Consider the following 55493-nt stretch of genomic DNA (forward strand, 5'->3'; position numbering starts at 1 on the left):
GGTGTCCGATGTGGTGACCGAAACCGGCAGCCGCGCCGGCGGCGTTCTGGAGGCGGCAACCGCGATGACAGAGCACGCGTCGGTGTTGAAGCAGGAGGTGGCGCGGTTCCTGGTGGCGGTGCAGCAGGCGGCGTGAGCGCGGCGTCGGACCGCCCCACATCGCCGAGGGCCGTGCCGGTTACTCGGCGGCGGCGGTATCGGCCGGCGAGGTCGAACGGGCACGCTCGGCGATACGCGCCGACTTGCCGCTGCGGCCGCGCAGGTAATACAGCTTGGCGCGACGCACATCGCCTCGGCGCACCACCATGATCTCGGCGATGGTCGGGGCGTAGAGCGGGAACACGCGCTCCACGCCCTCGCCATAGCTGATCTTGCGCACGGTGAAGTTGCTGTTCAGGCCCTTGTTGGAGCGGGCGATGCAGACGCCCTCGAAGGCCTGGGTGCGGCTGCGTTCGCCTTCGACGACCTTGACCGATACCCGCAGCGTGTCGCCCGGGATGAAGGTGGGGACCGAGCGGGCGGTGCTCAGGCGCTTGATCTGCTCCGCCTCGAGCTGCTGGATGATGTTCATGGGCTTGTCCTCTGTCTTGCTATGGAGCCGCGGCCGGAGTCGAAATATTGGGGGTCGAAAGATCGGGGGCCGAAAGATCGGGGCGGCGGTCGCGGGTGATGCGTTCCGCCTCCGCCCGCCGCCAAGCGGCGACCGCGGCGTGATGGCCGGACAGCAGCACCTCGGGCACGCGGCGCCCCTGCCAGTCGGCCGGTCGGGTATATTGTGGGTATTCCAGCAAGCCCGCGGAGAAGCTTTCATCCAGCGCGCTTTCGGCGGCGCCGATCACGCCCGGCAGCAGTCGCACGACGCTGTCCAGCAGCACCAGGGCCGCGAGTTCACCGCCGGACAGCACGTAGTCGCCGATGCTGATTTCATCCATCGTGCGGGCCTCGATGACGCGCTGATCGACGCCTTCGTAGCGGCCGCACAGCAGGATCACGCCGGGCGCGGCGGCGAACCGTCGGGCATCGGCCTGGGTCAGTCGACGGCCGCGCGGGGTCAGGCAGAGCACCGGCCGGCCATCGGCCACCGCGTGGACCGCCGCATCGACGATGTCGGGACGCAGCACCATGCCGGGTCCGCCGCCGAACGGGGTGTCGTCCACGGTGCGATGACGATCGGCGGCGAAATCGCGGATGTTGGTCACGTCCAGCGACCAGAGCCCGGCTTGCAGCGCGCGGCCCGCCAGCGACTGGCCGAGCGGGCCTGGGAACATGGCGGGAAACAGGGTCAGGACAGAGGCGGCCCAGGTCATGACGCTGGTTCCGTGGCCTGGGGGATCAGCCGCCGGTCCGGGTCAGCGCGGACGAAAGTTTCCGCACCGGCAGCGGCGGCACGTTCCGCGTCCTCCGGAGCGACGGATTCCGCGTCCTTCGGAGCGACAGATCCCGCGTCCTCCGGAACGACACCCTCATCGGGCGCCACCACCACCACCCGGGCGGCGGCCGTGTCCACAACCGGAACGCATGCGGCGGTGAACGGGATCAGCAAGGGACCCCCGGCGTGCCGCTCGATTTCCAGGCTGGCGCCCGCGCCGTAGTCATGCACGACGGATATCCTGCCGATCGGGGTGCCTGCCGGGTCCACCGCGGCCAGCCCGATCAGGTCGGCCAGATACCATTCCTCCGGCGCCGCCGTCGGCAAGGCGGAGCGGTCGATGAACAGCCGGGTGTTGGTAAGTTTCCCGGCCGCGTCGCGGTCGGTCAGCCGGATCGCGACGCCGTCAACCACGCGGCATACCTCGGCGACGCCGGCGGCCTTCCAGCGCAGCGTGTAGCCGCGGCCCTCGGCATCCGATAACGGTCCGTAGGCGGTCAGGTCGGCCGGATCGGCGGTGTGGCTGGTGACCTTGACCAGCCCGCGCACGCCGTGCGGCCGTCCGATCACGCCCAACTGGACGCGCCGCGCTGGAAAAAGAGTTTCAGGCACCGTTCACCTTCACGCGGCGGTGGCGGCCGCGGCGGCCTTGGCACGCTCTTGCGCCTTCTTCTTCGGCGCCGATTGCTGCGGCTGGTCATTCCATTGCGGCATCGGCGCCAGCCCGGCCTTGCCGAGGAATTTTGCAACCCGCTCGGTCGCCACCGCGCCGCTTTCCAGCCAATGGGTTACCCGCTCCGACTGGATGCGCACCCGGTCCTCGTGCTCCGCCGGCAGCATCGGGTTGTAGCTGCCGAGCCGCTCAATGAAGCGACCGTCGCGCGGGCTGCGGCTGTCGGCGATGACGATGTGGTAGTACGGGCGCTTCTTGGCGCCGGCGCGGGCGAGGCGAATCTTCAGACCCATGGTGCGGTGTCTCCTGGTGATTAGAACGGTCGGCGATGTTGTGGCGCCGCGCCCTTCGGCATCAGCGCGCCGAGGCCGTGGCGCATCAGCCCCTTCTGCCCCAGCTTGCCCATCTTCTTCATCATCGCCGACATCTCGTCGAACTGCTTCAGCAGCCGGTTGATCTCCTGGACCGACGTGCCGGACCCGGCGGCGATGCGTTTCTTGCGGTTGGCCTTGATGATGTCGGGGGCGCGGCGTTCCTTCGGCGTCATTGACGAGATGATCGCCGCCTGGCGTTTGAACACCTTGGTGTCGAGGTCGGCGCCCTCTATCTGCTGCTTGATCTTGCCGGCGCCGGGCAGCATCCCAAGAATGCCGGAAAGGCTGCCCATCTTGCCGATCTGCTTGAGCTGGCTGGCGTAGTCTTCCAGGTCGAATTTCCCCCGCATCATCTTGGATGCGAGCTTTTCCGCCTCGGCCTGGTCTATCGTTTCGGACGCGCGTTCAACCAGCCCGACGATGTCGCCCATGCCCAGAATGCGGCCGGCGACGCGTTCGGGATGAAAGTCCTCCAGCGCGTCCTGTTTTTCGCCGACGCCGATCAGCTTGATCGGGGCACCGGTTATGGCGCGCATTGACAGTGCCGCCCCGCCGCGGGCGTCGCCATCCATCCGGGTCAGCACGATGCCGGTGATCGACAGCGCCTCGTTGAACGCTTTCGCCGTGTTGACCGCGTCCTGGCCGGTCATCGCATCGACCACCAGCAAGGTCTCGGCGGGGTTGGTGGCGGCGCGCACGGTGCGCACCTCGTCCATCAGTTCCTGATCGATCGACAGCCGGCCGGCGGTGTCGAGGATGACCACGTCGAAGCCCTCGCGCCGACCCACATCCATCGCGCGGTGGGCGATCTGCACCGGGGTCTGGCCGGCAACGATCGGCAGGCTGGGAACGCCGGCTTGGTCGGCGAGTTGGGCCAGCTGCAACTGCGCGGCGGGGCGCTGGGTGTCGAGGCTGGCCAGCAGCACCCGGCGGCGCAGGCGATCCTTGATCCGCAGCGCGATCTTGCCCGATGTCGTGGTCTTGCCCGACCCTTGCAGCCCGACCATCAGGATCGGCACCGGCGCGGCGGCATTGAGGTTGATCGGCACCGCGCCCTCGCCGCCCAGCGCCTCGATCATCACGTCGTTGACGATCTTGACCACTTGCTGGCCGGGGGTGACCGAGGTCAGCACCTCGGCGCCAACGGCGCGCTCGCGCACCTTGGCGATGAAGTCGCGCACCACCGGAAGCGCGACGTCGGCGTCCAGCAGCGCCAGGCGTACCTCGCGCAGCGCCTCGGTGACGTCGGCCTCGTTCAGCGATCCGCGGCTGCGGAGCCGGTCGAAAACCCCTGACAGCTTGTCCGAAAGTGCATCGAACACAGATGGTAATTCCCCAAACGATCAAGCGCCGCTGCGCGAACCCTCGCGGAGCGGCGTAGCCCCCGCCTCAGGCGAGGACCGGGTGACGGATCGACCCGGAGTACGGGCTTATGGAGGGGGGTGGGGCGGAAGTCAATCTTGGCGCGGTCAATTAATAGGATATATATCAAGTATATCCCGAAGGTGGAGAGATGACCAGAACCAGGCTGTTTCAGAGCAACCGGTCACAGGCTGTGCGCCTGCCCAAGGACGTTGCCTTTCCGGTAGGTGTTCAGGAGGTCACCATTTTTCGCGATGGTCTGCGTCGAGTGGTCGCTCCGGCGAATGCCGTGTGGGATGACTTCTTTGAACAACCCGGCACGGACATCGAGGACAGAGCGCAGCCGTCGCATCAGGAACGCGAACTGTTCTGATGCTGCGGAATATGCTCGACACCAACCTGTGCATACGTTTGCTGCGGGATCGGCCTGCAAGTCTGCGTCCCCGGTTCAACGCCGAGGCGGAGACGCTGTGCATCTCGACTATCACGCTGACCGAGTTGCTGCATGGGGCTGCACGCTCGGCCAGACCTGTGGTGAATCGCCGCGAGGTCGAACGCATGGCTGCGCGGCTGGCGGTGCTGGATTTTGACAGCGCGGCGGCGGGGCATTCGGCCGAGATCAACGCCGAGCTCGGTCAGAGAGGGGAACTGATCGGCCCATACGACATCCTCATCGCGGGCCACGCGCGTAGTCAGGGACTGAAGGTGATCACGGCCAACCTGAGGGAGTTTCGCCGCGTGGCCGGCCTCCGATCGGAAGATTGGCTCGGGTAACCAGGGTTCGTTGGATAGATGGTGGTTGGCGCGATCCGCCCACTTGATGCGCTTTCGCCGATGGGTGCTGCTCAACTTCTGTTGTCCCGGTTGTGCTAGTGTGAGGTGATGACCTATAGCCCCGCAACTGACCCGGTGCTGTTCCGCTTTCGGCGTGAACTGGACGCGGTCTATGGCGATGACATAGATCGATCGGGTGGTGCTATTCGGCTCCCGCGCACGCAACCGCTGGAGACAGGACTCCAATTACGATGTCGCGGTTTTTCTTAAACATCCGGGTGATCTTTGGGATGACCTCGACAAGCTGGCGCGGATAATGACCGACATCCTCGATGACACCGGCGCGCTGATCCCAGCCAAGCCGTTCGCAACGCGCCTCTACCGTGAGCGGTCGCCGCTGATGCAGGAGATCCGTGCTGACGGGATTGAGTTTTGACGCCTGAAGCCGAGCGGTTCCTTGATAAGGCGCGTCAATGCCTAGCCCTAGCCGACGCTCGACGTAAGCAAACCATGCCGCAGCAGCGCCAACAACCAGGTTCGGGATCGCCTGAGATAAAGCCTCGCGCCCGGCGACCTGCTCGTTTCTTCCTCACCGTTGTGCGCTTTTCAATAATTATGCACCATCAAAATAAACGGGGAAACGGAAACCGCGCAGTTATATAATTTGGCGTTATGCGGCACACGACATGTGGCCGCCCGACTTGACGGAACTCTGCGTTATGCGGTCGCCGCGCCTGACTTGTCATAAATTGGCGTTATGCGGCACACGGAAACCGAACTTATCATAACCGATCGTTAGTCAGTCTGGCCAACTACGGTTCAAGTAACTCCGCTTTGCGAACACGCGCGCCCATAGCCCACAAACCAAGACTCCGAACCCGCACAGCCCCGTCAGGGCGAGGGATCTTAAAGGGCCATCCCAAGCGAGTTCAACTGGCCTCGTGGTGTTCCAGATCTCAAAAGCGGACAGCACGACCAGAATCACCGAGCATAGAAGTGCTTTGAGGACATCGTCCCTGAGCGGCTGCTCAGGCCGGATGAACAGATGAACCACCCCCTCACGCAGCGCGTCGCCGACTAAGCTGCCACTATTGGGGTGTTGCTGTCTTTGCCTTATGGCGGGTGGGCGCAGCGGCCTCGCTTGAGCGATGATCCAGCCAATAATGATAGGAATGCCCGTTACCAGCGTGACGACCGTGCCAAGCGAATTTAACCAGTCCGGCAGCATTCTGACCTACTGAATGAATGAGCAGCTTACGCTCCAAATTTTAATGCCGTCGATCTGTTGCAACTTAGTAGTCATTTTCAGGTGAGTTTGGTCTCCCGGTTCCAGGTTATTGATTGAGCCAGAAACATAGTCGGCTTTGTTGTTGTTTCGGCCTAAATATAGGTTAAAGGAAAAGCCTGCATATTGGAGTTTATATTGATCATTATTTTGAATAACCGCATCGAGAACCAAGGTTTTGCCAGCCTGTGCCCACTCTTCATTGTAAGCTACTACGTCTAAGTGCTTGCATTTCTCGGGCACTGACTGTGCCAGCGCGACGCTTGGTATCAGGGCGACAACAGCGACGAGCTTGCATGTCATTAAACAAACTATCCAACTGGGGGTTGCCACATTGGTCTGCATCGCTGGGTTTTTCAAGAGTATGCCCCAAGGCCTTGCGAAATTTGTCCCTGTTAGGTTGCGTCCCACAAAGCGTATCGGGACGAAAACTTGCCCCTGTAAAATCAGACCCTTAAGAATCCCGAAATCCTGTCTCGTGATTGAGAGAGGCAACAGAGGGATTCCCAATGGCCGATCAACCAAACGTGCCGCCGCATCTAGCGGAGCAGATCGACAGACTTTTCCTCGCGTTAAAATCAATGCCGGAACTTTTACAAACCGGGCGTGCCTATGGGGTGACCGTGGGTCTGTCCCCTGCCCTTGCGCAGCAGATGACTTCTGTGCACGGCGAGGAAGCATCCGCTGTCATTCTCAATACGTGACGCGTTGACCCGTCCAAGCCTCGGACTTGCTAATCTACGAAATTCAAGAAATCCGCAGCACGTAATGGCTACATGAAAAGCAGGGCGAATAGCTTTTTCGCAGCAGTCTTTGCTAGTTCACCGACAACGGCTTTAGCACATTCCTTCGTGATGAAGGCTAAGGCGGGCCAAATCGTATTTCTTAGGGCCGCAATGCGAACTTGGGTAGCCCCAAGTAAGGTTTTGCCAGCTTGAATCTCAACGAGCAATCGGTCGCGGACATCAGCGTGAAGCCCAATAGAATTGGAGGAACGAAGCTCGTGACTAACGGCATCAATGGCCTTAATTGCGTCCTTAAATTCGCGACTATTATGCCCTATCTTAGCAATTTCGCTCGGATAATCATGGTCTGTTAGATCAAACAATAGTTCATAATCGAGCTCCTCAAATGTCATGTGGACGACAGAAAAAGGCATCTCCACCCTCGCCCAATCTGCACTCTGTGAAAGTCCATTAGGTGTTATAATAAGTAGTCCGCTTTCTTTGGAGTTTCCGAATGCATCTTTAAATCTCGATACGGTTGAATTGAACTTGTGCCGAGATAATTCACCTTTGATATTTGCCGATACCTCCACTGCCCATAGTTTTCTTCTGCCGTGAATAGCGCCTTCAAATTCGGCATCGAACTCATGCCGATTTCGTATTGTCCTCTCTCGCAAATTGGGAAACCTAGACCGAAGCTTCTCGATCACGGCTCTCTCGAATTCCCGAGGTGGGACAGATGGCGTCTTAGCCGCAGGAATGGCCATAGAACCTCAAAATCGGATAAGGCGCAGTCAGCGATTTAAGAATAGAATACACCCGGTGACGCTGGTCGTCACTGGAGCAGCGTTCGGCACCACGGCGATGCGTGCGAAAATCAAAAGTTTTGCACCGCTTGACTGTGACAGCAGAATCAACAGTGTGCGCGGTGCATAAGTTTGGTGCGAATGTGCGCTCGTAGGTGGAGCCTCTGGCGCCAAGGGCCGGCTCGAGAGGCCGAGGTAGAATCAAGAATGGGCGATCCGCTGCCGCTCTGGGTTCGGCTCGCGATCATGCCCGAGGGGGCGGCGTCGCATGCCTGCCCCCCAAACCTACGCCGCCTCGGCCAACTGCCCATTGATCACCAGCCCATCCGGCGCCGCTGACACCCGCACCGTCCCCCCTTCCTTGATCGCACCCTCCAGGATCAGCCCGGCCAGCGGGTTCTGCAACGACCGCTGGATCACCCGCCGTAACGGCCGCGCGCCATAGGTGCTGTCATACCCCTCGGCGGCGAGCCAATCCAGCGCGCCGCGGTCGAGGTCGATGCCGATCTTGCGGTCGGCCAGCAGCTTGCGCAGCCCCGCCAACTGGATCTCCACGATCGAAGCCATGTCGGCGCGCTGCAGCCGCCGGAACAGCACGATCTCGTCCAGCCGGTTGAGGAACTCCGGGCGGAAATGCTGGCGGACGACGCCCATCACCTCGCCCTGCACCATCTCGGTCGGTTCACCTTCCTTCTGCTGCGCCAGGATGTCACTGCCGAGGTTGGAGGTCAGCACGATGATGGTGTTCTTGAAGTCCACCGTGCGGCCCTGGCCGTCGGTCAGCCGGCCATCGTCCAGCACCTGCAGCAGGATGTTGAAGACATCCTCGTGCGCCTTCTCGACCTCATCGAACAGGATCACCTGATAGGGCCGCCGCCGCACCGCCTCGGTCAGCACGCCGCCCTCGTCGTAGCCGACATAGCCCGGCGGCGCGCCGACCAGGCGGGACACCGCGTGCTTCTCCATGAACTCGCTCATGTCGATGCGCACCATCGCTTTGTCGTCGTCGAACAGGAACGACGCCAACGCCTTGGTCAGTTCAGTCTTGCCGACACCGGTTGGCCCCAGGAACAGGAAGCTGCCGATCGGGCGGTCCGGGTCCTGCAGACCGGCGCGCGCTCGGCGCACCGCGTTGGCGACGGCCTTCAACGCGTCTTCCTGGCCGATCACCCGCTTGCGCAAATCATCTTCCATGCGCAGCAGCTTGGCGCGCTCGCCCTCCAGCATCTTGTCGACCGGCACGCCGGTCCAGCGCGACACCACATGGGCGATGCTTTCGGGGGTCACCGCCTCGTTCACCAGCTTGCCGTCGGAGGATTTCTGCAACTGCCGCTCGATGTCGGGGATCACGCCGTATTTCAGCTCCGACGCGCGCCCCAGATCGCCGCGGCGTTGCGCCACCTCGACCTCGGATCGCGCCTGGTCCAGCCGCTCCTTCAGCTTCTGGGTCTCTTGCACCTGGTCCTTCTCGTTCTTCCAGGCGGCGGTCAGGGCGTTGGAACGGTCTTCCAGATCGGCCAGCTCCTTCTCCAGCCTGGTCAGCCGGTCCTTCGAGGCGGCATCGCTCTCTTTCTTCAGCGCCTCGCGCTCGATCTTCAACTGGATGACGCGGCGATCGAGTTCGTCCAGCGCCTCGGGTTTGCTGTCCACCTGCATGCGTAGCCGGCTGGAGGCCTCGTCGATCAGGTCGATCGCCTTGTCGGGCAGGAAGCGGTCGGTGATATAGCGTTTCGACAGCGTCGCCGCCGAAACCAGCGCCGCATCGGCGATGCGCACGCCGTGATGCAGTTCGTACTTCTCCTTGATGCCGCGCAGGATGCTGATGGTGTCCTCGACGCTTGGTTCGCCGACGAATACCGGCTGGAAGCGACGAGCCAGCGCGGCGTCCTTCTCCACGTGCTTGCGGTATTCCGACAGCGTGGTGGCGCCGATGCAGTGCAACGTGCCGCGCGCCAGCTCCGGCTTGATCAGGTTGGAGGCGTCCATCGCCCCATCCGCCCGGCCGGCGCCGATCAGCGTGTGCATCTCGTCGATGAACAGAACGACCTGACCCTGGGCGTCCTCGATCTCCTTCAGGACGGCCTTCAACCGTTCCTCGAATTCACCGCGATATTTCGAACCGGCGACCATCGCCCCGAGGTCGAGCGACAACAGCTGCTTGCCCTTCAGCGCCTCCGGCACGTCGCCGTTGACGATGCGCAGCGCCAGGCCCTCGACGATGGCGGTCTTGCCGACGCCGGGTTCGCCGATCAGCACCGGATTGTTCTTGGTGCGACGAGCCAGCACCTGGATGGTGCGCCGGATCTCCTCGTCGCGGCCGATCACCGGATCGAGCTTGCCTTCGCGGGCCACGGCGGTGACGTCGCGGGCGTATTTCTTCAGTGCGTCGAAGTTGGATTCCGCGTTCGGGCTGGTGACGCGGCGCCCCTTGCGGACGTCATTGACCGCCTTGTCCAAGGCCTGCGGGGTGATGCCCCCGGCCTTCAGCGCGCGCCCGGCGGCGGTGTTTGACCCGGCCAGCGCCACCAGCAGGCGGTCCTGGGCAACGTATTCGTCCCCGGCGCGGGTCGAGGCCTGCTGCGCGGCATCCAGGACGCGTACCAGTTCCGGGGTCAGTTGCGGCTGGCCGGCGCCTCCGCCGCTGACTTTCGGCTGACGCGCAACCTCGACGTCGTTGGCCGCGGCGGCGGCTTTCGCGTCGCCACCGGCGGCCCGGATCAACCCGGCCGCGGCGCCTTCTTCATCATCGAGCAGTGCCTTCAGCAGATGTTCGGCGGTAATCCGCTGATGGAACTCGCGGATCGCAATCGTGCTGGCTGCCTGCAGAAATCCTTGGCAGCGTTCGGTGAATTTCTGAATATCCATGACATGTCCCTAACATCAGGCGACAGCCCGTCCACGCCCCTTCATAGCAGGCGACATGGGCAGGCATTGTCGAAAAAGTGGGGCGGCGCGAACTGGCGCTCAAGGGGGGAGTAATCCATGCGAATCGAATATCTGTACCGCTATCCGGTCAAGGGGCTCACCGCCGAGGCGCTGGATCAGGCCGAGGTCGAGGCCGGCGAGACGATTCCGTGGGATCGGGCATTCGCCCTGGCGCACGGCGATTCGGGCTTCGACCCGGCCAATCCCGTCTGGCTGCCGAAGTGGAACTTCCTCTGCCAGATGAAGCACGCCAGGGCGGCGCTGTTGTTCAGCGTGTTCGACCCCGGGTCGAAGACCCTGCGGATTCGCGCCCCCGACGGCAGCGGCATCGAGAGCAACGCGTTGACCGCGGCGGGGCGCGACCGGATCGCGGCGTTCCTGGGCGATTACCTGGCCGAGGAAGCCCGCGGTCAGCCCAGCTTCCATTACATACCCGGTCACGTGTTCGGCGACCAGAAGACCAAGGTCATTAGCCTCAACAACCTGGCCAGCCTGCGAGACTATGAAACCAAGGTCGGCGCGCACCGCCACCGCCGGCGGTTCCGCGCCAATCTGTGGTTCACCGGCGCCCCGGCCTGGGCCGAACGTGACTGGATCGGGCGGGAGCTGCAGGTGGGTGGGGCGGTCCTGCGGGTGGTCAAGGGCACCGCGCGTTGCCCCGCGACCGAGGTGAACCCGGTGACCGGAGAGCGTGACGCCGACCCGGTTGCCGAACTTCGCTCGCTATACGGCGATGCCAACCTGGGCGTTCACGCCGAAGTCGTGGAGGCCGGCCGGTTCGCGGTCGGGGACGCGATCGAACTGCTGGCGCCGTGATGGTGGCCGGTTGTCGGAGAAACATCGAAATCGCGATTTCGTGAGAATACGCTTGCATTCTGACGAAAACGTGAGCTAGAAAGGCGGTGTTTCCTCCCCTGAACTTTGCCGCGGGGGTTCGGCCCCCGCGGCACTCTTTCCCACAAGCGATCGGACCCCCGGCGATCGGACCCCCGGCGACCAGGCCCAAGCGATCAGGACGAGGATCAACTCCAGGAATGGTGTTGCGATGTCGGATCTGGAATTTCATACCGGCGAAGAAACGTCAGGCCAGATGGCTGGTTCCGCTGCCACGCTAATCGAGGCCGCGAAACCCTATCTTGGGACGCTGCTGATCGTGATGATTTTAATGGCCATCTGGATTGGTCTTCGCGCTACTTAACCCTCGGCGCTGAATGACGCTGGCGCCCGGGCAGACCGACTTCGGATAATAGAGCACCGGGGGATGATAAAGCTCCGGGCCAATCTGCATTCGTAGACCGGCCCCGCATGGGGGGAGATACGCGGAGCCGGCCGGCGAAGCAACAGAGTTTGGGGGTAAACCCTGTGCGAGCTTACTTACGATCCAGCATCGGCCGGATCAAGTATTTTTTCCGTAATATCGATCCATAAAGTTTTCCGATCACCGACATTGTCGGCGGTTAGTGGGCTTGTTCCGGGGCCTGACCGGAGCCCGGTTTCGGAACCCGTCCGGTTTCCACCGGAAAGTGCGGATATAAGATAGGTTGGCGGAACCCTGCTCCGCGGAATGATGTCCGCCAATCCGCAATCATGCTGCTGATCGGTCGTCAGGCGTTAGGCGGATTTCGCTCAGCGCGATCGTGCCGCAGCACCGCTGCGACGGAGCCGGAAAACTGCTCCTCGTTATATTCCCGCCGCAGCCGTTGCAGGGCACCGTCACGGATTGTCTGCCACAGGCTCCGATCGCGGTGCAGGGTCACGATGCAGGCCGCGAACGATGCGGCATCGTTGGCATCGGCCGCCAGAATGTCCTGTTCCCCGCGCCAGCCGAGTTGGCCGCGCAGCAGCTCGGTGGCGACGACGGGCAGTCCGCGCGATGCCGCCTCCAGCACCTTGAACGGCGCCCCGGCGGCGTACCGAGTGGGCGCGACGAAGACCCGATGGGCATCGTAGAGCGGCGATAGATCCGCGACCGAACCGCGCAAGCTGATCCGTCGATGTCGTGCGAAGCGGGTCAGATCGATGCCGGGCGCGGTGTAGCCGGCGATGGTCAAACGGGTTTCCCACTTCAGCTCCGCCTCGACCAAGGGCAGCACGGCCTCGACCAGCCAGACCAGACTGTCGAAATTGGGACTGTCCTGGTTGTGGATCGCGCCCACGAACAACATGCCCGATCGCTGGTCAAACGGAAGCGAGGTCGGGTTGGGCTCGACCTTGTGGCCGACCACCTGAACCGCCGGGAAGCCGAACCGGCGCAAGGTGTCGGCCTCGGCGGCGGTCACCGCCACGGTCTGGCGGCAGATTTCGGCATCGGTCAGGATCGACCGCATTGCCGCCGGCAGATCGTAGGGCAAGCCGGCGTGTTCGGCCGCCATCGCCTCGCGTTGCGGCGTGATCGCCTCGGTATCCAGCACAATCCGCGCGTTCAGCGTTCCCGCCGCCTGCAACCGTGCCAGGATCGGTCGAACGCGCGCCAGGTTATGCGTCCGCGCCAACCAGATCGTGTCGTAATACCCGGTCCGAGCCTGCAACAACCCAGCCAGGTGGTTCAGCCCGCTGCTGTGCAGCGCCTCGACGCAATCCGGCATATCGCCGAAGACCTGGGCAAGATCGTGCTCGCAGCCGTTGACAGGGAACACCGTGACGGCGCAGCCCAGCGAGGCCAGAACCCGCACCAGATCGTTGGCGCGCACGAAGCCGGACCCGATGCGGCGTAGCGGCACGGTGTCCTCGATGAACAGCACGCGGTGCGGCCTCGGCCCGGCGTGGCGCGCGAACACTTGCGCCGGTCCGCTGGGCGGGTAGCGTTCGGCCAGCAGCGCCGTGTGTTTCTGCCGGAAATGATCGCCCGGGGCGTTGCCCTCGGCGACATCGCCAAGCACGACCAACACCGAGGGGTCGTAGACCACGCGTGACCCGGTCTGGGCGATCCGCAGGCAAAGATCCACCGCCGCATGCGAGGCCGGGCAGGCGTGATCGAAGCCGTCGAGTTGCGCCAGCAGCGAGGTTCGCGTCAGCAGAAAGCCCGAGCCGCAGAAATCCACCGTGCGGACGAAGTTCACCTCGGGATCGCGGGGCGACGCGCCGCGTTGGTAGGAATGGATGGCGCCGTTGTTCCACACGATTCCGCCGGCTTCGGCGATGACCCCGTGCGGCTGCAGGATCATGCCGCCAACCGCGCCGACCGAGGCATCCGCCGCCAGCCGGGAGAGTGCGCGCCGGATCGAGCCTGGTGCCACGGTGGCGGCGGCGGAAATGAACAGCACCGAAGCCGCCCCGGCCAGTTGCCGCCCGGCCTCGGCCGCCCCCGACCAGCCTATATCGTCATCGAAGCGGACGACCCGCGCGCCGTGAACATACTGCTCGATCGAGCGGGTTTCGTCGGTGGAGCCACGATCGACGATGATCAGCTCGGTATCGGATGGGACGTTGCAGCGCAGCGAGGCGATGGTGGCCAGCGTGCTCGCAAAGCCGTCGCGCGGCACCATCACCACGCTGAGGGCCGGGCTTTCCGAGCACGCGAAGTCATAGCCGAAGCGTCCGGCGATCGGCAGCATGGCGGCGGCCGTCCGGTGGAACAGGTGGCTGGCCTGAGAGTCAGTGAGGTTCTCGCTCTCGGGCTTGGACGACGCCAGTCCGGCGGCCGCGCCGATGGTCAGCCAATGGGCGAACGCGTCGGCCGCGCGAGCTTGGTCCAGATCGGCGCGGACGCTGGGCTGGGCGGCATACCAAGCGAGGTCGATGGTGGCCGACGGCCGTCGCAATTCGCCGGCGCCGAAGCGCAGGAAATGGCTATAGCCGTTGCGAAAGCTGCCGGCCGTGACGACCCTCAGCAGGCCGGGGTCGCGCTGCAGGTACCAGGACTCGGAAAACCCCGCCAGCGGATCGAACGCGCTCGGGGTATCGTTGCAAAGGTAATGATGCAGCGCGCATTTCCAGCGCTTCGCCCCGATGTCGCGGGCGACCTCGGGATAGCGTCGCAGATACCATGCCGGGTCGAAATAGATCGAGGTGCGCAGCTCCGGTTCCGCCGATTCGATACGCTTCAAGTAATGCTGGAACACCCCGCCGGCGCGGATCGCGGCGACGTCGGCCGGATCGAAGTGCGCGAGGTAGATGGCGGGATCGAACAGCACATGACCGATACGATCCTCTTGCGCGCCATGGCGTAGAAAGTGATCGTAGCCGTTGCAGATTCCGAGGCTGGAGAGAACGTCATCGGTCAGGTCGGGATAGCGCTCGCGATAGCCCGGTTCGTCAAACAGCCAGTGCGGCGAACGGTCCAGCGCGCCGCGCCGGCAGTAGGCGTCGAACGCCGAGCGCCACTCGCCGGCCACGATCCGGGCGGCGATCGGCGGGTAGCGCAGCCGGTGCCACGCCTCGTCGAACATCGGGCTGGGTGAGTGTCCCTGTCTCTGTCCTTGCTCGAGGTAAAATTGCAGGACCGTCGCCGGATCGACGCCGCCGGCGGCGGCGGCGGCGTGCGGATTGGACCCCAGATACCACTGCCAGTCGAACACCGCCCAGGCGATCTCGGTTTCCCCAGGCAACTTCAGCACCGCGCTTGCTGGCAGGTCGAGCGGCCACATCGCGGCTCTCCGCTACATCATTTGCGTCGCTGGTCGGGCAGCACGCCGGCCTGGCGCAGCGCTTCGACCTCGGTGTCGTTATAGCCGTGCTGCGCCAGGACTTCACTTCCGTGCTGGTTGAAGCGAGGCGGCGGGCGGCTGGTGCCGCCCTTGGTGCGGCTGAACTTGATCGGTGTCGCGATGCCTTTGTACCAGTCCATTTCAGTGACCATTTCGCGGTGCGCGGTGTGCGGCGCGGCGGTGGCTTGGTCCACCGGCAGCACCGGGCCGGCCGGGACCCCGGCGCGGATCAGCCGCAGCGCCAGTTCATAGCCGTCCTGGTCGGCGAACGCCGCCGCCAGCGCCAGGGTCAGCGCGACCCGGTTGACGTTGCGTTCGCCGTTGTTGGCGAAGCGCGGTTTGTCTGCCATGTCCGGCCGCCCGATCAGTTCGCATAGTTTGCGGAACTGGCCGTTGTTGCCGCTGGCGATGAAGATCTCGCAGGTCCGGGTCGGATACTTGTCGTACGGGACCAGGTTGGGATGCGGATTGCCGGTGCCGGTCGGGCGCTTGCCATTCAGAAAGTAGTTCGCCGCCTGAGGGTGCAGCAGCGCCATGCCGCAATCGTACAGCGCCATGTCGAGATACTGGCCCTGGCCGGACCGGCCGCGTTCGTGCAGCGCCATCAGGATGCCGATCGCCGCATAGAGCCCGGTGCCCATGTCTACCATCGCGGTGCCCAACCGCATCGGGCCGGTGTTGGCGTCGCCGTTGACGCTCATCAGCCCGGTCATCGCCTGCAGGATGGCGTCGTATCCGGGCAGCCCGCCCAGCGGACCATCGCCGCCGAAGCCGGAGATCCGGCAGTGGATCAGCCCGGGGAATTGTCCGCACAGCACCTCGTGGTAGCCAAGGCCCCACTTTTCCATCGAGCCGGGCTTGAAATTCTCGATCAGCACGTCGGCGCCCCGCAGCAGGCGCAACAGCACCGCCTTGCCCTCCGGCTTGCCGAGGTCGAGCGCGATCGAGCGCTTGTTGCGGTTGACGCCGATGAAGTAGCTGGCGTCGTCGTCGTGGAACGGGGGACCCCAGTCGCGCACTTCGTCGCCTTGTGGCGGCTCGATCTTGATTACGTCGGCGCCGTGGTCGGACAGGATCATCGTGCAATACGGCCCGCCCAGCACGCGGGTCAGATCGATCACCTTGATCCCGGCCAGGGCGCCGGTGGTCTTTGCCAGTCCTCGGCCGACCTGGTTGGGGGTGGTGGAATCGTCCATCAGATCCTGGTCTCCGTGAGGGGCACCTTGGCAACCACTGATGCGCGCCCAGGCATCCGGCTTTCATAATCGAGCAGAGGCGCCGCGCAACAGGGCAGGGCGCCGGCTTGTTCGATCGGCACTCGTCTGATGCGGACCGGGTCTTGCTTGCTGGTTATCCTAGTGCCTTTGCCAGCGCCTCGGCGCTGCGGCCATTGGCGATCGTCGCCGACCGGCCGTCCCAGTGCACGCCGTTGACCCGGGCGAAGGCATGATCGGCATCGGGGTAAACATGGCCGACGGCGTGTTTGTGCCCCTCGATCGCCTTGATTACCGCCGCGCGCCCCTCGGCTGGGAAAAACTCGTCCTTATCCGCGACGTGTACCAGCAGCGGTTTGGTCACCTTGGGCAGATCGGGCACCAGTTCGTCCAGGCCGACGCCATAGTACGAAATATTCGCATCCGCATCGGACTGTTGCGCCATCATGAAAGCCAGCCGGCCGCCGAGGCAGTAGCCGATCGTCGCCACCTTGCCGTTTGCCCCCGGCAAGTCGCGACAGGCGGCGACGCTGGCCTTGAGGTCGTCGACCCCCTTAACCTGGTCAAATTTCTGGAACAGCTCGAAGGCCTGCTTCCATTCCGTATCCGATTTGTCGGTGATGTCGATGCCTGGCTGGATACGCCAGAAAAGGTCGGGGCAGACCGCGATGAAGCCGAGATCGGCGACCCAGGCGCAGGTATCGCGCATCGCCTGGTTGACGCCGAAGATCTCCTGGATCACCACGACCGCGCCGGCGGGTTTCGCCTTCGGTTCCACGACATAGGCGGTGAAGCCGCCGCTGCCATCGGTTGCCTGGATGGTGATGTTGGCCACGATCTCTGCTCCCTTCGGTACGAGAGGCGGAGCATACAAGGGGAACCTCGGCGACGGGAGGGGGCGGTCGGCTTATCGCAGATCGCGCCTCGGCAACGGAGGCGCGGGATAGCGGCCCATCCTGGAATTCCAGTAGGCCCAGGATCGTGGGTCGATAATGCCGGGCGGCGCGTTGTCGAGTGCTTCGAGAAAGTCCTGGTCGGAGACATGGCGGCGCAGCACGTTCATGTCCTCATGCGTGGCCGAAGCCATCGCATACGCCATGAAGCGGATCGGATCGGACAACGCCTCCGCGGGGTCTTCGAACCAGACCAGCCGGCGGGCCACCGCCGCTGTTTCGGGGGTGAGCGGGATCGGCTTCATCTCGGTCCGAGGTGGCCAGGCCCGACAGCGGTCATCGACGGCAAGCTGTCAAGGTCGACTTCGCGGGCTGCTTTGGCGAGGTGGTCCTTCACCGTTCTCGGCAGCCGTCCTAGGTTGCCGTCCGCAAAGAACGACAAAGCCTTCAAGGTGATCTGCGGATTGAATTGTGCGCCGTAGATCGCCAGCGCCGCAGCCAACGCCGTGGGTAGGTCGATGCGCCCGTCATGCAGGATCGCATCGAGATCGATGTAGTCCTTCGCCTCGGCGCGCTGTTGCACGACCGAGGCTTTCGTTCCGGCCAGATCGAGTAATGCCGCCACCTGCAAACCGTTGTCAGGCGCGACGCGCGGCGGCGAAACGCGCGACAGGCTGGGCAGCCCAAAGAACGAAAGCCTGACCGGACCGTCGCGTTCAACAATGGCGGTTAAAGTATTTGGGCTACGCTGCGTGATCGTGGCGCCCGCGATGAAGCGGATTGATGTCTCCAGCCGAGCCGGATCGAATAACTGATTGCCGAAGAAATCGAAGTCCACGGATTGTCGATGGCCAAGCTGCAAAGCGATCGCCGTGCCGCCGTACAGCACGAATTCAATCGGCACGGCGACCAGCTCAGGCCAAAAGCGCCGCTGTGCTGGCGGCAAGACTTCGAGCCGCGGTGTGAAAGAGCCATTCATGACGTCCCGACCATAGCACATATGGGGACGCCCTGGCTTGGGCCGCATGACATCGCCCAGCCGCGACCGGCGCTGCCCCTGACCGGTGTTGCCCTTACGGCAGGCGCTATTTCCGCACCACGATCGTCGTCCACGGACCTTGCGGCAGCATACGCTCCAGCCGCAGGCCCTGGGCGCGGTGCGCGGCCAGCACCCAGCGCGCCTGGTTCCCCAGCAGCCCGGCCAGGATCGCCGTCCCCCCCGGCGTCAAGTACCGCGCCAGATCACGCGCCATCAGGGATAGCGGGCGAGCAAGGATATTCGCCAACACCAGGTCGTACGGGCCGTGCCGGCGCACCAGCGGATCACGCCACCCGTCAGCCAGCCGAACGGTCACCAAATGGGCGACGCGGTTCAGCGCGGCGTTCTGCGCGGCGACCCGCACGGCCCAGGGCTCGATATCGGTTGCCAGCACCGCGCGGTGCAGCAGTCGAGCGGTCGCCATGGCCAAAATCCCCGACCCGGTTCCGATATCCAGGATACGCCGCGGCCGGCGCCGCGCCGCAACCTCCAGCGCCACCAGGCAGCCACGGGTGGACCCGTGCTCGCCGGTGCCGAACGCCAGGCCGGCGTCCAGCGTCAGGGTGATCCGGGCAGGCGTCCGCGGCCCGTTCAGATGGGTTCCGCGCACCGCGAAACGGCGGCCAATCAACTGCTCGGGGAACGCTGCATAGGTTCGCGCCAGCCAGCCATCGGCCGCCGTGGCGGAGCGCTGCAGCACCGGGGACGCCCCGGTCAGCATCGCCGCGACCGCCAGGGAGGATGCCAGCTCCGCCTCGTTGACGCCGACCGGCTTCACCCCCTCGACCCGCCAGATGCCGGTATCGTGGTCGCGGAAGAAGCCGACCGTTTCGCAGGCGTTGGCAAGGGCGGCTTCGTACGCCTCCAGGGCATCCTCAGCGACGCTGACCGCCACCGTTTCCAAGGCCATCGGATGGTTTGCCATCAGGCGCGTTCGACGAAGCGATCGAGCACCCGCTTGTCGCCGGAGGTCTCGAAATGCACGTCGAGCTTGTCCTCGTCGGTCGCCCTGACCGTGCCGTAGCCGAATTTCTGATGGAACACCCGGGCGCCGACCGGGATCTTGTCGGTCCGTGCCGGGCGCGCCGGCTGCTCCCACGCGTCGATCACCCGTGGCGCGCGGGCCATCAGCGGGAACTGGCCGGAGAATGACGTCGCGGCGGCGATCCGATCCGCCCGCGTGGCACCGGTCTGCTCGACATCGGCTTCGGGCAGTTCATCGAGGAAGCGACTGGGAATGCTGGTCTGCCAGTTGGCATAGATCCGCCGGTTGGCGGCGTGGCTGACGATGGCGCGCCGGCGGGCCCGAGTCAGGCCGACATAGGCGAGGCGGCGTTCCTCCTCCAGCCCCTTGTTGCCGCTCTCGTCCATCGCACGCTGGTTGGGGAACACGCCTTCCTCCCATCCCGGCAGGAATACGGTGTCGAATTCCAGGCCCTTGGCGCCGTGCAGCGTCATCAGGCTGACCTTGTCGGGATCGGAGCGGTCCTCGTTCTCCATCACCAGCGCGACATGGTCGAGGAAGCCGGCCAGGGTTTCGAAGTCGGCCAGGGCGCGGACCAGTTCTTTCAGGTTCTCCAGCCGGCCCGGGGCTTCGGCGGATTTGTCTTGCTGCCACATCTCGGTGTAGCCGCTTTCGTCCAGCATGGTGGCGACGGTGACGACGTGGCCGTCGACCGCCAGCATGTCGCGCCAGTGGCCGAAGTGGCGCAGCAGTCCGCCGACGGCGTCCTTCAGCCGGCCCTTCAGGCCGCCGGTTTCGACCAGCCGAGCGGCCGAGGCGGCCAGCGGAACGCCCCAGGCGCGGGCGGCTTCGTGCATGGTGCGCAGCGCCTGCTCACCGACCCCGCGGCGCGGGACGTTGACGATGCGCTCAAACGCCAGGTCGTCGGCGGGCTGAACGGTGGCGCGCATGTAGGCGATGGCGTCGCGGATTTCGGCGCGTTCGTAGAACCGCAGGCCGCCAATCACCCGATACGGCACGCCGACGGTGATCAGGCGTTCCTCAAACGCTCGGGTCTGGAAGCCGGCGCGGACCAGGACTGCCATCTCGGCCAGCGGATGGCCGTCGCGGCGCAGGTCCTCGATCCTGCCGGCGACCATGCGGGCTTCCTGATCGGAGTCCCACAGCTCGATGACGCTGACCTTTTCGCCGGTCTCGCCATCCGGGCGGCCGGGGCGCAGCGTCTTGCCGAGGCGGCCTTCATTGTGCGCGATCAGGCCGGAGGCGGCGGCGAGGATCCGCGCGGTGGAGCGATAGTTCGCCTCCAGCCGGACGATACGGGCGGCGTCGAAATCCTTCTCGAAGCGCAGGATGTTTTCCACTTCCGCCCCGCGCCACGAATAGATCGACTGGTCGTCATCGCCAACGCAGCAGATGTTGCGGTGGCCCTGGGCGAGCAGGCGGAGCCACAGGTATTGGACCAGGTTGGTGTCCTGATACTCGTCCACCAGGATGTAGCGGAAGCGACGGTGGTAATCCGCCAGCACGTCGGGCTGGGTGCGCAGGATTTCCGTCATGTGCAGGATCAGGTCGCCGAAATCCGTCGCGTTCAGGGTCTTCAGCCGGTCCTGATAGGCGACGTACAGCGCTTGCGCCCGGCCGTTGGCGAAGTCGGAGTCCTCGTTCGGGGTAATTCGCGCCGGGGTCAGGCCGCGATCCTTCCAGCGCTGGATCACCCCCATCAGGGCCGCCGGCACCCAGCGCTTGGTATCGATGCGCTCGGCCTCCATCAGTTGCTTCAACAGCCGCATCTGGTCGTCGGTGTCGAGGATGGTGAAGTTAGACTCCAGCCCGACATGGCCGGCGTGGCGGCGCAGCATGCGGGCACACAGCGCGTGAAAGGTGCCGAGCCAGAGGCCCTCGGCGGGTTCGCCGAGGATGGCGGCGACCCGTTCGCGCATCTCGCGTGCCGCCTTGTTGGTGAAGGTCACGGCCAGGACCTGGTTGGGGAAGGCGCGCCTGGTCAGCAGAATATGGGCGAACCGGGTGGTCAGCACCCGGGTCTTGCCGGTGCCGGCGCCGGCCAGCACCAGCAGCGGGCCATCCAGGGTTTCCACCGCGGCGCGCTGTTCGGGGTTCAGGCGGGTCAGGTAGTCGGGCAGGGTCGGGACTTGGGAGGACACGCGATTGGATATAGGACGTCCGGCCGAGCTTGGCCAAATGGCCGCGTTCGTGACCCCAGAACGGCGTTTGCATGCACCGACCGCCGGCTCGCGACCCGATAACTTCGCCGCCTCGGCGGGCCGGTTTCAGAACGGTTCGCCGCCAGGAGGCTTATTGTCAAACAAAGATGAAATTGCCAGTCGGCGCGGACTGCTGAAGCAGGTCGAAATCAGCTTTGTTGTCGGTTAGCACCGGCAATCCGTTTTTCGCCGCGCAGAGGTAAATCACCGCGTCGTCCAACAGTTCCTTGGATCGTTGCTTCGGTAAACCCTGAGTCCGAGCCAGGGTACCCGCTACAATCCCAGCGTCCGCCCACGTTTCGGCATCGGGGACGAGCAGCCGATTGGCCGGGATGGAGGCAAACAATCCGGCGTAGTGATCCGACACTCTTTGCCAATCGGATGCCCTCAGCGCGTACTTGCCAACGCCTACGCTACCTCCGCGAGACAGACATAACAGTGGAACATCAATCCTTCGGCGACAATGGTCTCAGCTGCCCGTGGCAAAATGCCAGCGGCCTCCATAATGTAAATGTTTGTATCCGGTACGAGGACCTGGCGCCCCTTTCCAGCGATATCGATGGCGCGGATCAGATCGGTGTCGGGGCGGGGGCTGAGCTGCGTCCGGCGCTTGTCGGGCTTTCGCGACCGAAGGATCTTCCTCAGATCAATAGTCAAGCTTGTGGTCTCGGCCAAGGCGGCCTTTGGTCTGACGCATGAACGCCGAGACCGGGTCGGGTTGCGCCAGGGCCGCAAGTGCGAGAATCCCCAGTTCGGAAGCCGACGTCACGCCGGTCTCCCTCATCGCAGCCTCAACCAGTGCGGGAGGAGCTCGAAAACTGACATGCCTGGTACGCTCCCCTTGCAGGAGCCCCACCTCCTTGGCGCTCTCAAACACCGCCGCATGCAGGAGATTGGCACGCGACGAAGGGGAAGCCCGCCCGGCCCGGCGCGGACCTGCGCCGGCTTTTTGCGTGGTTGTCTGCATGACACACTCCCGACCGATGTGCGCAGTTTAAAGGTTATTGTCACACATTGTAATCAGCGCGTTTTGGATGGGAAGCGGCCTGGCAGCCGCGCCGACAGTGGCAAGGATGCGCGCGCTGAGCGAGGTCAGGTGATCCGGGCCGTCATCGATACGATGCCCAAGCTTTACGTATAAGCACCCATCATGCTGGGATGTTAGCCGTGTAAACGCTTCTGGAAGCCCTTATGGCAATTGACACCACCCGTTGGACGGTCTCCGTGTCCAAACACACCGATATCGCCTCGCGCAGCTTTCTGGCTCAACTCGGCCTGAAGAAAGGCGATCTCTCCAAATTCATCGAGGAAGCGGTGAAGTGGCGAGTTCTCGACCAGACAGTGACCGAAGCCCGCGGCAAGTTCGCCGACCTATCGCCCGACGAGTTGGAAGCCATGATCGAGGAAGCCGTCACCGCAACGCGCGCTCCGGGTGCCTCCAAGCTCGGCTAACCGTGCGGCTGGCGATCGATACGAATGTCCTCGTCAGCGCACTGCTGGCGGGCACGTCGCTTGCGGCGCATCTGCCGTGAGCCAAAGGAGAAGGGGAATGACAAGTCCAACTTCTCCCGCTGAATGTCGAACAACGAGCTAAATTTCCTAATCAGTGCGTTATGACAATGACATCGGTCTATGACGGCGGCCTGACCCCCAGCACATGGGCAATCGCGAACGTCAGGTCCGGCCGGTTTAGCGTGTAGAAGTGAAATTCGTCCACCCCGTTTGCCTGCAGCAGCCGCACCTGTTCGGCGGCAACCACCATGCCCACCATCCGCCGGGTCTCGGGGTCGTTTTCGGTGCCCTCGAAGAGCTGTCCCATCCAGGCCGGCACGCTGGCGCCGCACATCGCCGAGAACTTCACCGCCTGGGCGTAATTCGACACCGGCATGATGCCCGGCACGATCGGTGCCTTGATTCCGGCGGCCAGACAGAGGTCCAGGAAGCGCAGATAAGTGGTGGTATCGAAGAAGTACTGGGTGATCGCGCGGGTCGCCCCCGCATCCAGCTTGCGCTTCAGGTTCTCCAGGTCGGCCATCGGGTTCGACGCACCCGGATGAACTTCGGGATAGGCCGCGACGGAAATCTCGAAGTCGGCGACGTCGCGCAATCCGGATACGAGATCGGCGGCGAAGTGGTAACCGCCGGGGTGTGGCCGATATGGCTCACCCGGCGACGGATCGCCGCGCAACGCGACGATGTGGCGCACGCCGGCCTGCCAGTAGCTTCTGGCGACCGCGTCCACCTCGGCCCGGGTCGAACCGACGCACGTCAGGTGGGCGGCGGGAACCAGGCTGGTCTCGTGCACGATGCGCGCCACGGTGGCGTGGGTGCGCGCCTGCGTGGTGCCGCCGGCGCCGTAGGTCACCGACACGAAGCGCGGAGCCAGCGGAGCCAGGCGGTTGACGCAGGTCCACAGCTGCTGCTCCAACGCCTCGGTCCGCGGCGGAAAGAACTCGAACGACAGATGCGGCGCCGGTTGACCGGGCGAGCGCATCGGCAGGGCGGAGAAGCGCGGGCCCGTCATCCAGCGTTGCAATGTGGCGGAGCCAAGGTCCATGCCTGCTGAATCCCCGGTTTCGGCGCGAAACGCAAGGGGTTGTCCGACAACGCCGCTTGGTCGGCGCGGCTGCGGCGGACGTCGCAGAGCGGGATTTCCTTGTTTGTCGGTCGCGTGGTATGGGCGAGCGCCATGCGGTTCACCGAAACCACCGAGCGGTTCACGGAAAACTCAGTACCGGTGCTCCGGTCAGATACAAAGTGGTGTTTTGAGTGTTTGCTCCGGGTCCGGGCGATGTTCGACCGCGTCCGGGGCCTGGCCTGAGGAAGCTGATGCGCCCTGTTCTATTCCACTGCCGCTCGTTGTTCGGGCCAGCAAGTTTTCTCGCCCTGTTGATCGTAGCCGGCATCGGCCTGGCAGGTTGTGCGACACCGCCGCCGGCGAGCGACCCTGACGCGTTGGCCGATTACCGGCAGACCGACGACCCGCTGGAACCCACCAATCGAGTGTTCTATGCGATCAACAATGGCCTCGACACCGTAATCCTGCGGCCGGCGGCATTGGCCTATCGGTACGTGGTGCCCGGCACGGTGCGCAACGGCATCCACAACGTGTTGGCCAATATCGGCCTGCCGGTGCAGTTCGTAAACGACGCACTGGAAGGCAAGCCGCGCCGGGCCGGAGACACCACGATGCGCTTTCTGATCAACACCACGGCCGGCGGTCTTGGTATTTTCGATGTCGCTACGCAATGGGGTTATCCCGATCACGACGCCGACTTCGGCATGACGATGGCGCTCTGGGGCGTGCCGGAGGGGCCGTTCCTGTTCCTGCCAGTGCTGGGCCCCAGCGACCCGCGCGATGCGGCGGGGTTTGGCGCCGATATCGCGATCGATCCATTCACCTGGGTCGGCACCGGTCCCAATCTTGCCGGCTGGTCAGCTTTCAAATACTCGCGCCAGGCGTTGAATGCGCTCGACGCGCGTGAGCGTGTGCTTGACTCGCTGGATGAGATCAAGAAGACAGCGCTCGATCCTTACGCCACGTTCCGCAGCCTGTATCGCCAGCACCGTCACGCTCAGATCGAGGTATTGCGCAACGACAACCGCGCGACAGTACCCGTCTGGTTCCCGCAGCCGGCGGATACCTCCGCGAAGTAGACCACCGTCACCACAGTTCGGACAACAAGATGATCCATCGTCGGCATTTCATGATCCTGGCCGCCGCATCGGTGGCGCTGCTTCCATTAACGGCCCGCGCCGACAGCACGGATAAGGCCGCCGCTTTCGTGAAGTCCACCGGTGACCAGCTGGTGGCGATCGTCAACGGCCCAGGGTCGGCCGCATCCAAGCGCTCGGCGATGACCGAGGTGCTGGACAGCGATGTCGATGTCGACGGGATCGGGCGGTTCTGCCTGGGCCGGTTCTGGCGCCAGGCGACGCCGGAACAGCAGAAGCAGTACCTGGCGCTGTTCCACGAGGTCCTGGTCACCAATATCACCTCCAAGCTTGGCGACTACAAAGGCGTCACCTTCAGCATTGGCCGCAGCCGGTCGCAGGACCAGGAGGCAGTGGTATCGACCACGGTAGTGCGCCCGAACAACCCGCCGACCGCGGTGGACTGGATCATCGCCAGCCCGGAGACCAAGCCGAAAATTATCGATGTGGTGGCCGAGGGCACGTCCCTGCGGCTGACCCAGCGGCAGGATTATGCCTCTTATCTGGTGCACAACAACAACAACGTCGGTGCGTTGATCGCAGCAATGAAGAACCAGATTTCGCGCAACGGGTAGCGGTCGGCTTCGGGTCTATCAAGGCCGGCGCGGGCCGCCCGGCTCGCTGAGGCTTTCATAGACGATCATGGTATGGCCGTGTTGGCGGAAGCTTTCGGTTGTCGACATGCCGATGCCGCCCAGCACCGTGCGTGAGCCGAAATTGGTTTCGCGAGCCACCGCGACGATTCGAGCCAAGCCGGCGCGGTCGTGGCCGAAGCGCAACGCCGCGAACGCTGCCTCGCGGGCCAGGCCGCGGCCCTGGGCTTCCGGCGAAATGGCGAAGCGAAGCGCCACGCCGCGCCCATCCGGACGGTGTTGTAACCCGGTGATGCCGATAAAACGGCTCGCCTCGCGCACCGCCCAGATGCCGAAGCCATGGCGCCCCCAGTGCATGATATCGTCGGCCAGGTCGTCGGCGGTCTGGGCGTGATTGCGCACGCCGCCCAGCATCACCGCGAACACCGAGGGATCGGCCTTGAAAGCCCGCAAATCAGCCAGGTCGGCACCGCGGACAGGGCGCAGCACGAGGCGGCCGGTCCGCAGCACCCAGATCAGGCTCATGGCGAACCCTGGTGGCAGCCCGGCCCGGCGAGATCAGCATCGGTAGCCCGGATCGATGGTGTCGAGTTGTCGAAGATAGGCCGGCCACTCCGCCGACGCCCGGCCGCGGTCATGTTTTTCGTACTGCGCCGCCACCCGTTCACACACATCCGGAGGGATCTCGCGCAAATCGGCACCGGTCGCCTCCATGCGCAGCTGAATCCGAGCGGCACGCACGAACTCCTTCATCAAGGAGAATGCCTCGCGCGCGGTCTCGCCGACCGTGGTGATGCCGTGGTGGCGCATGATCAGCGCGCGGTGCTGACCCAGTGCCGCGGTGATGCGCTCGCGCTCGTCGAAACTGTCGGTCAGGCCCTCGTAGTCGTGGTAGCCGACACGGTTGTGGAACCGCATCGCGTTCTGTGACAAAGGCCGCAGCCCGTGGCTCAGGCCCGAGACGGCGACGGCTTCCTCTGGGTGGACATGGACTGAACATTGCACGTCGGGGCGGCCGCGCAGGACGCCGCTGTGCAAGGTGAAGCCGGGCCGGTTGACGCCTGACCGCTCGTCCAGGTCGTCGTCCATGCTGACCTCGACGAGGTTGGACGCGGTGACCTCGGTATACAGCAGTTCGTGGCGCTTGATCAGGAAACGGCGGGGGCTGGACGGGACGCGCATCGCCGCGTGGTTGAAGATCACGTCGCCCCAGCCATGCTGGGCCAGCAGCCGATATACCGCCGCGAGGTCAACCCGGGCCTGGTGATCGGTGTCGGTATGGATCGTGGTTTCGGCGTCCATCGCATGTGCCTCCCGCTGCGCCCTGGGATAGCGAACCCGCCGCGCCGGGGCAAATCTCGGGTCCCGCGCCGTCACCACATTCGTTTCACGCCATAAGCGTCGAATTGCTTCTCGTTCGAGATCAAAACAAGATCGTTCAGCATCGCCTGGGCAATCAGCATCCGGTCGAACGGATCGCGGTGCGGGCCTGGCAGCGCACCGGCCGCCTGACCGTGCCGGATGGTGATCGGCAGGCCGACGAAACCCTGCTCCAGGATTGCGCCATCAAGATCGGCCATGATGGCGGCGATTTCGGGCAGTTTGCCCAGACGATGCTTCGTTGCGATCTCCCAGCTCGACGCGGCGCTGATGAAGACCGGGTTGGATTCGTCCTCGATCGCGGCCTTGGCTACCGGGGAAAGCGAGCTATCGCCCGCAAGCCACCATAGCAGCGCGTGGGTATCGAGCAGCAGGTCCATAGGCCTATTCCCAGGCCGCGAGTTCCTGTTCCGTCAGCGGTTCGAAAAACTCGGGTCCTAAGCTGATCTGTCCCCGCAACGCGCCAAATCGACGCCTGGCCGCCACTGGCTTCAACGGAACGAGTTTGGCGATCGGGTTCCTGCCGCGTGCGAGCACGATCTCCTCTCCGGCTTCAACCCGAGCCAATAGCTGCGACAAGTTGGTCTTGGCGGCGTGGATGGTGACGACTTGCATGAAGAGGCCATTAGCTATTTCAGCTAGCTAATACCATGCGCGCCGCCAACCTCCAAGACAATCATTGGCGGATGCGCTAAGCCGATCGCGGATCGCGGGCAGGGTCACGTCATGCACATCAAGAAGGGCTACAAACAGCTTCTCGCCGAAGCTAACGCGGAGGTGAAAACCCTCGCGGTCGAGGCGGCGATCGCACTTGCCGGCAGGCCCGACGTGGTGTTCGTCGATCTGCGCGACCCACGCGAGATCGAACGCGAAGGCAAGATGCCGGGGGCGTTTGCCTGCACCAGGGGCATGCTGGAGTTCTGGATCGACCCGGAAAGCCCCTATGCGAAGCCGATCTTCAGCGAATCGAAGCAGTTCGTCTTCTTCTGTGCCGGCGGCTGGCGCTCGGCGCTCGCGGCGAAGACAGCACAGGACATGGGGCTGACCAACGTGGCCCATGTCGGCGGCGGATTTTCCGCTTGGAAGCAGGCGGGCGGCCCGTTGGAGCAGAAGTAAGCGCCGGGCGCTGCCCTGACCCGCAAAGGGCCGGCGGCCCTTTGATCCCGTTCATGGTCAGCTTCGATACGACCCGTTGATCTCGATGTAGCCGTGTGTCAGGTCGCAGGTCCAGGCGGTGGCCTTGCCACTGCCCAGGCCAATGTCGATGGCGATCTCGACCTCCTTGCCCCGCATGTGCGCGACCACCGGGGCTTCGTCGTAATCCGCGATCACCGCGCCGTCCCTGGCCATCCATACGCCGCCGACGCCGATCGACAATTTGTCGCGATCCGCCGGTTCTCCGGATTTGCCGACCGCCATGACGATGCGGCCCCAGTTGGCGTCTTCGCCGGCGACCGCGGTCTTCACCAGCGGCGAATTCGCCACCGCCATGGCGATCTTCTTCGCCGATCGGGCGCTTGCCGCGCCGGTGACGTCGATGCGCACCCGCTTGCTGGCACCCTCGCCATCGCCGGTGACCTGCAGCGCCAGATCCAGCAGCACCTCGTTCAACCGCTGCGCGAAATCGGCCAGCATCCGGTTGCGCGCGGCGTTGCCGTCGGGGCCCGGAACACGCCCATGCTTCGCCTGCCCGGTGGCGATCAGCAGCACGGTGTCGGAGGTCGAGGTGTCGGAGTCCACCGTGGTGCGATTGAAGCTGGCATCGACACCCTTGCGCAGCATGGTCTGCAGCGCGTCGGCCGGCAGCTTGGCGTCGGTGAACACGAAACACAGCATCGTCGCCATGTCCGGCGCGATCATCCCGCTGCCCTTGGCGATGCCGGTGATGCGGACCTCGGCATCGCCGATGCGGGCCAGCCGGGTTGACGCCTTTGGGAATGTATCGGTTGTCAGGATGCCGCGGGCGGCCGCTTCCCAGTTATCGTCCGCCAGGTCCTGATGCAGCGCCGGCAGCGCCGCTACCAGCTTCTGGTGCGGCAGAACCTCACCAATCACCCCGGTCGAGGCGATGAACACCTGCCGCGGCTGGCAGCCCGCCAGCTTCGCCGCGGCCGCGGCCGTCGCCGCGCAGGCCTCGCGTCCGGCCTTGCCGGTGAACACGTTGGCATTGCCTGCGTTCACCACCACCATCCGCGCCCGCCCCGCCTTCAACGCCGTTCGGCACCAATCGACCGGCGCGCCAGGGCACTTGCTGGAGGTGAACACCCCGGCCACGGTGCTGCCAGCGGCAACCTCCATCATCACCACATCGGTTCGCCCCTGGTAGCGGATGCCGGCCGCGGCGGACGACAGGCGAACCCCGGCGAGCGGTGGAAGTTCCGGCAGTGGAACGGCGAGCGGAGATACGGCTGTGGCCATGGCCTTGTGGTCGATCCAGAGGCTTACTTGGCGGCCGGCGGCGGCGGCTCCGCCGTATCGGTCGCCTTCACCGGCGTCCCGTCGAGGTTGAACCGTTCCACTTTGACGTCGGAACGTGCCTTGATCACCGCCTGCTGCACCGCGGCCTGAAGCATCTGCTGGCGCAACTGATCGCGTTCCTGCTCAAACGTCGGTGGCGGCGCGGTACGATGCGCCAGCGTCTGGATGACATGCCAGCCGAACTGGGTCTTCACCGGGGTCGGCGACACCTCGTTGTCCTTCAGCGCGAACGCCGCGTCGGCGAATGCCGGCACCATGTCGGTCTTCTTGAAGAACCCCAGGTCGCCGCCCTGCTTGGCCGCCCCCGGATCCTTGCTGTACTGCTTGGACAGCGCGGCGAAGTCGCCGCCCTTCTTCAGTTCGGCGATGATCTTGTCCGCGGTGGCCTCATCGGACACCAGGATGTGGCGCGCATGCACCTCGGGCTCGCCTGGCTTGTTGGCGAACTCCTGGTCGTAGCGAGCCTTGACGGCCGCTTCGCTGACCTCGGGGCGAACCTGCTTGCTCAGCATGGCGGACGCCAGGGTGCGATCCTCCGCCATCTGCATGCTGCGCTTGACCTCGGGATCGTTTTCAAGCCCGGTCTTCTTGGCTTCGATGACCAGCGCCTGGGCGTCGATCAATTGATCCAGCAGCATCGGATACAGTTGCTTCGGCGGCAGCGCGCGCGCCTGCGCCGGCAGGGTATCGGCCGCGGCCTTCAGGTCGCTGGCGTGAATCGGCTGCCCGTTGACCTTGGCAAGCACCGGATCGGGATCGGTTTGCGCCATGACCGGCCCGGCGGCGACGATGCCGAACAGAGCGGCGGCAGCGAGCAGGCGGGCCGGAGGCCCCAATGAGCAGTCCGGAAATAGCAACATGAAAACCCCCTGCGGTAGGAAAGCGGTGCTTATGACCGAAGCTTGGATAGCTCACAAGGCGGCACGGGGGGGGCGCCGAGTGACGCTTCGACTACCCTGGTTCGTGAACGCCGCGCCCGGCCTCGCCGTGGCGTCACGACCATGCCAGGCCGGGGCTACAGCATGCGCTGCAGGATCAGCTTCTGCACGTCCGAGGTGCCCTCGTAGATCTGGCACACGCGCACATCGCGATAGATCCGCTCGACCGGATAGTCGGCCAGGAAGCCGTAGCCGCCCAAGGTCTGGATCGAGGCGGTGCAGATCGCCTCGGCGGCTTCCGAGGCGAACAGTTTCGCCATGCAGGCGGCCTCCAGCGCCGGCCGGCCCTCGGCCTTCAGTCGCGCCGCGTGCAGCGTCAGTTGCCGGGCCGCCTCCAGTTGCGTCTTGGCGTCCGCCAGCCGGAATCCGACCGCCTGGAAGTCGATGATCGCGCCGCCGAAGGCGCGCCGTTCGCGGGCGTAGCCGATGGCGTATTCCAACGCCGCCCGCGCCATGCCGACGCTTTGCGCGGCAATGCCGATGCGCCCGCTCTCCAGGGTGGAGAGCGCGATCTTGTAGCCTTCGCCCTCGGCGCCGATACGCTGGTCTTCCGCCACCTCCATGTCCTGAAACGCCAGCGCACAGGTGTCAGAGGCTTTCTGTCCGAGCTTTTCCTCGGTGCGGGCGATTGAGAAGCCGGGATGGCTCTTGTCGATCACGAAGCAGGACAGTCCCTTTTTTCCGGCGTCGGGGTCGGTCACCGCGAAGAACACCAGGGCGCCCGGGTGGGCCGCGTTGCTGATGAACTGCTTGGCGCCGTTGATGACGTAGCGGTCACCGTGCTTGATCGCGCGGGTCTTCAGGTTGGACGCATCCGACCCGGCCTGCGGTTCGGTCAGGCCGAACGACCCGACATGTTGGCCCCTCGCCAGTGGGCGCAGCCAGCGGTCCTTCTGGGCGTCCGTGCCGTTATTGTTGACGACGACACAGGTCGGCGAATTGTGCACCGACACCATGGTCGAGACCGACCCGTCGCCGGCGGCGATTTCCTCCACCAGCAGCGCGTAGGTGACCGGGTCAATCTCGCTGCCGTCCCATTCGGCGGGGGTGGTGGCGCCGAACACGCCGAGTTCGGCCAGCTCGGCGATGATCTCGGGTTCGATCCGGCGTTGCTTCTCGCGCTCCGCCGCCAGCGGTGCCAGTCGGTCCTGGGAGAAGCGGCGAATCATGTCGATGATCAGGCCATCGCCGGTTGGAGAGATGCTGTCGGGCATGCTGGCCGCCTCAGGTTGCAGATTTGTGCATGTTTTACACGAATGGTCGGGTTTGTCAGCTTTGGGTTCGGTTTGCTTCGCGCCTGCCGGGGCGGCGACACACTGTTGGTCCGGGAGGCGGCGCGCCACCATGCGGTGGGGCTGCGGCATTCGTTACGTCGCGATGCATTACTCCCGACCTAATGACCTATCAACCGATTCAGAGTTACTTGTCGACCCGGGTCGCCAGACAGGCCGACAGGAAGGAAATGACGGAGATGGCCATCAGAAGCGCCGCCACCATCCACGGCGACTTGGCGTCCGCCGTCAGCAGATAAAGCGCCACCAAGGGCACAAATCCGCCGATGACCGCCGAAAGCTGGTATGCCACCGATAACCCGGTGTAACGCACGTTGACGTGGAAAAGTTCGGCGAAGAAGGTCGCTTCAACCGAAAACATCAGCGTCGGTGCCAGGCTATAGATGATCACCATGGCGACCAAAATGAGGCCTGGCGACCCAGTGTCGAGCAGCGCGAAAAATGGCAACGCCAGGACAAAGCTGCAGACGCAGCCCACCAGATACAGCGTTCGCCGACCCCACCGATCCGACAGCAGTCCGAACAACGGACACAGTGGGATCGCCACCAGGGAGGAGATCATGATTCCCCTGAGCGGCACCGACCGGGATACCCCCACCACGTTGGTGACGTAGGTAATCCCGAACACTGCGATGATATTGAATGACACTGTTTCGGCGAGCCGGGCGCCGGTTGCATACAGTGTGTTCAGCGGCTGTTGCGCGAGCAAGCTAAACAGCGGTACGCGTGTGACCTGGTCGGTCTGCCGCGTGTGCTCGAAATCGGGGGTTTCCAAAACATTGAGGCGTATGAACACGCCGATTGCCAGCATCACCACGCTGAGCAGGAAGGGAACGCGCCAGCCCCAATCTAGAAAGTCATTTCTTGGCAGGCGCGACATCAAGTCGAAGATGACGGTGCCGATCAGTAATCCCGTGGCAGCCGAGGCTTGGGGCAAGCTGCCCCAGAAGCCACGCCGGTTCGGCGCGGCATGTTCTATCGTCAGCAACGCGGCTCCGCCATATTCACCGCCTAGGCCAAAGCCCTGAACCAGGCGCAAGATCACCAGGCCGATCGGCGCCCATATTCCGATGCTGGCGTAGGTCGGTAGTAATCCGATCAGGAACGTACCGGTGCCGGTGATCAGCAAGGTCGCGATCAACGTCACCTTGCGGCCGAGTTTATCACCCAGATGACCGAAAAAGATCCCGCCGAGAGGGCGCGCGATGAATCCTACGCCAAAGGTAGCAAATGCCGCCCCAGTGCTGGCGGCTGCGTTGGTTGCCGGAAAAAACAGCGGTCCAAAAATCAACGCCGAGGCGGTGCCGAATAAGAAGAAGTCGTACCATTCCAACACCGCACCGGCGAAGCTGGCGGCCGCGACCTTCGGCATCGACACCGAGCGATGCGGCGGCTTCATTACTGACTCGTCGGCTTTTGCAATGTCGCTCGATCGCGCCATGGATCCCTCCCGAAGCATTGCTTTACCGGCAACCAAAGCATGCCATTGGCGCCTTCGTCATCGCCTGCCGGGATCACCAACCCGTGTGAATTGCAACCGGGTAGCCCGTAGCAGACATCTTGCATCGCTGGTGCGACTACCGCGGAGAGGCGCCCGCGTCCAAATGCCCCTGCGTCCAGATGCCCCTGCGTCCAGATGCCCCTGCGTCTACATGCCCCTGCGTCTACATGCCCTCTACCAGGCTCGCTTGACAGGCCTATATCGCCGTCCTCCAATCGCCCAGACGCCTGTTTTTCCCATCTCGGCGCCGAACCAATAAGCATAGTACAACCTACATTCGGGCGGACCATAGGGGCGTCCATAAGGGAGTGCGACCATGCCAACGCAGAAACTACAAGAACTGTCGGTGAAGCCGATCAGTGGTGCGCTCGGCGCCATGATCGATGGCGTCGATCTGGCGCGCCACTTCGACAACAACCGGGTCATCTCCGGCGTCCATCAGGCGCTGCTCGATCACCAGGTGATCTTCTTTCGCGGCCAGCAGTTGACGCCGGAGCAACACGTCGCGTTCGGGCGCCGCTTCGGTACGCTGAACGTGCATGATTACGTGAAGGCGATGGATGGCCATCCTGAGATCATCGTGGTCGCAAAGAACGAAGGCGATACCAAGAATTTTGGCGGCGGCTGGCACTCCGACGTGACCTATCTGGAGCAGCCGGCATTGGGCTCGATCCTCTACTGCCTGGAAGCGCCGGAGTTTGGCGGTGACACAGTATTTGCCAATCAATACATGGCCTATGATCGACTATCACTGGGGATGAAGCGCATGCTTGACGGCATGACGGCGATCCATACCGCACGCGATGTCTACGGACCACGTGGCCACGCCACGGGCGGTTACACGGCGAATCTCAAGGCGATGCAGATTCTCGGCAGCACTGAAGCTGAGAAGGAGGTGGAACATCCGGTTGTGCGCACCCATCCCGAGACTGGCCGCAAATGCCTATACATCAACGAAGGCTTCACCAAGCGATTCAAGGACATGACCGAGGCGGAAAGCCTACCGTTGTTGGAATACCTGTGGGCGCACTGCACGCAGCCGGAATTCACCTGCCGATTCCGCTGGCAGCCGGGCTCTATTGCCTTCTGGGACAATCGCGCGGTGCAGCACTATGCGCTTAACGACTACCATGGGCAGCGCCGCCGAATGCATCGGGTCACCGTCAATGGCGATCGTCCGGTCTGAGCAAACAAACCATGGAGGGGCACCAACCGCGCTCGGAATGGACCACCGGGCGGCGATGACCAAGCTGGTTCCCGGCGCGCCCAAATTGTCGCGTTCGGTCTGGCCCCGTACCCGTGATTGTGCCGAGTGGGCGCTTGGATTTGTTGGGCCAGCGCTCGGCGTCGTCACCCTTGGGAGTTCATTCGGAGGCGAAGCGCTGACATGGACCGGGCCCGCGTGCGAGGGTTGCGTTGATTTCGACCTGACAGCCTCACCACCGTAAGTCGCAGATGGCCGGCCGGCGCCAGCCGTGACACAAAGTCGCCAACTACCAAGGGGAAACGGAAATGCCTATTCCAGCGGATCTGCTCAGCACGGCTCTCGCCGGTATCGCCTTCGTCGGCTGCGGCATGACCAGCGCATCGCCGGCGCCCGCAGCGCACCCGCGGCGGCGGGAAACCGTGGTCAACGGCAAGCGGGTGAAGACCATCGACGTCCACGCGCACTGCATCGTGCCGGCGGCCGCGGCGCTGATCAACCATCCGCTCGAGGCGCCGGCCCTGCTGATGAGCGATACCAGCACCCGCATCGCGGCGATGGACGCGCAAGGCATCGACGTCGAGGCGCTCAGCATTAACCCCTACTGGTATCGCGCCGAACGCGACGCCGCGGCCGAACTGATCAAGATTCAAAATGAAACCCTGGTCGAATTTTGCGCCGCGAGCCCTGACCGCTTCGTCGCCTTCGCCACTGCGTCCCTGCAATATCCCGATCTTGCCGCCCAACAGGTCGAGCATGCGGTCAAGACACTCGGTTTCCGTGGCGTCGGTGTCGCCGGCAGCGTCGCCGGCGAGGAACTGGCCAATCCAAGGTTCCATCCGTTCTGGGCGAAGTGCGAGGAGCTCGGGGTGCTGGTGTTCATGCACCCGCTGGGCACGCGCGAACTGGAACCTAGCGGGCGGCTGGGCGGCAGCGGTTTGCTGACCAACACGATCGGCAATCCGCTGGAGACCACCATCGCGCTGTCGCACCTGATCTTCGAGGGCACGCTCGACCGCTTCCCGGGTCTGAAAATCTGTGCCGCACATGGCGGCGGGTTTCTGCCGTCGTACGCCAACCGGTCGGACGCGGTGACCCGCTGCTTCCCCGATCGGGTCGGCGCGCTGCCGAAGAAGAGCCCGACCGCCTATCTGAAGGACGGTCAGCTATTCTTCGACACGATCGTATTTACGCCTGAAGCGCTGCGCCACCTGATCGCGGAAACCGGTCCCGGCCAGATCATGATCGGGACCGACTATCCGTTTCCCTGGACCAGTACCGAGGTCGATCTGGTGCTCGGGATGCCGGGATTGAGCGACGATGAGCGTATCGCGATTCTCGGTGGCACGGCCGCGCGACTGCTTGGTATCGCATCCTGACGGGCGGCTTGGCATCGCGGACCGATCGGACGCCCCCGGTCTGCCGCCCCCGGTCTGACGTCTTTGGTGGGCCGGTTCGCCCGACCGCATGGAATGCTTCTGCCGGGATCGGACCATTGGGAGCCCCCCGAATCAGGCCGGGATCACGCGTTCGCTAGCCACCGCGCGGCAGTCCATCTCGTATTCCAGCCCGATTACTGGCGGACGGCAGAAGTGCCAGGTCAGGCCGTGGTGGGCGGCTCCGCGCGCCACGATCTCGGCGCCGAGGAATGGATACAGGTCATGCACCGTGTAGACCTGCACCGCCGTGGTCGAGCCCCAATCTCCGTCCAGCGCCGCCATGCGCCGCTGCATCACGTCCAGCACGTAGCGGGCTTTCTCGGCAATCGCACCGGCACTGGTGTCGCCGTGGCGGATGATTTTGTCGCGATACGGACCGCTGCCCTCCTGCGCTTCTCCGCTGCCGGCGACGACGAAAGAGTGCGCGGCGCCGGTCGATGGCCTGACAAAGCTGAACGCATGGAAACCCGGTTCCGGGGGCGGGTCGATTTCGGGGCACACATTGCTTCGTGCCACCGGGTTGCGATCGTCGGCAAAGATACCCCAGCGCTGCAGCGTGCCGACATAGTCGCGATTGAAGGCGATGAATCCAGCATCGCTGAATTGCGCCGGAGAGCGCAGCTCGCAGGCGCAGAAAGCCGTCAGCGGCAAGCCGGCGTCGTGCAACAACGCCTCGATCCGGCGGAATCCATCCAGTAACGGAACCGGACTGGCGAACCGCACCCGCTCAATGGCAAAGCCGGACAGCGCGGCGACGCCTCCAGAATACTGGAACGGGCCGGGAATGTAGCGATAGCCCTGGGTATCGATCGTTCGGGTCATGCAGGCATCCTCAGACTGCAAAGCCGAGGTTGCAAGGCCGCCGGACCGGCGGTTGGATTTCTGGAACACCGACCTTGGTACCCAGGATGTATATTGGACCATCGGAGCCAGTCGTGTCCGTAGCTTCAAGAGCGCTTTCTGGGCGTTTCTTGTTTTAGGTTCTGGCTTGCTTCGATGACCTTCGTTTGGCTTGTCGGCTACCCCGAGGTCGTTGCCATGACTAGGGACTTCCTGCGTCAATCCAACATTCGTGGTTTCATCGAGGGCCTGACGGACACCTTGCTAAATGGCCTCGGTCTCCGAATTGCGACCGAGCGACGATAAAGCCTCCTGGCGCCGAAAGGTCAACTCCCACCCCAGTGGCACAGGCGACACCACCTGCGGGTTCTGGCATGCTCCCGTGTTCCTACCTGGAGGCTAGCCATGACCCACGCCGACAACGCCCAGGACAACGCCGCTCAGATCGCCTATTGGAACGACCGCGCGGCGGTCACCTGGACCGCGTTCCAGGACCGTCTGGATGCCCAGTTCGAACCGATCACCGCGCTGGCGCTGAACGCCGCCGCGCCTGGCGCCGGCGAGCACGCGATCGATGTCGGCTGCGGCTGTGGTGCCACCGTGCTGGCGCTGGCCGACCGTCTGGGACCCAGCGGACAGGTCGTCGGCCTTGATGTGTCGGAACCGATGGCGGCCCGCGCCCGGCAGCGGATCGAGGCGGCCCGGCTGACCAACGCTCGGGTGATCGTCTCCGACGCCGCCACCCACGGCTTTGCGGAACCGCGCGCCGACCTGGTGTTCTCCCGCTTCGGCGTGATGTTCTTTGCCGACCCGGCCGCCGCGTTTGCCAATCTGCGCACCGCGATGCGGCCCGGCGGCCGGTTGCTGTTCGCCGCCTGGCGACCGCTCACCGACAATCCCTGGTTCAGCGTGCCGATACAGGCCGCCGCCGCGCTGCTGCCGCCGCAACCGCAGGCCGATCCCCGCTCCCCTGGCCCATTCGCCCTGGCCGATCGAGACCGCACGCTGGGCTTGCTACAGGCGGCCGGCTGGAAGCAGGCGGCGATGCAAAGCCAAGATGTGGGGATGCGGATCGCCGCCGCCGGCCAAATCGAACAGGCCACCGAATTCGCCACCCACATGGGTGCCTTGGGCCGCATTCTGGCAGAGCAGCCGCCGGCGACGCGGGCCCCGGTTCAGGACGCTGTCTCGGCCGCGCTCAAACGCTACGACAGTCCGGACGGCGTCGTATTGCAGGGTTCGATCTGGCTGATCTCGGCCCGGGCCTGATCTCGCGCGCCGCACCCGGACCGCGGCAGCCACACCATCGGTCACGATGCCAACGAACGATGATGCCGCGATTAGGGACGGCGGGGGCGTTTTGCCTCGGCCAGCCGCCGCCGACGTCGGACCCGGATCGAGCGCGGCGGCGCCATCGCGGACCACCGGTCCGGTCCGCCGACGAAGCTCCAATCAGGGTTTGTTGGCGTCGATCAGGTCGCGCTGGGATCCAGCCGATAGCCGCCCGGAGCCGTCATCAGCAGGCGGCAGTTGGTGGGATCGACTTCCATCTTCTGGCGCAGCCGATACACATGCGTCTCCAGCGTGTGCGTGGTCACGCTCGCGTTGTAGCCCCAGACCTCGTCCAGCAGCACCTGGCGGGACACCACGCGCTTGGCGTGCCGATAAAGATACTTCAGAATATCGACCTCTTTCGCCGTCAGGCGGATGCGCTTTTTGTCCCGGCCGATCAGCGATTTCGACGCCGGCCGGAAATTGAACGGCCCGATCGTGAACACCGCGTCCTCGCTGTTGTCGAACAGCCGAAGCTGGGCCTGCAGCCGGGCGATAAGCTCCTTCACCCGGAACGGCTTGGCGATGTAATCGTTGGCGCCGGCGTCCAATCCGCTGATCACATCGCCTTCCTCGGCCGCGCCGGTCAGCATGATGATCGGCATGGTATGACCCTGCTTGCGGATCGTGGCGCAGAAGTCGCGCCCGTTACCGTCGGGCAGGTTGACGTCCAGGATGATCGAATCAAACCGCGCTTCCGCCGCGCCGAGATGCTGGGTCGCTTCCCCCAGCGTCGCCGCCGCGATCGACTGAAACACACCACTGGATGCAACCTGGTCTGCCAACACCTGCCGCAGCGCATCGTCATCCTCGATAATTAGAATAGGTCTCGCGGCCGACATGGGTTTCTCCTGGTGATCAGACATAATTCAACTCTGTACCGTATTTGGTGTGTTATCGCAAAGAACTTTTATGTGACCGCGACCAATTCCCGCGATTTGAGACGCTGCCGACATCCCTCGCCGTCGCCGGGAGTGGCGCCGAACCGGCCTCGACTGCATTCCGCCACCACCCCAGCGGTCGGGCGTCGCGGATCGCCCCGTGACCGCGCGCCTGCTTGCGCGTTGCATCGTTTGCATCACCCTGGAAACCCGGATCAATGGATCTGGAGCAGCCATTTGCTACCCGCCGACCAAGGATACAAATGAAGGAATCGCAAGCATGTCCGCCACGCGGCACAGCTATCGCGTCAGCGTCGAATGGACCGGCAATCGCGGCCTCGGCACCCAGGACCACGCCGGTTACGGCCGCGACCACACCATCTCGGTTGAGGCCAAGCCGCCGATCGCTGGGTCCTCGGACCCCGCCTTTCGCGGCGATCCGGCGCGCTGGAACCCCGAGGAGTTGCTGCTGGCCTCGATCTCGGCCTGCCACAAGCTTTGGTATCTCGGCCTCTGCGCCAAGGCCGGCATCGCGGTGCTCAGCTACCGCGACGACGCCGAGGCTACCATGCAGGAAGACCGCAACGGCGCCGGCCGCTTCATCAGCGCCGTGCTTCGCCCCCGGATCACGCTTCGTGCCGGCGATGACCTCGCCGCCGCCACCAGCCTGCATCGCGACGCCCATGAATATTGCTTCATCGCCAACTCGGTGAGCTTTCCGATCGAGTGCCACCCCGTCATCACCACCGAATGACGCGCGCTAGACCATTCCCAGCATGACTGTGCATGCTGGAAATGGTCTAGCTCTTTGTTTTGTCGAGCGATTCACGCGCCTCGCGCGAACAGCGCGTCCTTCGGACGACGAACGTTCCGCCCAGCGCGATCGCGCTCTAAAGGAACGAAATCGGGTCCACATCGACGTCCACCCGGCCGCCTCGGGGCACGTGGACCGAGGCCAGCCAGGATCGCAGGATCGGCTGCACCGGCACATCGCGCCGCACCTTCAAAAGCAATCGCCGCCGGTGCCGCCCGCGCAGCAGCGCCATCGGCGCCGGCGCCGGACCGAGCACGACAATCCCGTCTCCCCTGGGCGCCGCCCAACCCAGGTCGCGCGCCACGGTGTCGGCCATGATCGCGGTATCGGCGCTGACGATCAGTGCCGCCAGGCGCCCGAACGGTGGCCATTCGCCATCGCGCCGGCTGTCGGCCTCGCTGTGCATGAAGGCATCCAAGTCGCCGCCCAGTAGCGCCTGCATCACCGGGTGATCGGGGATGAAGGTCTGCAGCATCACCCGTCCCGGCGCCTCGGCCCGTCCGGCGCGTCCGGCGACCTGGTGCAGCAGTTGCACCGTGCGTTCCGACGCGCGCAGTTCGCCCCCGGCCAAACCCAGATCGGCATCGACCACGCCGACGAAGGTCAGATGCGGGAAGTGCCAGCCCTTGGCGACCAGTTGGGTGCCGATGATCAGGTCCACCGACCGGTCCTCGATCGCGTGCGCCGCCGCTGCCGCCGCGTTGGGCCCGGCGATGGTGTCGGAGGCCATGATCAGCCGCCGCGCCTCGGGGAAAACCGCTGCAGCTTCCTCGGTGATGCGCTCGATCCCCGGCCCGACCGGGGTCAGGCTGTCGGCGGCGGCGCAGGATGGGCACTCGGGCGGGATCGGAATGGTGTGCCCGCAGTGATGGCACAGCAACTGATGCCGGGTGCGGTGCTCCACCAGCCAGGCGGTGCAGTTCGGGCACTGCATCCGATGGCCGCAATGGCGGCACAGCGTCAGCGGCGCGTAACCGCGGCGATTGAGGAACAGCATCGCCTGCTCGCCCTGCGCCAGGCTGCGCCGCACCGCCTCGAGCAGCGGCGGCGCCAGGAACCTGCCGCGATCGGGCGGGGTTTCGCGCAGGTCGAGCAGGCTGATTTCGGGCATCGTCGCCCCGGCGTGGCGCCGGGTCAGGCGCAGATGGGCATAACGCCCGGCCTCGACATTGGCCACGGTCTCCAGGCTGGGGGTGGCGGACACCAGCACCGCGGCGGCCTCGCAGAAGCGCGCGCGGACCACCGCCATGTCGCGGGCGTTGTAGACCACGCCGTCCTGTTGCTTGAACGCCGCCTCGTGCTCCTCATCGACCACCACCAGGCCGAGGTCGGGGAACGGCAGGAACAGCGCCGACCGGGCGCCGACCACCACCGGCGCCTGACCCTCGGCTACTGCCTGCCAGGTGATCTTGCGCACCCGCGACGCCAGATCCGAATGCCACACCGCCGGCGCCACCCCGAACCTGCGCCCGAACCGCTCGGTCCACTGCGAGGACAAGGCGATCTCGGGCAACAGCACCAGCGCCTGGCGGCCGGCGCGCAGGCAGGCGGCGACCGCTTCGAGGTAGACCTCGGTCTTGCCGGACCCGGTGACCCCATCGAGCAAGGTGACCGAGAATGCCCCGCGCTGCACCGCCGCGCGCAACCCACCGGCGACCCGGCGCTGCTGTTCCGACAGTGCCGGTCCCTGGTGGTCGGGGTCGGGGCGGCGGAACGGCTGGTCCGGCCGGGCGGTCTCGCTGATTAGCAGACCGGCTCCGGTCATGCCGCGCAGCACCGCCGGGCTGGCACCTGCCTGAGCCAGCAGATCCGCGCCGGACCGAGGCTCGCCGCAGGCGAGCACGTCCAGCACCCGTTGCCTGGCTGAGGTGATGCGCCCCGCCGGCAGCGGATCGGCGCGGCGATAGCGCACCACCGAACGGAGCAGGCCGGCCGAGGCCACGCGCAGCGCCATTGCCATCACCTCGCCCGGCGGCGACAATGTATAGGCGGCGATCCAGTCGACCAGGCGGCGCAGCGATACCCCCATCGGCGGCGTGTCGAGCACGCCGACCACCGACTTCAGCCTGTGCTCTGGAACCGCCTCGTCGGCCGGTGCGTCCCAGACCACGCCGACCTCCTCGCGGTTATTCAGCGGCACCACAACGACGTCGCCCGGTCGGGGCCGCAGGCCGGGCGGAACCCGATAGTCGAACGGGCCGGGAAACGGATATGGCAGCAGCACCGGGACCCGATCCGGCGATTCGGTGACAGGAATTGGGCCGGGCATTGGATGGGCGGAGTGCAACCTATATAACCAGCCTGATTCGCGACAAATCGACATCCTGGCTTAACCGCAAAACGGAGCGTTGGCATGAAATTCTTCATCGATACCGCCGATCTGACAGAGATCCGGTCGCTTGCCAGCAGTGGTCTGCTGGACGGGGTGACCACCAATCCGACCCTGATCTCCAAGAACGGCGGCAAGTTCGCCGAGGTGATCGCGCAGATCTGCGATGTCATTTCCGGGCCGGTCAGCGCCGAAGTGGCAGGCACCGAGTACGACCAGATCATGGCCGAAGCCCGCGTGCTGCGGAAGATCGCCGACAACGTTTGCATCAAGGTGCCGCTAACCCCGGACGGCCTGCGCGCCTGCCGCCATCTGCGCAACGACGGCACGATGGTCAACGTCACGCTATGCTTCTCGGCGGCGCAGGCGATCCTGGCCGCCAAGAGCGGTGCCAGCTTCATCAGCCCGTTTGTCGGCCGGGTGGACGACATCGGCTGGGACGGGATGCAAGTGATCTCCGACATTGTCGAGATCTACGACCACTACGATTTCGAGACTGAGGTGCTGGTGGCATCGGTGCGCGGCCCGAACCACGTGATAGAGGCGGCGAAGATGGGCGCCCATGTCGCCACGTTGCCGCCGGCGGTGCTGCGCTCGCTGTTCCATCATCCGCTGACCGAGAAGGGCCTGGCGACGTTCCTGGCCGACTGGGCAAAGACCGGTCAGAAGATCGTCTGATTCGGCCCACTGAGTGGGGTGGCGTGTCGAGGTCGCGCCGCCTCGGATCAGGAGACCAGCTTACGATACAGCGGAATGGACACACTGTTGCCGCCGCGGACGATCGGCAGCAGGCGTCCGTTTCGGGTCAGTGCCGAGTTGATGCCCGATTGCCAGGTCAGGTTGGATGCCGGCACCCATTCTTGCGCGTGGGCCATGCCGGGCCCGCGGGCGCGATGGCTCAGCAAGAGGTCGTTGTCCGGGACAAACGGCGTCACCGCGTTCAGCAGGTCTTGGACCGAGTAGGGTTTCGCCAGAACGAGGTTGGCGCCGGCCTTGTCGGCCGCCGCCTTCATCCGGGCGGTGGGGTTGTTGGCGGTCAGGACGATCGGGCGGGCGGCGTATCCGGGACGGCGGCGGATTCGCACGCAGGCATCGTAGCTTTGCAAGTGCAGTTTGGTGTCGAGCACCACCAGATGGGCGACGGCATGGGCGGCATAGTCCTCGGCCTCGCGGCCCGAGGCGGCGAGGAACACCGCGAAATCGAGATGGGTGAACTCCACGCGGAGCGCGCTGCTGATCATCGGATCCGGTTCAGCGATGATGACGATCGGAGGCGTGGACATGGCGACGATCTTGGTCGCGAAAAGCTTGATGAAGGGTTAACCGTTACATTTGGGTCAATTTGGCGCCGGCGGCCCCGGGTCCGGATGGCTGCCGGCTGCGCAGGCTACAGAGTCCGGGGCTGGTCGGGCCGCCGGCGGACCTTGACTTGGGCGGACCTTGACTTGTCCGGCGGTTGACCAACACATGTCGGGGTGCCGGCGCGCGCCTTGCGCTATCGCGCCGCGCCCAGCACCCAGGCCAGGACGCCCTTCTGGGCATGCAAGCGGTTCTCGGCCTCGTCGAACACCACCGACTGCGGGCCGTCGATCACGTCGGCATCCACTTCCTCGCCGCGATGGGCCGGCAGGCAGTGCATGAACAGCGCGTCCGGGGCGGCCTTCGCCATCATCCGGCTGGTCACCCGATACGGTGCCAGCAGGTTGTGGCGGCTCTCGTTCGGGTCGTCGGACATCGACACCCAGGTATCGGCGACCACGCAAGTGGCGCCGGCGACGGCGGCGTCGGGGTCGTCGGTCAGCTCGATCCTGCCGCCTTGGGCGCGCGCCCAGGCCAGCAGGTCGGCCGGCGGCCGCAATCCGTCGGGGGTGGCGACCCGCAGGGTAAAGCCGAAGCGCACCGCCGCCTCGATCCAGCTTCGGGCGACGTTGTTGCCGTCGCCGCACCAGGCCACGACCCGACCGGCGATCGGGCCGCGATGTTCCTCGAAGGTGAGCACGTCGGCCATCAACTGGCAGGGATGGGACGCCTCGGTCAGGCCGTTGATCACCGGGACGGTGGCGTATTCGGCCATTTCGTGCAGCTTCGCGGCATTGTCGGTGCGCAGCATGATGGCGTCGACATAGCGTGACAGCACGCGCGCGGTGTCGGCCACGGTTTCGCCGCGGCCGAGCTGGGTTTCCTTGCCGGTAAGTACGATAACCTCGCCGCCAAGCTGGCGCATGCCGACCTCGAACGAGACCCGGGTGCGGGTCGAGGGTTTCTCGAAGATAAGCGCCAGGGTCTTGCCGGCGAGCGGTCGCGACGACACGCCGGCGGCGCGTTTGAAGCCGGATGCGACGTCGAGCATCTGGCGCAGCGTCTGGGTGTCGAAGTCGCGCAGATCGAGGAAGTGCCGCAGGTCGGACGTTTGGCTGGTGGACTCGCCGCGCGGATCCTGACGGCGGCGTGTCGCGCCGCTCATTGTGCCGCGGCCTTGCCGGCCGCAGCCTTGTCGATGCTCGCCGCGACCTTGGTGGCGGCGGCTCGCAGCATGCCGACCGCCTGGTCGATATCGGCATCGGTCACCACCAGGGGGGGCGCCAGGCGCAGCACGTTGTCACCGGCGGTGATCGCCATCAGGTCCTGCTCGATGCAGGCGGCCTGGACCCCTGCTACCGGGATCGCCGCCTTCATGCCGAGCAGCAAGCCGAGACCTCGGGCGTCGACAAACACGGTGGGGAATTCGGCGGCGATCTTGCCCAACTCGGTGCGCAGCTTGCGACCCTTGCGCTCGACGTCCTCGAGGAAGCCGGGTGCCAGGACAACGTCGAGCACGGCGTTGCCGGCGGCGCAGGCCAGTGGATTGCCGCCGAACGTAGTGCCGTGGGTGCCGGGTTTCAGCGCCTTGGCGAAGGCTTCCCTGGCGAGCACGGCGCCGAGCGGGAAGCCGCCGCCGATGCCCTTGGCCGAGGACAGCACGTCGGGGGTGATACCGGACCATTCGTGCGCGAACAGCTTGCCGGTGCGACCGATGCCGGACTGCACTTCGTCCATCCCCAGGATGATGCCGTATTCGTCGCACACCGCGCGCAGGTCGCGCAGGAACTGCATGTCGGCGGGACGCACTCCGCCCTCGCCTTGCACCGGCTCGACGATGATGCCGCAGGTGCCGGGGCCGATGGCGTTGCGCGCCGCGTTCATGTTGTTGAACGGGACGTGGTCGAAACCATCGACCGGCGGGCCGAAGCCTTCCATGTAGTGGTGGTTGCCGGTGGCGGCCAGAGTGGCCAGGGTGCGGCCGTGGAACGCACCCTCGAAGCAGATGATGCGGAACCGCTCCGGCTTGCCGGCATCCGACATGGCGCGGCGCATCATCTTGATCATGCCCTCGTTGGCCTCGGCGCCCGAGTTGCAGAAGAACGCGCTGTCCGCGAAGCTCGCATCGACCAGTCGCTGCGCCAGCCGCTCGGCCTGCGGGATGCGATACAGGTTAGAGGTGTGTATCACCTTGGCGGCCTGGTCGGCGATGGCCTTGACCAAATGCGGGTGGCCGTGTCCCAGGCTGGCGGTGGCGATGCCGGAGCCGAAGTCGAGGAATCGTCGCCCGTTGACCGTCCACAGCCAGGCGCCCTCGCCCCGCTCGAAAGCGAGGTCGGCGCGTGCGTAGTTCGGCAGCAGGGCGGGGATCATCAGTGGGCGAGCCTTTGTTCGTTTCTGCGACGGATTGGCCGCCCGCGACCGTTTCGGGGCAGGTCCGACAGATGCGACGATCATTGGCGATGGCGTAGGCGCTGTCAAACACCGGTTGCGCTGGGCTCGCTTGCGCTGGGCCGGGCTGCGCTGGGCCTGGGGGGCGGCGGATCGGCGGGTGGGGCGTGAAATCCTCTTGCATCGAGGCGGGTGCCGGGCATGGTTGGCGGATGTCGAGCGACACCGCCTCGCCGCCGCCTGACGCGGGCAGCCTGTATCAGGCGGCGCTGGCGCATCTGGCGCGCTATGCGACGACCGAGGCCGGGCTTCGACGGGTACTGCGACGCCGGTTGGATCGCTGGGCTCGGCTGCAGGCCGATCCGGAGGCCGCGGCTCCGGTACTGGCGGCCGCCAAGGGGGCGATCGAGGCGGTTATCCAGAGTCTGGTGCAGGCCGGGGCGGTCAGCGATGCCGCGTTCGCCGAAAGCCGAGCGCGCAGTCTGCTGCGGAGCGGGCAATCGGGGCGTGCGATTGCAATGCGGTTAGTGGCCAAAGGGGTGGCACCGGACGTGGCCAAGGCGGCGGTGGTTAGCGATGCGGAGAGTGAACTGGCGGCGGCCCTGGTGCTGACGCGCAAGCGCCGGATCGGTGCGTATCGGGCGAATGAAGGGACGGATGTCGCGGGCCGGGTCAAGGAGATGGGGCAGTTGGCACGGGCCGGATTTTCCCGCGAGGTGGCTGAGCGGGCGCTGAAGATGGGGCGGGCGGAGGCGGAGGGGCGGATTTTCGAACTGCGGCGGTAGGGGGGAGCTTCGGCGAGGGCGGGCCGTGGGGGTTTTCCTCGGACGGGCGCTTTTTGGGGTGCAAGTGGAGTTGGAATGGTCGGCGCCCCGGCCGATGGGAGCAGGCGTCGAAGCTATCGAGCGGTAGGCGTGCGCCTGGTGGTCGTTGCCGATGGATCAGGTGTTGATGCTATTCATCGGTTTGGTTTTGACACGATGACAGGATGACACAAAGATTTCTCAGTGTTATGAACCGAATGGATCGAGCGCGGTTGCGACGACTATCACGCTTTCTCGCTGATGCAGACCATTTATACTCCGACGGGCTGAGTGGTATTCGCGGCGTGGGTCGCCGTGGCGGCTGCGAAGTCAATTGGATACCAGCTTCCCGTCGTCAACCGATGAGTGAAGTCCTATAGCCGGTATTCCTCTGGCCGGTATGACGCGGAAAGGCGCTGTCGAAGCCGGGACCCTGCTCCGTGGCGCTCCGTGGCCTCGATCTTTCTCTGTGTTGGAGCCTTTGCGACGCCCGGACGCCGAGGCCGGAGGATTTGCTGGGAGGTCGTGTTTCACCTTGCGTTGTCTGTGTGTGCGGTGGGGCGTGGTGGGACAATTCGAGGCGTATTGGCGAAGGCGTTGCGGCTTCGGCTTTTGTTAAGCTTTAGCACGGAGAAAGTGACGAGCACACTGAGTGCCACGGAGATTGATGGTGTCGCAGGGCGCGGTCATGTCTCGGGTTGATTGGCCAGACGGTGGGCCAAGATGATCGACGCAGCGGCTGAAGAAACGACCCGCCGACGCATTGTGTCATTGTGTCTTCGTGTTTAATCGAACTGATCGGCAGCACTGGTCGCGACGATTGCGCACATTGGGGCGTCACCGCGCGAAACCACCCTGTGGCGGGTCGTGTGAGGACCGGCAAAGGGGTGAAAGCTTGGCGTCCATATCAGGCTGCCGGGCGCGCGCCGGGCGGGATCGAAGCGTGGGGCGCGATCCCGGCGCCGGGCCGGATTGCCGCGCTGGGCGGGATCGCGGCTTGGGGTGATATGGCGACGTGGGGCGGGATCGGGGCGTGGGCGGCGATGAGGGATTCGCCGACCCCGGCCGGGCATTCGTCGACACCCATTTGCGCCAGATACAGCCGCCGGGCGGCCTCGGGGTCGGTTTCGGCGAGGCGCTGACGGGTGGTCTCGATCATCGCCTTGACCTGGCGCAGTCGTTCGATGACCTCGGCATCCTTGGCGTCGGCCACGGCGGGGTCTTCCTCGACTTCGATGTCCTGGGCGGGGATGGGGACGGGGCGGGCGGGGATGTCGCGGGCCTGGTGTTTGTCCAGGGCTTGCTGGGCCTGGTTGGCGTGGCGGTTGACGGTGTTGGCGCAGGCGCGGACGCGTAGCCGCATCGAGGGCGTCAGATCGGCGCCCTCGGCTTCGGCCATCGCGCTGAGCGCGGTCATGGTGCAGGCGATGAGCTTGGCGGTGGCGAACAGTTCGGCGCGGTTGCGCGGGGCGTAGGAGGTCAGGGTCTCGAGGATTTCGTCGCGGGTGGCGGCGAAGTCGGGACAGTCGATGGAGAAATACGGCATCAGGAAGCGGATCACGGTTTCCAGCGTTCGGCTGGCCAGCAGGGCGGCGGGAAGCGCGGTGGAGGATGACGCTGACGTTGACATGAGGCTGGCGGGTCCCGGTCTAGGTTGGGGGCGGGATTTGGGGAAGGCGCTCTGGGGAAGGACCGGCTGTCATGGGCTCACGGCCTGTCATGAGCTCACGGCCTGTCATGGGCTCAGGGGCCGTCGCGGGCTCACGGGCTGTTGCGGCATGCTTCGAGCGCCTGGTTGGCCTGATCCAGGGCGAAGCCAAGGCGGTTGCAGGCTCGGGTCGCGGCGCCGGCCAGGAACCTCGCCTGATCGGAGTCCGGCGCCGCGGCGGCAAGCTGGCGCACCACGTCGAGCACCGGATAGGGCGGCTGCGGCAGTGCCGGGTCGTGGCCGAAACGGTCGCCGGTGGTGTAGTCCATCGGCACCATGGCGCGGGAGACCGCGACGAGCGCCTGATTGAACCGGGTGATCGCCGAAGCGTCGGTCACCGCCTGGGCGGTCGCGTTGACGGCGGTGGCCTGTTGGCGCAGCCGGGCCACTCGCGTGGTCAATCCGGACAGATCGAACCGGCCGTCGAGTTGCTGGCGCAAGCCCGACAGTTGGGCATCCAGCGCCGCCGCCGCGGCGGCATAGTTGAGCGGCAGCACCGGATCGGTGAGCAGGCGCCAGATGGCGTGGACATAGACTTTGGTGTCACGCGCCAGCAGGTCGGGGTCCATCTTGTCCAGCGTGTCGTCGGGGGTGTGCCACCACCATCCGAAGCCGGCGCCCTTGCGGGTGCCATCGCCGAATACCGCACCCATGACGTTGTCGGCGGATCCGGCCGGCTGCTCCCCCATGCCCCAGCGAGGCTACGCCGATGCCCCAGAATGATTGGTCGCCGGCTCGGCTCATGCGTTGGCCGTCGAGTTGCTGGCCGCCCTGGGTGCGCACCGCGTCGGCGGCGAGGCTGGACAATTCGGCTGAGGCGAGGGCGTCGGCCATCACCGTGTTGCCGCGGGCACCGGTGCTGTCGACGTTGACGTGGGCGACGCAGCGGCGGGCCAGGTCGTGCCAATTTATGTCGGCATACCAGGTGGAGCCGGAGTAACGGCCGTGCGAATGGCCGGACCAGAAGCACAGGCGAAGGCCACGGCGCCAAGCGGCTCGTTCGGGGGCGAACAGGCGGGCGATTTCCAGCATGGTGGCGTTGGCGCCGCCGTTGTCCATCACGCCGTAGTGCCACGTGTCGTGATGGCCGCTGAACAGGACGAACGGGCCGTTATCGTTTGCGCCCGGGGGGTTTGCGCCCGGGTGGTTTGCGCCCGGGTGGTTTGGGTCGTTATCGGTTGGGCCGGGCAGGTCGGCCACCAACAGCGGGGTCTTGCGCCAGCCGGTATCGACCTCGGAATGCAGCACGACCTCGACCGGCTGGTTGGCTTGCACCCGCCGCTTCAGGGCATCGCCATCGGCTTTGCGCACACTGAGCACGACGGTCCTCGGCAGGTTGTCGAGCATGTCGCTGGTCGGGCTGCCCCAGACCGAAGAGATGCACATCTCATGCAGGTGTTCATGGGGACTGATGTGGATCTGGCCGATCGCGCCGGCCAGGGACGCCCGGCGCGTGGCGCCTGGGTTGGCGATCGATTCCAGCAGCACGATCTTGCCGCCTGCGTCGAGCGCGGCGAAGTCCTCGGCGCGGCCGTGGCCGCCATAGACGACGGTTCCGCGCAGACCGCCAGGTGGCGAGGGGCGGGAGAACGAGTGGGTGATGCAGTCCGGGGTTTCCGCCTCGATCTGGATCCGCGCCCGCCCGGGCAGGCTGATGTAGGCGTCGTGCAGAATGAGTTCTGTGTGGTAGCCGTAGCCGTCGAGGGTCGCCTTCAGGTAGCGGAAGCTTTCCAACTCGTCGGGCGTGCCGGACAGCTTGACGCGGCGGGCGAATTCCTCGAGGTGACGCATCATCAGCGTGGGATCGACCGCCGCGCACAGGCGGGAAATGTGTTGGTTGATCATCAGGCGGGCTTCTCCCGCAACGAAGGTGCCGAACCGGCGATGTCGTCCGGCAGCGGCAGGCCGGCGCGCTCGTGTACGAAAATCGTGGCGATGAAGCTGAGGATGCCGGCCGCGACCAGATAATACGCCGGCGCCACCGGATCGCCAGTCAGGCGCACCAGCGCGGTGGAGATCAGTGGCGCGAAACCACCGAAGATCGCCACTGCGAAGCCATAGCTGATGGACAGCGCGGTGTAGCGCAGGCTGGTTGGGAACTGTTCGGCCAGCACGGCGCAGATCGGGCCGGCGTAGAGGCTGAGGATCACGCTGGCGACCGACTGCGCCAGCAACAGGCCCCCCAGCGAGTGCATCGTCACCATGACGTGGAACAGCGGATAGGCCAGCACGGACGATGCGGCCGAGGCGGCAAAGAACAGCGGTCGGCGCCCGATCCGGTCGGACAACCGCCCGACGATCGGGGTCAGCAGCAAACAGATCACGCCGGCGGCCAGAGTGGACAGGAAGGTGGACGAGGCCGGGATGTGCAATTGCACTTGGGCGAAGCTTGGGACGTAGATGACGAAGACGTAGTTCACCACGCAGCCGATGATGCTGAGGCCGAACGCGGCCAGCATGGTGGCGGGATACTGGGTGAGCGATTGACGCAGCGGTGAGCGGCTGACGTCGTGGTGCTGCCTGGTGCGCTCGAATGCCGGTGTTTCCTCCACCTTGGTGCGCAGATAGTAGCCGACCGGGCCGAGGATGAAGCCGATCAGGAAGGGCAGGCGCCAGCCCCAGGCGAGGAAGGCGGCGTTGTCCATCGCGGCGCTCAGGATGAAGGCGACGAGGGTGGCGGCGAGCAGTCCGAGGGCGGTGGCGGCCTGCTGGTAGCTGCTGATGGCGCCGCGTCGGTTCGGCGGCGCGTACTCGACCAGGAAGGCGGCCGCGCCGCCCCATTCGCCGCCGGTGGAGAAGCCCTGCGCCATGCGGCACAGCACCAGGATGATGGGCGCGAAGACCCCGAGGGTGGCGTAGGCCGGGATGAGCCCGATCAGGCCGGTGGCGGCTGCCATCAGCCCGATGGTGACGACCAGTGCGGCGCGGCGGCCATGGCGGTCGCCGTAGGCGCCGATGACGACGGCCCCGATCGGGCGGATGACGAAGCCCACGGCGAAGGTCGCGAAGGTGCCGAGTAGTCCGGCGACCGGGTCGGTCGATGGGAAGAATGCGCGGGCCAGCGCGCCGGCCATCAGACCGTAGATGACGAAGTCGTAGATCTCGAAGATCTGGCCGATGCCACAGGCGACGATGGCGCGATTAATGGCGGCTTCGTCGACCGGATCGGCGGCGGCTGTGCCGATCGGGACATGGGCCGGGATTGGCGAGCTGACGGCCATGACGGAGATCCTTCTCCAGTTGGCGGTGGCGTGCGGACCAGCAGTCTGCGGTTCAGACCCGCTTGACGCCCCAGAACAGCATGACGCCTGCCTTGACAAACCCGGTCAGGTCGTCGCGGTGCCCGGTCGGGGTAAACCATTGCCCTGTCGGAAAGAACGGCAGGTTCTGGAACGCCAGGCGCTGCATGTCGCGGCACACCGTTTGCTGGCCGGCAAGGTCGGGGGTGTCGAACCATTTATCCCGCAGCGCTTCCATCTTGGGGTCGGTCGGCCAGCCGAACCAGCCGCCGTTGCCGTTGCCTCGGAGCGGGAAGTTGCCGCCAGGATTGGAGACCTGGAGGCCGCCCCAGGTGGTGCAGAAGCTGTTCCAGCCGCCCTTGTCGGATGGCGCGTGACTGGCTCGGCGCGACACCAGCGTGCCCCAGTCCATACTGGTGTATTTCGAGTTGAGGCCGATCGATTTGTAGAACGCGTCGGTGACCTGGGCCATGGCGGATAGTTGCGCCTGATCGGAGGGCGACATCAGCACGATCGGCTCGCCCTTGTAGCCGCTTTCGGCGACCATCTTCTTGGCCAGCGGCAGGTTGCGTTTGCCGTTGATCTTGTTCATGTCGACATCGCTCGCCATCGGCGAACCGTCGATGAAGAAGCCGGCGGTCTGGCCGAGGCTTTGCTGGTCGCCGAGCACCGCATCCATGTAATCGTGCTGATTGATGGCGACCAGGATGGCCTGAAGCAGCTTGGGGTTGTCGAACGGCGGCTGGGTATGGTTGACCCCGACCACGCCGAGGGCGCCTAACGGGTCGAGCACTTCGAGCTTGACGCCGGGGGCGGTCTTCAGCATCGGCAGCAGATCGATCAGCGGGTTTTCCCACCAGTCTACCTCACCGCTTTGCAGCGCCTCGGCGGCGGTGGCGGGGTCGGGCATGATCTTCCATTCGACGCGATCGAAATTGACCACCTTGCCGCCGGACCAGTAGCTGGGCGACTCCTGGCGGGGGACGTACTTGTCGTTCTTGGCGTAGGCGGCGGAGGCGCCGGAGATCCATTCGTCCTTGAGGAACTTGAAAGGGCCGCTGCCGATATACTCGGAGATCTGGGTGAAGGCGTCGGTCTTGGCGATGCGCTCGGGCATGATGAAGCAGCCGTTGGCGCCGAGCGCGTAGGCCATCTGGGGGAATGGGCGGGTCAGGCGGATCTGGAAGGTTTTGTCGTCGATCACCTTCATCTCGGCGGTCAGGCTCATCAGGCGCTGGCCGAAGCCGTCGCGCTTGCCCCAGCGCTGGATCGAGGGGATGCAATCCTTCGACAGCACGGGCTGGTTGTCGTGCCACAGCAGGCCGTCGCGCAGGGTCATTTTCCAGGTCAGGCCGTCGGTCGAGGTTTCACTGCCGGCCAGCATCTGCGGGCGCCCGACCAGGCTCTCGTCGATGCCGAACAGGGTATCCCAGACCATGTAACCGTGCAGGGTGGCGATGGTCGCGGTGGTCCAGATCGGATCGGGGTTGGCGAGGTTGGCCTGTGGCACGTAGCGCAACACCTTGGGGTCGGCTGCCAAGGCGGGGCTGGCGAGGCTGGCCGCGGCAGCCGCGCCGCCGGTCAGGACGCTGCGTCGGTCGATCATGCGGAACTCCGTTGCTCGGTTGGTGGGCTTGCCGGGATTACGGCGATGGACGATTGGATGGGGTTCGCCCGTATTGTATCTGGTTGATCTTGCATGCTTCGTGCCAAGGCTGGGCGCGGATCAGTGCCACGGGGTGTGCTTGACGACCTCGCCGCCCTTGACGATCAGCGGCATGTGGGCGCCCTGGCGGGTAAGCAGGGACAGATCGCGCAACGGGTCGCCATCGACCACGATCAGGTCGGCGAACGCCCCTGGCGCAACCGTCCCGATCAATTCCTCCATCCGGCAGAGTCTTGCCGCGATCCGGGTGGCGGATGCAATGACCGTCTGCGCCGGAAGCATCCGGGCGCGGATCACGAATTCCTCGGACTGATGGCGCTGCATCGGCCCGAGCAGGTCGGTGCCGAAGGCCATCGGCAGGCCGGCCGCCTGCATCACCTCGAGCGAGCCGATACCGGCGTGGCGCACGCTGTCGATCTTGGCGACGGATTCGGCGCCGAGGCCCAGCGCTTCACCCTCTTCGGCCAGTTTGTCGTAGGTGACCAGGGTGGGGACCGCGAAGGCGCCCCGTTCGGCGGCGAATTGGGCGGTGGCGGGCTGGATCAGGTTGCAGTGCTCCAGCGAGCGGACGCCGCACTCCACGGCGCGGCGGATCGCTGGGTCGGTGTAGAGATGGGCGGCGACGTAGGTGCTGGCGGCCTCGGCCTCTTGCACCGCGGCGGTGATTTCTTCTTGCGAGAAGCCGAGGAAATGGATCGGGTCGGTTGGCGAGGCGACGCCGCCGTTGGCCATGAGCTTGATGAACTGGGCGCCGGCCTTGATTTCCTCGCGGGCGGCGCGGCGAATTTCGGGCACGCCGTCGCACAGCCGGCCGAGCGCGCCGAGGCGGGTTTCGAAGTGGTTGGGGCCGGCGTTGAAGCGGCCACGGAAGTCGCAGTGGCCGCCGGATTGGCTGAGCGCCTTGCCGGCGATGATCAGGCGCGGTCCGAACACCGAGCCTTCGTTCGATGCGACCACCTGGCCGTGGTCGGCGCCGCCGACGTCGCGCACGGTGGTGAAGCCGCGCATCAGCATATCGTGCTGCAAGCGGATCGAGCGGGCCATCACCAGGGAGTCCGGCAGGGTGGCGTTCTGACCGAGACTGGCGAGGACAGCAACGATATGGACGTGGCAGTCGATCAGGCCGGGCATCAGCACGCGGTTTTTCAGGTCAATCAAACGGGCTGACCCTGGGGCTAAGCTGGGCGGTCCGGACGTTGGGGAAACCTGCTTGATGCGATCGCCCTCGATGACGACCGTCATCGGCGCGGTTGGTTCGGGCTGGGTGCCGTCGACGATGCGGGCGTTGGTCAGATGGGTGAGTTGCATGGCGGCTATCCTTTGGGTGGCTGTCCTTTGGGCGGCTTTCTCATGCGGAGACGGGGTTGCTGCCATACGGCATGGCCGGGTAGCGGGGAACGCCCCCCGGGGAGGCAGTGAGACCAGGACGAACCGCCTGAGCGGTTGCCGGATTGCCGCGGCAACGGTCAGATGCATGGTGCAATTTCGCTTTGTTGCAGGAATTCGCGCAATGGGTAGCTTCCGCTCAGCGCGATCCTGCTCCAGGAGGCCTGCATGTCCCGCCCCGCCCGCACCGTTGCCGCCTGCTCCGCCATGATCGTCGCGCCGCAACCCGAAGCTGTCGAGGCCGGACAAGGCATCCTGGCGGCCGGAGGCAGCGCGGTCGATGCGGTGCTGGGCTGTGCCTTTGCTCAAGGCGTGGTCGATCCGTTGATGTGCGGCATCGGCGGGTTGGGCAGCATGCAGGTGTTCGATCCGTCCACCGGCAGCCACGTCGTGCTGGACGGCCTTTCCACCTGTCCGGCCGGCTGCACGCCCTCGATGTGGCAGGCCGTGTTCGAGCGGGAGTGTGCCGACGGTTACGGCTATGTGCTGGCCGGCGCGGTGAATGAACTGGGCCGTTCGGCGGTGACGACGCCAGGGGTGCTTCGGTTGTTCGAGGCGGCGCATGACCGGTTCGGACGGCTGCGCTGGGCCGAGTTGCTGGCTCCGGCGATCGAATACGCTCGGTCCGGGTGGGCGGTGCGCCCGCACGTCGCCGGGGTGTTCGCAACCAACGAGGCGGCGTATGGACGTCTGCCATACAGTGCCAAGCTGGCGGCAACGGCTGACGGGCGGGCGCTGTATCTGCGTCCCGACGGCAGTCCCAAACGGGTCGGCGACCTGGTGCGCAACCCCGACCTGGCGGCCACCCTGAGCGAAATCGCCCGGGACGGGGTCGAAGCGTTTTACAGCGGGCGGATCGGCGAACGCATCGTTGCCGATATGCGGGTCCATGGGGGCCTGCTGTCGCAGCAAGACCTGGCGGGGTTTCGCGCCCGCGTGCATGCTCCGCTGGAGGTCAGCTATCGCGGGCGGCGGGTCAGCGCGCCGCCGCCGCC

General features: G+C 65.2%; 55 protein-coding genes and 1 pseudogene (2 of these 56 cut by a window edge). 18 read left to right on the plus strand and 38 right to left on the minus strand.

The features are described 5' to 3' along the window. On the plus strand, positions 1-136 hold the final stretch of the coding sequence (locus ACQY4Y_RS11110) for a methyl-accepting chemotaxis protein (RefSeq protein ID WP_428490610.1). The gene continues 2243 nt to the left of window position 1, outside the view; only the last 136 of its 2379 coding nucleotides appear in the window; its start codon lies off the left edge, out of view; its stop codon occupies positions 134-136. A 42-nt stretch (positions 137-178) separates the two neighbouring features. Here the strand turns inward: ACQY4Y_RS11110 and rplS are convergent, their stop codons facing one another. The 5 genes and pseudogenes from rplS to ffh all read right to left on the minus strand — a co-directional run bounded on the left by rplS (position 179) and on the right by ffh (position 3738). Beyond that, complete coding sequence (gene rplS, locus ACQY4Y_RS11115) at positions 179-571, minus strand: 50S ribosomal protein L19 (protein ID WP_428490611.1); 393 nt, start codon at positions 569-571, stop codon at positions 179-181. A 19-nt stretch (positions 572-590) separates the two neighbouring features. Further along, positions 591-1307, minus strand: coding sequence for a tRNA (guanosine(37)-N1)-methyltransferase TrmD (trmD, locus tag ACQY4Y_RS11120; protein ID WP_428490612.1), 717 nt, complete (start codon positions 1305-1307; stop codon positions 591-593). Between the two features lie 155 nt (positions 1308-1462). Next, positions 1463-1981, minus strand: a pseudogene (rimM, locus tag ACQY4Y_RS11125) (ribosome maturation factor RimM); the annotation flags it as partial. A 9-nt stretch (positions 1982-1990) separates the two neighbouring features. Then, positions 1991-2335 (minus strand): 30S ribosomal protein S16, encoded by a 345-nt coding sequence (gene rpsP, locus ACQY4Y_RS11130; protein ID WP_428490613.1) that lies wholly within the window; start codon positions 2333-2335, stop codon positions 1991-1993. 20 nt (positions 2336-2355) lie between these two features. Further along, entirely contained in the window at positions 2356-3738 is a 1383-nt protein-coding gene (ffh, locus tag ACQY4Y_RS11135; RefSeq protein WP_428490614.1) for a signal recognition particle protein, read from the minus strand. A gap of 191 nt (positions 3739-3929) precedes the next feature. On the opposite strand from ffh, the gene vapB reads away from it, so the two are divergent. The 3 genes from vapB to ACQY4Y_RS11150 all read left to right on the plus strand — a co-directional run bounded on the left by vapB (position 3930) and on the right by ACQY4Y_RS11150 (position 4988). Then, a complete protein-coding gene (gene vapB / locus ACQY4Y_RS11140; protein ID WP_428490615.1) occupies positions 3930-4151 on the plus strand; it encodes a type II toxin-antitoxin system VapB family antitoxin in 222 nt (73 codons plus the stop codon). Further along, positions 4151-4552 (plus strand): tRNA(fMet)-specific endonuclease VapC, encoded by a 402-nt coding sequence (gene vapC, locus ACQY4Y_RS11145; protein WP_428490616.1) that lies wholly within the window; start codon positions 4151-4153, stop codon positions 4550-4552. Before vapB ends, vapC begins: the two co-directional genes overlap by 1 nt. 199 nt (positions 4553-4751) lie before the next feature. Beyond that, entirely contained in the window at positions 4752-4988 is a 237-nt protein-coding gene (locus tag ACQY4Y_RS11150) for a nucleotidyltransferase domain-containing protein (RefSeq protein WP_428490617.1), read from the plus strand. A 798-nt stretch (positions 4989-5786) separates the two neighbouring features. Here the strand turns inward: ACQY4Y_RS11150 and ACQY4Y_RS11155 are convergent. Continuing rightward, positions 5787-6182, minus strand: a complete 396-nt coding sequence (locus ACQY4Y_RS11155; protein ID WP_428490618.1) for a hypothetical protein — start codon at positions 6180-6182, stop codon at positions 5787-5789. Positions 6183-6346: 164 nt separating this feature from the next. On the opposite strand from ACQY4Y_RS11155, the gene ACQY4Y_RS11160 reads away from it, so the two are divergent. After that, the gene (locus ACQY4Y_RS11160; protein ID WP_428490619.1) at positions 6347-6541 is read left to right on the plus strand and encodes a hypothetical protein; all 195 of its coding nucleotides are present in this window, start codon (positions 6347-6349) and stop codon (positions 6539-6541) included. Positions 6542-6609: 68 nt separating this feature from the next. On the opposite strand, the gene ACQY4Y_RS11165 is transcribed toward ACQY4Y_RS11160, so the two are convergent. Both ACQY4Y_RS11165 and clpB read right to left on the minus strand, forming a co-directional pair. Beyond that, complete coding sequence (locus ACQY4Y_RS11165; RefSeq protein ID WP_428490620.1) at positions 6610-7272, minus strand: hypothetical protein; 663 nt, start codon at positions 7270-7272, stop codon at positions 6610-6612. Positions 7273-7653: 381 nt separating this feature from the next. After that, the gene (gene clpB / locus ACQY4Y_RS11170; protein ID WP_428490621.1) at positions 7654-10233 is read right to left on the minus strand and encodes an ATP-dependent chaperone ClpB; all 2580 of its coding nucleotides are present in this window, start codon (positions 10231-10233) and stop codon (positions 7654-7656) included. Between the two features lie 117 nt (positions 10234-10350). Here clpB and ACQY4Y_RS11175 point away from each other — a divergent pair, with 117 nt between their 5' ends. Together ACQY4Y_RS11175 and ACQY4Y_RS11180 are read left to right on the plus strand one after the other, a co-directional pair. Continuing rightward, positions 10351-11109: an MOSC domain-containing protein gene (locus tag ACQY4Y_RS11175; protein WP_428490622.1), complete on the plus strand. Its 759-nt coding sequence runs from the start codon at positions 10351-10353 to the stop codon at positions 11107-11109. Between the two features lie 229 nt (positions 11110-11338). Next, on the plus strand, positions 11339-11491 hold the full coding sequence (locus ACQY4Y_RS11180; RefSeq protein ID WP_428490623.1) for a hypothetical protein: 153 nt from the start codon (positions 11339-11341) through the stop codon (positions 11489-11491). Between the two features lie 406 nt (positions 11492-11897). On the opposite strand, the gene ACQY4Y_RS11185 is transcribed toward ACQY4Y_RS11180, so the two are convergent. From ACQY4Y_RS11185 to ACQY4Y_RS11225, 9 genes are all read right to left on the minus strand, one after another. Continuing rightward, positions 11898-14879 carry a glycosyltransferase gene (locus ACQY4Y_RS11185; RefSeq protein ID WP_428490624.1) on the minus strand — a complete coding sequence of 994 codons (2982 nt, stop codon included), beginning with the start codon at positions 14877-14879 and terminating at the stop codon, positions 11898-11900. Positions 14880-14896: 17 nt separating this feature from the next. Next, positions 14897-16135: a CaiB/BaiF CoA transferase family protein gene (locus tag ACQY4Y_RS11190; protein ID WP_428490625.1), complete on the minus strand. Its 1239-nt coding sequence runs from the start codon at positions 16133-16135 to the stop codon at positions 14897-14899. 154 nt (positions 16136-16289) lie between these two features. Beyond that, entirely contained in the window at positions 16290-16988 is a 699-nt protein-coding gene (locus ACQY4Y_RS11195; protein WP_428490626.1) for a dienelactone hydrolase family protein, read from the minus strand. Between the two features lie 72 nt (positions 16989-17060). Next, on the minus strand, positions 17061-17351 hold the full coding sequence (locus ACQY4Y_RS11200) for a hypothetical protein (RefSeq protein WP_428490627.1): 291 nt from the start codon (positions 17349-17351) through the stop codon (positions 17061-17063). After that, positions 17348-17950: a nucleotidyl transferase AbiEii/AbiGii toxin family protein gene (locus ACQY4Y_RS11205; RefSeq protein WP_428490628.1), complete on the minus strand. Its 603-nt coding sequence runs from the start codon at positions 17948-17950 to the stop codon at positions 17348-17350. The genes ACQY4Y_RS11200 and ACQY4Y_RS11205 overlap by 4 nt, the downstream gene beginning before the upstream one ends. A 181-nt stretch (positions 17951-18131) precedes the next feature. Then, entirely contained in the window at positions 18132-19010 is an 879-nt protein-coding gene (locus tag ACQY4Y_RS11210; RefSeq protein WP_428490629.1) for a 50S ribosomal protein L11 methyltransferase, read from the minus strand. Continuing rightward, positions 19010-21211, minus strand: a complete 2202-nt coding sequence (locus ACQY4Y_RS11215) for an ATP-dependent helicase (RefSeq protein ID WP_428490630.1) — start codon at positions 21209-21211, stop codon at positions 19010-19012. The genes ACQY4Y_RS11210 and ACQY4Y_RS11215 overlap by 1 nt, the downstream gene beginning before the upstream one ends. A gap of 157 nt (positions 21212-21368) precedes the next feature. Continuing rightward, on the minus strand, positions 21369-21617 hold the full coding sequence (locus ACQY4Y_RS11220) for a hypothetical protein (RefSeq protein ID WP_428490631.1): 249 nt from the start codon (positions 21615-21617) through the stop codon (positions 21369-21371). A gap of 300 nt (positions 21618-21917) precedes the next feature. Next, entirely contained in the window at positions 21918-22238 is a 321-nt protein-coding gene (locus tag ACQY4Y_RS11225) for a hypothetical protein (protein WP_428490632.1), read from the minus strand. Between the two features lie 224 nt (positions 22239-22462). Between ACQY4Y_RS11225 and ACQY4Y_RS11230 the strand changes: the two genes are divergently transcribed. After that, entirely contained in the window at positions 22463-22723 is a 261-nt protein-coding gene (locus ACQY4Y_RS11230) for a ribbon-helix-helix domain-containing protein (protein WP_428490633.1), read from the plus strand. A gap of 178 nt (positions 22724-22901) precedes the next feature. Here the strand turns inward: ACQY4Y_RS11230 and metF are convergent, their stop codons facing one another. Next, on the minus strand, positions 22902-23828 hold the full coding sequence (metF, locus tag ACQY4Y_RS11235; protein WP_428490634.1) for a methylenetetrahydrofolate reductase [NAD(P)H]: 927 nt from the start codon (positions 23826-23828) through the stop codon (positions 22902-22904). Positions 23829-24100: 272 nt separating this feature from the next. Between metF and ACQY4Y_RS11240 the strand changes: the two genes are divergently transcribed. Next, the gene (locus ACQY4Y_RS11240; protein ID WP_428490635.1) at positions 24101-24928 is read left to right on the plus strand and encodes an MlaA family lipoprotein; all 828 of its coding nucleotides are present in this window, start codon (positions 24101-24103) and stop codon (positions 24926-24928) included. 29 nt (positions 24929-24957) lie between these two features. Beyond that, positions 24958-25560, plus strand: coding sequence for an MlaC/ttg2D family ABC transporter substrate-binding protein (locus ACQY4Y_RS11245; protein WP_428490636.1), 603 nt, complete (start codon positions 24958-24960; stop codon positions 25558-25560). 18 nt (positions 25561-25578) lie between these two features. On the opposite strand, the gene ACQY4Y_RS11250 is transcribed toward ACQY4Y_RS11245, so the two are convergent. The 4 genes from ACQY4Y_RS11250 to ACQY4Y_RS11265 all read right to left on the minus strand — a co-directional run bounded on the left by ACQY4Y_RS11250 (position 25579) and on the right by ACQY4Y_RS11265 (position 27573). Beyond that, positions 25579-26103: a GNAT family N-acetyltransferase gene (locus ACQY4Y_RS11250; protein WP_428490637.1), complete on the minus strand. Its 525-nt coding sequence runs from the start codon at positions 26101-26103 to the stop codon at positions 25579-25581. 33 nt (positions 26104-26136) lie between these two features. Further along, positions 26137-26880 carry a class II aldolase/adducin family protein gene (locus ACQY4Y_RS11255; protein WP_428490638.1) on the minus strand — a complete coding sequence of 248 codons (744 nt, stop codon included), beginning with the start codon at positions 26878-26880 and terminating at the stop codon, positions 26137-26139. A gap of 71 nt (positions 26881-26951) precedes the next feature. Further along, positions 26952-27338 carry a type II toxin-antitoxin system VapC family toxin gene (locus ACQY4Y_RS11260; protein WP_428490639.1) on the minus strand — a complete coding sequence of 129 codons (387 nt, stop codon included), beginning with the start codon at positions 27336-27338 and terminating at the stop codon, positions 26952-26954. Positions 27339-27342: 4 nt separating this feature from the next. Continuing rightward, positions 27343-27573 carry a type II toxin-antitoxin system Phd/YefM family antitoxin gene (locus tag ACQY4Y_RS11265; protein WP_428490640.1) on the minus strand — a complete coding sequence of 77 codons (231 nt, stop codon included), beginning with the start codon at positions 27571-27573 and terminating at the stop codon, positions 27343-27345. Between the two features lie 111 nt (positions 27574-27684). On the opposite strand from ACQY4Y_RS11265, the gene ACQY4Y_RS11270 reads away from it, so the two are divergent. Then, complete coding sequence (locus tag ACQY4Y_RS11270; protein WP_428490641.1) at positions 27685-28074, plus strand: rhodanese-like domain-containing protein; 390 nt, start codon at positions 27685-27687, stop codon at positions 28072-28074. 57 nt (positions 28075-28131) lie between these two features. On the opposite strand, the gene argJ is transcribed toward ACQY4Y_RS11270, so the two are convergent. From argJ to ACQY4Y_RS11290, 4 genes are all read right to left on the minus strand, one after another. After that, positions 28132-29376, minus strand: a complete 1245-nt coding sequence (gene argJ, locus ACQY4Y_RS11275; RefSeq protein WP_428490642.1) for a bifunctional glutamate N-acetyltransferase/amino-acid acetyltransferase ArgJ — start codon at positions 29374-29376, stop codon at positions 28132-28134. Positions 29377-29399: 23 nt separating this feature from the next. Continuing rightward, the gene (locus ACQY4Y_RS11280; RefSeq protein WP_428490643.1) at positions 29400-30296 is read right to left on the minus strand and encodes a peptidylprolyl isomerase; all 897 of its coding nucleotides are present in this window, start codon (positions 30294-30296) and stop codon (positions 29400-29402) included. Positions 30297-30451: 155 nt separating this feature from the next. Further along, positions 30452-31588 (minus strand): acyl-CoA dehydrogenase family protein, encoded by a 1137-nt coding sequence (locus ACQY4Y_RS11285; RefSeq protein WP_428490644.1) that lies wholly within the window; start codon positions 31586-31588, stop codon positions 30452-30454. A gap of 205 nt (positions 31589-31793) precedes the next feature. Next, a complete protein-coding gene (locus ACQY4Y_RS11290) occupies positions 31794-33107 on the minus strand; it encodes an MFS transporter (RefSeq protein ID WP_428490645.1) in 1314 nt (437 codons plus the stop codon). A 376-nt stretch (positions 33108-33483) separates the two neighbouring features. Here ACQY4Y_RS11290 and ACQY4Y_RS11295 point away from each other — a divergent pair, with 376 nt between their 5' ends. Both ACQY4Y_RS11295 and ACQY4Y_RS11300 read left to right on the plus strand, forming a co-directional pair. Then, on the plus strand, positions 33484-34353 hold the full coding sequence (locus tag ACQY4Y_RS11295; RefSeq protein WP_428490646.1) for a TauD/TfdA dioxygenase family protein: 870 nt from the start codon (positions 33484-33486) through the stop codon (positions 34351-34353). 326 nt (positions 34354-34679) lie between these two features. Beyond that, positions 34680-35750 (plus strand): amidohydrolase family protein, encoded by a 1071-nt coding sequence (locus ACQY4Y_RS11300; protein WP_428490647.1) that lies wholly within the window; start codon positions 34680-34682, stop codon positions 35748-35750. Between the two features lie 132 nt (positions 35751-35882). On the opposite strand, the gene cnbZ is transcribed toward ACQY4Y_RS11300, so the two are convergent. Further along, a complete protein-coding gene (gene cnbZ, locus ACQY4Y_RS11305) occupies positions 35883-36632 on the minus strand; it encodes a 2-amino-5-chloromuconate deaminase CnbZ (protein WP_428490648.1) in 750 nt (249 codons plus the stop codon). Between the two features lie 423 nt (positions 36633-37055). On the opposite strand from cnbZ, the gene ACQY4Y_RS11310 reads away from it, so the two are divergent. After that, entirely contained in the window at positions 37056-37919 is an 864-nt protein-coding gene (locus ACQY4Y_RS11310) for a class I SAM-dependent methyltransferase (RefSeq protein WP_428490649.1), read from the plus strand. Between the two features lie 203 nt (positions 37920-38122). Here the strand turns inward: ACQY4Y_RS11310 and ACQY4Y_RS11315 are convergent, their stop codons facing one another. Beyond that, positions 38123-38824, minus strand: coding sequence for a response regulator transcription factor (locus tag ACQY4Y_RS11315; protein ID WP_428490650.1), 702 nt, complete (start codon positions 38822-38824; stop codon positions 38123-38125). 319 nt (positions 38825-39143) lie between these two features. Between ACQY4Y_RS11315 and ACQY4Y_RS11320 the strand changes: the two genes are divergently transcribed. Beyond that, entirely contained in the window at positions 39144-39617 is a 474-nt protein-coding gene (locus tag ACQY4Y_RS11320) for an OsmC family protein (protein WP_428490651.1), read from the plus strand. 136 nt (positions 39618-39753) lie between these two features. Here the strand turns inward: ACQY4Y_RS11320 and ACQY4Y_RS11325 are convergent, their stop codons facing one another. Beyond that, positions 39754-41946, minus strand: coding sequence for a primosomal protein N' (locus ACQY4Y_RS11325; protein WP_428490652.1), 2193 nt, complete (start codon positions 41944-41946; stop codon positions 39754-39756). 84 nt (positions 41947-42030) lie between these two features. On the opposite strand from ACQY4Y_RS11325, the gene fsa reads away from it, so the two are divergent. Continuing rightward, a complete protein-coding gene (gene fsa / locus ACQY4Y_RS11330; RefSeq protein WP_428490653.1) occupies positions 42031-42684 on the plus strand; it encodes a fructose-6-phosphate aldolase in 654 nt (217 codons plus the stop codon). A gap of 47 nt (positions 42685-42731) precedes the next feature. On the opposite strand, the gene ACQY4Y_RS11335 is transcribed toward fsa, so the two are convergent. From ACQY4Y_RS11335 to ACQY4Y_RS11345, 3 genes are all read right to left on the minus strand, one after another. After that, the gene (locus tag ACQY4Y_RS11335; RefSeq protein WP_428490654.1) at positions 42732-43289 is read right to left on the minus strand and encodes a response regulator; all 558 of its coding nucleotides are present in this window, start codon (positions 43287-43289) and stop codon (positions 42732-42734) included. A 212-nt stretch (positions 43290-43501) separates the two neighbouring features. Then, a complete protein-coding gene (argF, locus tag ACQY4Y_RS11340; protein WP_428490655.1) occupies positions 43502-44470 on the minus strand; it encodes an ornithine carbamoyltransferase in 969 nt (322 codons plus the stop codon). After that, a complete protein-coding gene (locus tag ACQY4Y_RS11345) occupies positions 44467-45678 on the minus strand; it encodes an aspartate aminotransferase family protein (RefSeq protein WP_428490656.1) in 1212 nt (403 codons plus the stop codon). Before ACQY4Y_RS11345 ends, argF begins: the two co-directional genes overlap by 4 nt. 185 nt (positions 45679-45863) lie before the next feature. On the opposite strand from ACQY4Y_RS11345, the gene ACQY4Y_RS11350 reads away from it, so the two are divergent. Further along, on the plus strand, positions 45864-46481 hold the full coding sequence (locus tag ACQY4Y_RS11350) for a regulatory protein RecX (protein ID WP_428490657.1): 618 nt from the start codon (positions 45864-45866) through the stop codon (positions 46479-46481). Positions 46482-47406: 925 nt separating this feature from the next. Here the strand turns inward: ACQY4Y_RS11350 and ACQY4Y_RS11355 are convergent. From ACQY4Y_RS11355 to ACQY4Y_RS11380, 6 genes are all read right to left on the minus strand, one after another. Beyond that, entirely contained in the window at positions 47407-48129 is a 723-nt protein-coding gene (locus tag ACQY4Y_RS11355; protein WP_428490658.1) for a hypothetical protein, read from the minus strand. Between the two features lie 131 nt (positions 48130-48260). Then, positions 48261-48860: a hypothetical protein gene (locus tag ACQY4Y_RS11360; protein ID WP_428490659.1), complete on the minus strand. Its 600-nt coding sequence runs from the start codon at positions 48858-48860 to the stop codon at positions 48261-48263. Further along, positions 48751-50052, minus strand: a complete 1302-nt coding sequence (locus ACQY4Y_RS11365) for a M28 family peptidase (protein WP_428490660.1) — start codon at positions 50050-50052, stop codon at positions 48751-48753. The genes ACQY4Y_RS11360 and ACQY4Y_RS11365 overlap by 110 nt, the downstream gene beginning before the upstream one ends. Then, entirely contained in the window at positions 50052-51428 is a 1377-nt protein-coding gene (locus tag ACQY4Y_RS11370) for an MFS transporter (protein WP_428490661.1), read from the minus strand. The genes ACQY4Y_RS11365 and ACQY4Y_RS11370 overlap by 1 nt, the downstream gene beginning before the upstream one ends. Positions 51429-51480: 52 nt before the next feature. Further along, positions 51481-53052, minus strand: a complete 1572-nt coding sequence (locus tag ACQY4Y_RS11375) for an ABC transporter substrate-binding protein (protein WP_428490662.1) — start codon at positions 53050-53052, stop codon at positions 51481-51483. A gap of 120 nt (positions 53053-53172) precedes the next feature. After that, entirely contained in the window at positions 53173-54420 is a 1248-nt protein-coding gene (locus tag ACQY4Y_RS11380) for an amidohydrolase family protein (protein WP_428490663.1), read from the minus strand. 246 nt (positions 54421-54666) lie between these two features. On the opposite strand from ACQY4Y_RS11380, the gene ACQY4Y_RS11385 reads away from it, so the two are divergent. After that, positions 54667-55493 carry the 5' portion of a gamma-glutamyltransferase family protein gene (locus ACQY4Y_RS11385; protein WP_428490664.1) on the plus strand. It continues 811 nt past the right edge of the window, so only the first 827 of its 1638 coding nucleotides appear in the window; it begins with the start codon at positions 54667-54669; its stop codon lies beyond the right edge, outside the window.

This window comes from Rhodopila sp., from assembly GCF_965277165.1.
In the GTDB taxonomy this organism is placed as follows: domain Bacteria; phylum Pseudomonadota; class Alphaproteobacteria; order Acetobacterales; family Acetobacteraceae; genus Rhodopila.

Coding starts and splice junctions, on each gene's coding strand:
- vapC (WP_428490616.1), top strand. CDS start 4,151: ATGCTGCGGAATATGCTCGACACCAACCTGTGCATACGTTTGCTGCGG.
- ACQY4Y_RS11265 (WP_428490640.1), bottom strand. CDS start 27,573: ATGCAAGTCGTCACCATCCACGCCGCCAAGACCAACTTGTCGCAGCTA.
- ACQY4Y_RS11260 (WP_428490639.1), bottom strand. CDS start 27,338: ATGGACCTGCTGCTCGATACCCACGCGCTGCTATGGTGGCTTGCGGGC.
- ACQY4Y_RS11185 (WP_428490624.1), bottom strand. CDS start 14,879: ATGTGGCCGCTCGACCTGCCAGCAAGCGCGGTGCTGAAGTTGCCTGGG.
- trmD (WP_428490612.1), bottom strand. CDS start 1,307: ATGACCTGGGCCGCCTCTGTCCTGACCCTGTTTCCCGCCATGTTCCCA.
- ACQY4Y_RS11370 (WP_428490661.1), bottom strand. CDS start 51,428: ATGGCCGTCAGCTCGCCAATCCCGGCCCATGTCCCGATCGGCACAGCC.
- ACQY4Y_RS11175 (WP_428490622.1), top strand. CDS start 10,351: ATGCGAATCGAATATCTGTACCGCTATCCGGTCAAGGGGCTCACCGCC.
- ACQY4Y_RS11190 (WP_428490625.1), bottom strand. CDS start 16,135: ATGGACGATTCCACCACCCCCAACCAGGTCGGCCGAGGACTGGCAAAG.
- rplS (WP_428490611.1), bottom strand. CDS start 571: ATGAACATCATCCAGCAGCTCGAGGCGGAGCAGATCAAGCGCCTGAGC.
- argJ (WP_428490642.1), bottom strand. CDS start 29,376: ATGGCCACAGCCGTATCTCCGCTCGCCGTTCCACTGCCGGAACTTCCA.
- metF (WP_428490634.1), bottom strand. CDS start 23,828: ATGGACCTTGGCTCCGCCACATTGCAACGCTGGATGACGGGCCCGCGC.
- vapB (WP_428490615.1), top strand. CDS start 3,930: ATGACCAGAACCAGGCTGTTTCAGAGCAACCGGTCACAGGCTGTGCGC.
- ACQY4Y_RS11365 (WP_428490660.1), bottom strand. CDS start 50,052: ATGATCAACCAACACATTTCCCGCCTGTGCGCGGCGGTCGATCCCACG.
- ACQY4Y_RS11310 (WP_428490649.1), top strand. CDS start 37,056: ATGACCCACGCCGACAACGCCCAGGACAACGCCGCTCAGATCGCCTAT.
- ACQY4Y_RS11200 (WP_428490627.1), bottom strand. CDS start 17,351: ATGAAGCCGATCCCGCTCACCCCCGAAACAGCGGCGGTGGCCCGCCGG.
- ACQY4Y_RS11180 (WP_428490623.1), top strand. CDS start 11,339: ATGTCGGATCTGGAATTTCATACCGGCGAAGAAACGTCAGGCCAGATG.
- ACQY4Y_RS11230 (WP_428490633.1), top strand. CDS start 22,463: ATGGCAATTGACACCACCCGTTGGACGGTCTCCGTGTCCAAACACACC.
- ACQY4Y_RS11270 (WP_428490641.1), top strand. CDS start 27,685: ATGCACATCAAGAAGGGCTACAAACAGCTTCTCGCCGAAGCTAACGCG.
- ACQY4Y_RS11280 (WP_428490643.1), bottom strand. CDS start 30,296: ATGTTGCTATTTCCGGACTGCTCATTGGGGCCTCCGGCCCGCCTGCTC.
- ACQY4Y_RS11355 (WP_428490658.1), bottom strand. CDS start 48,129: ATGTCAACGTCAGCGTCATCCTCCACCGCGCTTCCCGCCGCCCTGCTG.
- argF (WP_428490655.1), bottom strand. CDS start 44,470: ATGAGCGGCGCGACACGCCGCCGTCAGGATCCGCGCGGCGAGTCCACC.
- ACQY4Y_RS11335 (WP_428490654.1), bottom strand. CDS start 43,289: ATGTCCACGCCTCCGATCGTCATCATCGCTGAACCGGATCCGATGATC.
- cnbZ (WP_428490648.1), bottom strand. CDS start 36,632: ATGACCCGAACGATCGATACCCAGGGCTATCGCTACATTCCCGGCCCG.
- ACQY4Y_RS11345 (WP_428490656.1), bottom strand. CDS start 45,678: ATGATCCCCGCCCTGCTGCCGAACTACGCACGCGCCGACCTCGCTTTC.
- ACQY4Y_RS11225 (WP_428490632.1), bottom strand. CDS start 22,238: ATGCAGACAACCACGCAAAAAGCCGGCGCAGGTCCGCGCCGGGCCGGG.
- ACQY4Y_RS11295 (WP_428490646.1), top strand. CDS start 33,484: ATGCCAACGCAGAAACTACAAGAACTGTCGGTGAAGCCGATCAGTGGT.
- ACQY4Y_RS11380 (WP_428490663.1), bottom strand. CDS start 54,420: ATGCAACTCACCCATCTGACCAACGCCCGCATCGTCGACGGCACCCAG.
- ACQY4Y_RS11250 (WP_428490637.1), bottom strand. CDS start 26,103: ATGAGCCTGATCTGGGTGCTGCGGACCGGCCGCCTCGTGCTGCGCCCT.
- ACQY4Y_RS11375 (WP_428490662.1), bottom strand. CDS start 53,052: ATGATCGACCGACGCAGCGTCCTGACCGGCGGCGCGGCTGCCGCGGCC.
- ACQY4Y_RS11325 (WP_428490652.1), bottom strand. CDS start 41,946: ATGCCCGGCCCAATTCCTGTCACCGAATCGCCGGATCGGGTCCCGGTG.
- ACQY4Y_RS11315 (WP_428490650.1), bottom strand. CDS start 38,824: ATGTCGGCCGCGAGACCTATTCTAATTATCGAGGATGACGATGCGCTG.
- ACQY4Y_RS11240 (WP_428490635.1), top strand. CDS start 24,101: ATGCGCCCTGTTCTATTCCACTGCCGCTCGTTGTTCGGGCCAGCAAGT.
- clpB (WP_428490621.1), bottom strand. CDS start 10,233: ATGGATATTCAGAAATTCACCGAACGCTGCCAAGGATTTCTGCAGGCA.
- ACQY4Y_RS11300 (WP_428490647.1), top strand. CDS start 34,680: ATGCCTATTCCAGCGGATCTGCTCAGCACGGCTCTCGCCGGTATCGCC.
- ACQY4Y_RS11320 (WP_428490651.1), top strand. CDS start 39,144: ATGTCCGCCACGCGGCACAGCTATCGCGTCAGCGTCGAATGGACCGGC.
- ACQY4Y_RS11290 (WP_428490645.1), bottom strand. CDS start 33,107: ATGGCGCGATCGAGCGACATTGCAAAAGCCGACGAGTCAGTAATGAAG.
- rpsP (WP_428490613.1), bottom strand. CDS start 2,335: ATGGGTCTGAAGATTCGCCTCGCCCGCGCCGGCGCCAAGAAGCGCCCG.
- ACQY4Y_RS11160 (WP_428490619.1), top strand. CDS start 6,347: ATGGCCGATCAACCAAACGTGCCGCCGCATCTAGCGGAGCAGATCGAC.
- ACQY4Y_RS11245 (WP_428490636.1), top strand. CDS start 24,958: ATGATCCATCGTCGGCATTTCATGATCCTGGCCGCCGCATCGGTGGCG.
- fsa (WP_428490653.1), top strand. CDS start 42,031: ATGAAATTCTTCATCGATACCGCCGATCTGACAGAGATCCGGTCGCTT.
- ACQY4Y_RS11210 (WP_428490629.1), bottom strand. CDS start 19,010: ATGGCAAACCATCCGATGGCCTTGGAAACGGTGGCGGTCAGCGTCGCT.
- ACQY4Y_RS11155 (WP_428490618.1), bottom strand. CDS start 6,182: ATGCAGACCAATGTGGCAACCCCCAGTTGGATAGTTTGTTTAATGACA.
- ACQY4Y_RS11360 (WP_428490659.1), bottom strand. CDS start 48,860: ATGGGTGCGGTATTCGGCGATGGCACCCGCAAGGGCGCCGGCTTCGGA.
- ACQY4Y_RS11255 (WP_428490638.1), bottom strand. CDS start 26,880: ATGGACGCCGAAACCACGATCCATACCGACACCGATCACCAGGCCCGG.
- ACQY4Y_RS11285 (WP_428490644.1), bottom strand. CDS start 31,588: ATGCCCGACAGCATCTCTCCAACCGGCGATGGCCTGATCATCGACATG.